At 45.1% G+C, this 57671-nt stretch carries 39 protein-coding genes and 7 pseudogenes (1 of these 46 only partly in view); 24 read left to right on the plus strand and 22 right to left on the minus strand.

Features of this window, described 5'->3' with window-relative positions; genetic code table 11:
• Nucleotides 1–46 precede the first annotated feature (46 nt).
• From AC0L66_RS19585 to gltS, 4 genes and pseudogenes are all read right to left on the minus strand, one after another.
• Nucleotides 47–5377, minus strand: coding sequence for a Calx-beta domain-containing protein (locus tag AC0L66_RS19585; protein ID WP_473570489.1), 5331 nt, complete (start codon nt 5375–5377; stop codon nt 47–49).
• Nucleotides 5364–6326, minus strand: coding sequence for a hypothetical protein (locus tag AC0L66_RS19590; RefSeq protein WP_473570491.1), 963 nt, complete (start codon nt 6324–6326; stop codon nt 5364–5366). Before AC0L66_RS19590 ends, AC0L66_RS19585 begins: the two co-directional genes overlap by 14 nt.
• Nucleotides 6256–12537 carry a tandem-95 repeat protein gene (locus AC0L66_RS19595; protein ID WP_473570492.1) on the minus strand — a complete coding sequence of 2094 codons (6282 nt, stop codon included), beginning with the start codon at nt 12535–12537 and terminating at the stop codon, nt 6256–6258. Before AC0L66_RS19595 ends, AC0L66_RS19590 begins: the two co-directional genes overlap by 71 nt.
• A gap of 250 nt (nt 12538–12787) precedes the next feature.
• A pseudogene (gene gltS, locus AC0L66_RS19600) lies at nt 12788–14013 on the minus strand (sodium/glutamate symporter).
• 346 nt (nt 14014–14359) lie between these two features.
• Between gltS and AC0L66_RS19605 the strand changes: the two are divergent.
• Nucleotides 14360–15135 (plus strand): annotated as a pseudogene (locus tag AC0L66_RS19605) (DUF4344 domain-containing metallopeptidase).
• A gap of 125 nt (nt 15136–15260) precedes the next feature.
• Here AC0L66_RS19605 and AC0L66_RS19610 read toward each other — a convergent pair.
• The 5 genes and pseudogenes from AC0L66_RS19610 to AC0L66_RS19630 form a co-directional block, all read right to left on the minus strand.
• Nucleotides 15261–16124, minus strand: coding sequence for an NAD(P)-dependent oxidoreductase (locus AC0L66_RS19610; protein ID WP_473570494.1), 864 nt, complete (start codon nt 16122–16124; stop codon nt 15261–15263).
• A gap of 408 nt (nt 16125–16532) precedes the next feature.
• Nucleotides 16533–17251: pseudogene (locus tag AC0L66_RS19615) on the minus strand (YebC/PmpR family DNA-binding transcriptional regulator).
• Between the two features lie 84 nt (nt 17252–17335).
• Nucleotides 17336–17545, minus strand: coding sequence for a DUF3283 family protein (locus AC0L66_RS19620; protein WP_250617574.1), 210 nt, complete (start codon nt 17543–17545; stop codon nt 17336–17338).
• A gap of 125 nt (nt 17546–17670) precedes the next feature.
• Nucleotides 17671–17871, minus strand: coding sequence for a PA3496 family putative envelope integrity protein (locus AC0L66_RS19625; protein ID WP_250617575.1), 201 nt, complete (start codon nt 17869–17871; stop codon nt 17671–17673).
• Between the two features lie 475 nt (nt 17872–18346).
• Nucleotides 18347–20316, minus strand: a pseudogene (locus AC0L66_RS19630) (replication initiator protein RctB domain-containing protein).
• 1244 nt (nt 20317–21560) lie between these two features.
• On the opposite strand from AC0L66_RS19630, the gene AC0L66_RS19635 reads away from it, so the two are divergent.
• From AC0L66_RS19635 to AC0L66_RS19650, 4 genes are all read left to right on the plus strand, one after another.
• A complete protein-coding gene (locus AC0L66_RS19635; protein WP_265675684.1) occupies nt 21561–22778 on the plus strand; it encodes a ParA family protein in 1218 nt (405 codons plus the stop codon).
• Between the two features lie 6 nt (nt 22779–22784).
• On the plus strand, nt 22785–23756 hold the full coding sequence (locus AC0L66_RS19640; protein ID WP_265675685.1) for a ParB/RepB/Spo0J family partition protein: 972 nt from the start codon (nt 22785–22787) through the stop codon (nt 23754–23756).
• Nucleotides 23757–23826: 70 nt separating this feature from the next.
• Nucleotides 23827–25875 carry a tRNA(Met) cytidine acetyltransferase TmcA domain-containing protein gene (locus tag AC0L66_RS19645; RefSeq protein ID WP_473570497.1) on the plus strand — a complete coding sequence of 683 codons (2049 nt, stop codon included), beginning with the start codon at nt 23827–23829 and terminating at the stop codon, nt 25873–25875.
• A 338-nt stretch (nt 25876–26213) separates the two neighbouring features.
• Nucleotides 26214–27866 (plus strand): DUF342 domain-containing protein, encoded by a 1653-nt coding sequence (locus AC0L66_RS19650; RefSeq protein WP_473570498.1) that lies wholly within the window; start codon nt 26214–26216, stop codon nt 27864–27866.
• On the opposite strand, the pseudogene soxR reads toward AC0L66_RS19650, so the two are convergent.
• Together soxR and AC0L66_RS19660 are read right to left on the minus strand one after the other, a co-directional pair.
• Nucleotides 27863–28308, minus strand: a pseudogene (gene soxR, locus AC0L66_RS19655) (redox-sensitive transcriptional activator SoxR). The gene AC0L66_RS19650 and the pseudogene soxR overlap by 4 nt on opposite strands.
• A 152-nt stretch (nt 28309–28460) precedes the next feature.
• A complete protein-coding gene (locus AC0L66_RS19660; protein ID WP_473570499.1) occupies nt 28461–28829 on the minus strand; it encodes a hypothetical protein in 369 nt (122 codons plus the stop codon).
• A 192-nt stretch (nt 28830–29021) separates the two neighbouring features.
• On the opposite strand from AC0L66_RS19660, the gene lpdA reads away from it, so the two are divergent.
• The 3 genes from lpdA to yegD all read left to right on the plus strand — a co-directional run bounded on the left by lpdA (nt 29022) and on the right by yegD (nt 33100).
• Nucleotides 29022–30434 (plus strand): dihydrolipoyl dehydrogenase, encoded by a 1413-nt coding sequence (lpdA, locus tag AC0L66_RS19665; RefSeq protein ID WP_473570501.1) that lies wholly within the window; start codon nt 29022–29024, stop codon nt 30432–30434.
• Between the two features lie 117 nt (nt 30435–30551).
• On the plus strand, nt 30552–31415 hold the full coding sequence (locus AC0L66_RS19670) for an acyl-CoA thioesterase (RefSeq protein WP_473570503.1): 864 nt from the start codon (nt 30552–30554) through the stop codon (nt 31413–31415).
• Between the two features lie 332 nt (nt 31416–31747).
• The gene (yegD, locus tag AC0L66_RS19675) at nt 31748–33100 is read left to right on the plus strand and encodes a molecular chaperone (protein WP_473570504.1); all 1353 of its coding nucleotides are present in this window, start codon (nt 31748–31750) and stop codon (nt 33098–33100) included.
• 539 nt (nt 33101–33639) lie between these two features.
• On the opposite strand, the gene AC0L66_RS19680 is transcribed toward yegD, so the two are convergent.
• The 4 genes from AC0L66_RS19680 to AC0L66_RS19695 all read right to left on the minus strand — a co-directional run bounded on the left by AC0L66_RS19680 (nt 33640) and on the right by AC0L66_RS19695 (nt 37265).
• Complete coding sequence (locus AC0L66_RS19680; RefSeq protein WP_265675693.1) at nt 33640–34344, minus strand: DUF445 domain-containing protein; 705 nt, start codon at nt 34342–34344, stop codon at nt 33640–33642.
• A 106-nt stretch (nt 34345–34450) separates the two neighbouring features.
• Nucleotides 34451–35185, minus strand: a complete 735-nt coding sequence (locus tag AC0L66_RS19685; RefSeq protein ID WP_473570505.1) for a response regulator — start codon at nt 35183–35185, stop codon at nt 34451–34453.
• Complete coding sequence (locus AC0L66_RS19690) at nt 35182–35628, minus strand: ATP-binding protein (protein ID WP_473570507.1); 447 nt, start codon at nt 35626–35628, stop codon at nt 35182–35184. Before AC0L66_RS19690 ends, AC0L66_RS19685 begins: the two co-directional genes overlap by 4 nt.
• A 2-nt stretch (nt 35629–35630) precedes the next feature.
• Nucleotides 35631–37265, minus strand: coding sequence for a histidine kinase dimerization/phospho-acceptor domain-containing protein (locus tag AC0L66_RS19695; RefSeq protein WP_473570508.1), 1635 nt, complete (start codon nt 37263–37265; stop codon nt 35631–35633).
• Between the two features lie 91 nt (nt 37266–37356).
• Here AC0L66_RS19695 and AC0L66_RS19700 point away from each other — a divergent pair, with 91 nt between their 5' ends.
• Nucleotides 37357–37845 (plus strand): hypothetical protein, encoded by a 489-nt coding sequence (locus tag AC0L66_RS19700; protein WP_265675695.1) that lies wholly within the window; start codon nt 37357–37359, stop codon nt 37843–37845.
• 2 nt (nt 37846–37847) lie between these two features.
• Nucleotides 37848–38902 (plus strand): annotated as a pseudogene (locus tag AC0L66_RS19705) (sulfate ABC transporter permease).
• A gap of 98 nt (nt 38903–39000) precedes the next feature.
• Here the strand turns inward: AC0L66_RS19705 and AC0L66_RS19710 are convergent.
• Nucleotides 39001–39921 (minus strand): polyprenyl-phosphate transporter, encoded by a 921-nt coding sequence (locus tag AC0L66_RS19710; protein WP_265675697.1) that lies wholly within the window; start codon nt 39919–39921, stop codon nt 39001–39003.
• A gap of 383 nt (nt 39922–40304) precedes the next feature.
• On the opposite strand from AC0L66_RS19710, the gene phnF reads away from it, so the two are divergent.
• From phnF to AC0L66_RS19765, 11 genes and pseudogenes are all read left to right on the plus strand, one after another.
• On the plus strand, nt 40305–41000 hold the full coding sequence (gene phnF / locus AC0L66_RS19715) for a phosphonate metabolism transcriptional regulator PhnF (RefSeq protein WP_265675761.1): 696 nt from the start codon (nt 40305–40307) through the stop codon (nt 40998–41000).
• Nucleotides 41001–41447, plus strand: coding sequence for a phosphonate C-P lyase system protein PhnG (gene phnG / locus AC0L66_RS19720; RefSeq protein WP_265675698.1), 447 nt, complete (start codon nt 41001–41003; stop codon nt 41445–41447).
• A gap of 59 nt (nt 41448–41506) precedes the next feature.
• The gene (phnH, locus tag AC0L66_RS19725) at nt 41507–42121 is read left to right on the plus strand and encodes a phosphonate C-P lyase system protein PhnH (protein WP_473570510.1); all 615 of its coding nucleotides are present in this window, start codon (nt 41507–41509) and stop codon (nt 42119–42121) included.
• Nucleotides 42112–43198: pseudogene (locus tag AC0L66_RS19730) on the plus strand (carbon-phosphorus lyase complex subunit). The gene phnH and the pseudogene AC0L66_RS19730 overlap by 10 nt, the downstream one beginning before the upstream one ends.
• Nucleotides 43195–44106, plus strand: a complete 912-nt coding sequence (locus AC0L66_RS19735; protein WP_473570512.1) for an alpha-D-ribose 1-methylphosphonate 5-phosphate C-P-lyase PhnJ — start codon at nt 43195–43197, stop codon at nt 44104–44106. Before AC0L66_RS19730 ends, AC0L66_RS19735 begins: the two are co-directional and overlap by 4 nt.
• Nucleotides 44103–44951 (plus strand): phosphonate C-P lyase system protein PhnK, encoded by an 849-nt coding sequence (phnK, locus tag AC0L66_RS19740; protein ID WP_473570513.1) that lies wholly within the window; start codon nt 44103–44105, stop codon nt 44949–44951. Before AC0L66_RS19735 ends, phnK begins: the two co-directional genes overlap by 4 nt.
• Before the next feature lie 11 nt (nt 44952–44962).
• Nucleotides 44963–45715, plus strand: coding sequence for a phosphonate C-P lyase system protein PhnL (gene phnL, locus AC0L66_RS19745; protein WP_473570515.1), 753 nt, complete (start codon nt 44963–44965; stop codon nt 45713–45715).
• Nucleotides 45716–45728: 13 nt separating this feature from the next.
• The gene (phnM, locus tag AC0L66_RS19750; RefSeq protein ID WP_265675704.1) at nt 45729–46862 is read left to right on the plus strand and encodes an alpha-D-ribose 1-methylphosphonate 5-triphosphate diphosphatase; all 1134 of its coding nucleotides are present in this window, start codon (nt 45729–45731) and stop codon (nt 46860–46862) included.
• Between the two features lie 3 nt (nt 46863–46865).
• Entirely contained in the window at nt 46866–47504 is a 639-nt protein-coding gene (gene phnN / locus AC0L66_RS19755; protein ID WP_265675762.1) for a ribose 1,5-bisphosphokinase, read from the plus strand.
• The gene (phnP, locus tag AC0L66_RS19760) at nt 47501–48268 is read left to right on the plus strand and encodes a phosphonate metabolism protein PhnP (RefSeq protein ID WP_473570517.1); all 768 of its coding nucleotides are present in this window, start codon (nt 47501–47503) and stop codon (nt 48266–48268) included. The genes phnN and phnP overlap by 4 nt, the downstream gene beginning before the upstream one ends.
• The gene (locus AC0L66_RS19765; protein WP_265675706.1) at nt 48265–48909 is read left to right on the plus strand and encodes a DapH/DapD/GlmU-related protein; all 645 of its coding nucleotides are present in this window, start codon (nt 48265–48267) and stop codon (nt 48907–48909) included. The genes phnP and AC0L66_RS19765 overlap by 4 nt, the downstream gene beginning before the upstream one ends.
• A 79-nt stretch (nt 48910–48988) precedes the next feature.
• On the opposite strand, the gene AC0L66_RS19770 is transcribed toward AC0L66_RS19765, so the two are convergent.
• The 6 genes from AC0L66_RS19770 to AC0L66_RS19795 all read right to left on the minus strand — a co-directional run bounded on the left by AC0L66_RS19770 (nt 48989) and on the right by AC0L66_RS19795 (nt 54875).
• A complete protein-coding gene (locus tag AC0L66_RS19770) occupies nt 48989–49282 on the minus strand; it encodes a glycine zipper family protein (protein WP_265675707.1) in 294 nt (97 codons plus the stop codon).
• Nucleotides 49283–49558: 276 nt separating this feature from the next.
• Nucleotides 49559–50653 (minus strand): efflux RND transporter permease subunit, encoded by a 1095-nt coding sequence (locus AC0L66_RS19775; protein WP_473570520.1) that lies wholly within the window; start codon nt 50651–50653, stop codon nt 49559–49561.
• A complete protein-coding gene (locus AC0L66_RS19780; protein ID WP_473570522.1) occupies nt 50650–52137 on the minus strand; it encodes an efflux RND transporter permease subunit in 1488 nt (495 codons plus the stop codon). The genes AC0L66_RS19775 and AC0L66_RS19780 overlap by 4 nt, the downstream gene beginning before the upstream one ends.
• A complete protein-coding gene (locus AC0L66_RS19785) occupies nt 52061–52585 on the minus strand; it encodes an efflux RND transporter permease subunit (RefSeq protein WP_473570524.1) in 525 nt (174 codons plus the stop codon). Before AC0L66_RS19785 ends, AC0L66_RS19780 begins: the two co-directional genes overlap by 77 nt.
• A 211-nt stretch (nt 52586–52796) precedes the next feature.
• On the minus strand, nt 52797–53831 hold the full coding sequence (locus AC0L66_RS19790) for an efflux RND transporter periplasmic adaptor subunit (RefSeq protein ID WP_473570525.1): 1035 nt from the start codon (nt 53829–53831) through the stop codon (nt 52797–52799).
• A gap of 156 nt (nt 53832–53987) precedes the next feature.
• A complete protein-coding gene (locus AC0L66_RS19795; RefSeq protein ID WP_265675710.1) occupies nt 53988–54875 on the minus strand; it encodes a LysR family transcriptional regulator in 888 nt (295 codons plus the stop codon).
• Nucleotides 54876–54996: 121 nt separating this feature from the next.
• On the opposite strand from AC0L66_RS19795, the gene AC0L66_RS19800 reads away from it, so the two are divergent.
• The 3 genes from AC0L66_RS19800 to AC0L66_RS19810 all read left to right on the plus strand — a co-directional run.
• Nucleotides 54997–56223, plus strand: coding sequence for a serine hydrolase domain-containing protein (locus AC0L66_RS19800; protein WP_473570527.1), 1227 nt, complete (start codon nt 54997–54999; stop codon nt 56221–56223).
• Nucleotides 56224–56642: 419 nt separating this feature from the next.
• A complete protein-coding gene (locus AC0L66_RS19805; protein WP_473570529.1) occupies nt 56643–57038 on the plus strand; it encodes a hypothetical protein in 396 nt (131 codons plus the stop codon).
• Nucleotides 57035–57671, plus strand: the beginning of a protein-coding gene (locus AC0L66_RS19810; protein WP_473570531.1) for a right-handed parallel beta-helix repeat-containing protein. 1823 nt of this gene lie beyond the right edge of the window; 637 of the gene's 2460 nt are visible here — the first part of the coding sequence; the start codon lies at nt 57035–57037; the stop codon falls past the right edge of the window. The genes AC0L66_RS19805 and AC0L66_RS19810 overlap by 4 nt, the downstream gene beginning before the upstream one ends.

A 57671-nucleotide genomic window follows, 5' to 3' on the forward strand; every position in this document is an offset into this window, starting at 1 on the left:
TTTTACCAAATTAAATAAAGCGGTTATCGATACTCCCCGCTCGGCATTAACTATCATGGATAATCACAATATTACTCAAGATACTGTTATCTACCCCAGTCACACCCTCAAGCTCGATAGTGACCGTTTTCCCATTACCTTTATCAATATTAATTAAGGTATTACCATCCTCTTCCGTCACGGCGATGGTGTTATTATCAAGCAAGCTTTGCAGCGTATCGTCATCATCAAATAAGTCGACGAAGTCGATCACATCGCGATTGCCCGCTTCTTGCGAGAAGTCAGTAATCACGTCATGGCTGCCGTCCAAATCAGATTCTGTCCATTTGAACGTGTCATCACCTAAGCCGCCCGTTAGTACATCTGACCCCTGACCACCGATAATCAGATCATCACCATCAGTACCAGTAATCACGGTCACCCCATTACCGCCTTGCACTGCATAATCAACACTCTCTGCATCAAGGACATTACCGTTTGGAACAATATTGACATCAACCGTCGCCGTTTCAACGCTAGCTAACCCATCAGAATCAACCGCACTGTATTCGAATTGGTCCGCGACTTCGGCATCCACCACTTCAACAGACTGCAAAACAAATCCCGCTTTTTTGTCATTGCCATCAACGGCAACAATACGCATTTCATCAAAGCCTTGCTCCGAGGACACGGAAATCGTTGCTTGATGATCAACTATCGTATCATTGTTCATCTGAACGGGAGTGTTGCTGACTAGATCGCCTCCAGCGTAGAGGTAGACAAATATATTCGACTGCCCTCCTCCATTTGCACTAGCACTGAATTGTCCCGTAAGACTACCAACACCCACCAAGGCTCGAGTCATTAAGCCTGCGGTAAACTTAATAGACATGTACTCTTTTTCCTGAGCTTCCGTCTCTTTCCCTTGGCCATTTTCATCAGCTCGCTTGGTATAGTAACCTCGTTGCTTAGCAGCGCCAGCACCATCAAATGCGATACTTTCAAGTTCACTATTCACATGAGGTTGTGAACCACCATAAGTGCCACCACTAATGGCTAGTCCTTGCTCAAGAAGCGCGGTCAAGTCTGACTCATACTCTGCCGTAGTCGCATCAAAACCCACATCTATGTCGTAATACACATCGACGCTATCTTCTACCAAGTCACCACTATCTAGGTCGAAGCGGTCTCCCGAACCACTCAAGAAATACAGCTGCCCAAATTCGGGTTCACCTTCAATCTTCACGAAGGTTTGCTTAACGTCGCTGGCATCATCTTCAAGATCTGTTACCCATTCTGAAAAGTTAAGTGGAATCGTGTCGTCTTCAGCAAAAAACTCGAAGTCTGTCACTGATGGTTCAGTATTAGGAACCACATTCGGGTTCGGCACGACAGTCAAATTAATGACCTCCGACACCGTTTGATCCGTTGTGGGATGAGTGCTGTCATTCTCTGAGGACGTTGCTTCAATAGTAATAGGATACACACCAACATCATCAACTAAAACCTGTAGAGCCTCCAAGTTTTGCCATTGGGAGACATCGGCTTCAAGTGACACTCCTACCTCGAGTGTTTGAATGCCATTGGTCACAATAGAACCTTCTGGTAACCCTTTTAATACCAAACTTAATGACTCTGAACCATCCACATCAATTAAAGAAGCCGCGATGTCGCTGATATCAATATAGCTATCTTCATACCCATAGTTATTTCGAGTACTCAGGGAAATATTGTCTAACAACGCCCCGTAACTATCGACCTGCTCAGATTCAAACAATAGGCGATAATTGCCACTTTCTGGAGTCTGAAAGACAATGCTTTCCGAGTTCCACGCTCTATCAACGCTATCGTCGAATTCATACAATTCACTGCGAACGTCTTGATCATCGACCAAGAAGACTTTCACTGGTGAGCCATTGACTTGTCTTGCCGCGATATCGAAAGTTAAATGATAAAATGCGCCAGCTTTACCTTCAAAATCAGTAAATAACGAGTCGTCAGTATTACGTCGCCCTTCAATTTCAAAAATGTGGTTGTCTTTGTCTTGTGACTGGTTGCCTAAATAAACCCCTTCTCGTCCAACCTCACTTACAGAACTTGAGTTTTCAGTTCCCCAAATATCGGTTGACCCATTCGCATTAAGTTCAGTATCAGAAACGTTTCCACGCCAAGAGCTGCCACCTAAGCTAACATTCTCAAAATCAATGGAAGCTAAGATGACTTCACCAGAAACACTCAATACTGGTAAATCCGTTACTGGCTTAACCGTCACCTCGACGGTCGTCTGTTCAACCAACAAATCGGCGGAATCAAGTGCGTCAACCTGCAAAGAAAAATCAACATCACTATGCAAACCTGGCTGAATAAACAATTGTGCCAACTGAAGCTCATTCAACATAACAGCATTATCAACGACCGTTAGTTCATTAATGCCATCATAAATCTTCGCCCCGTCAGGAATACCACTAATCTCGACTTTCGTCGCATCGCTGCCTGTTGGTAAGCTTATCGCTAGGGCGATTTTACTGTCTTCATTACCGATCGCAGGCGCGGCAACCACATCTAATACACTGACCATTTCAATCGTTGAAATAGCGGTATTAGACGGCAGGCTTTGCTCATCAAACGTCGTAATTTCTATCACCCGATTGGTAAGGTCTGGTATTTGACTGTCATTGGCAAACTGTATGAGTTTAAGTGCGGCTTCATAATCATCAGCGCTCGCATTGCCATACAGGGAGATTTTAATCGCGCCAGAGCCCAACGTTTCACTGGAGTAAGCAATACCGCTCAACAGTGGGTTGCTAGACGCAACCACACTAAAACTATCCCCTGAGTGAGGATTCGTTAGAATCACTTCAGCCAAAGAAATGATGTTATTTTCGTCAAAAACGTCGACATCATTATCGACCACACCAATCGCACTGTCCCCTTCAGTAAATACCGACGCAAAGCCAGTCCCTGCTTCGCTAGCATCAAGATCCAAGATTGGTGCTGCGTTATTAATACGCTCATCAGCAATCGTAACGACCGATTCTTCACTCTCAGCACCATCGGAATCTACCGCTTGATACGTAAAGCGATCATTCAAGGCCGTTTCTAAGTATCTTAACTCCCAATTACCCGGACCGTCGGTACCCACACTAACTCCGGTGATCAACAGCCCTTCTTCAATGTTCAGATCATCCACTGAAAAGCTCAATTCGTGAAATAACTCTTCATTACCTGATGTATCTTTTTGTACATCGGGGATATAGTCCACAGTAGAGCCGTCGCTGAGCATCACTTGGATCGTCACGGCTGATTCATTACTATCGCCAAGCCCGCTATAGAAATAGCCGCCCATACCATCTAACCCTAAATTGATATGTGTTGCAGGTCGGTCTGCAAAGCCGATAGAAAGCAACTCCCCCTGATTGATGCCCTGACCACCACCGATACCTATCCCATGACCCACATGGTTATCTTGCACGTCACCCCGGTATTGCGTAAGGTTACCGCGATTACTACTAATAGTCACCGCATCACCATTTTCTAACTCAAGAGATCTATTTTTGTTATCGACCTCATCACCCCAGTTATAAAATGTCTCTTGAGTACTCTCAAGATCACTGTCTGTCGGGATAACTCTAGTCCCTAGAATAAACCCTTGAGCATCTTCATTCGCTTGGTAAGTAATTTTCGTTGGGTCGAAATTATCACCGTTATCCACTTGAGTTTGAGTGATCTCCACGCCGTCGTAATAAAGCGACCCACCGATAGGAAGTTCGGTAATTTTGACGTTTACCTGCTCGCCATTAATATCGTCCTCAATATCTGAAATATGATCGCTGCCCGCCCCTTCAATTGAGCCCACACCCGTATCAAAACTCACACCTACCGGATCATTACCTGAAATGGTAAAGCTAAAGTCTTCAGACTCGGGAAGCGAGTTTACCGAGATAACATCAATCGTTGAAATCGCGACGTTAGAAGCTAAATCTTGATCATCAAACACGGTCACTTCAATCTCACGAGGCTCCGTATTTGGGTCTTCACTATCATTTTCAAATTCAAGTTGTTTGAGCGCCGCTTCATAAACATCCGCGTTCGCCTCACCACTAATAGTCAGTAATAACGCCCCACCTACTGTGCTAGTCGTTATGCTAAGCCCGGTTGGTAACACACCATTTAACGATAACGAATCATTGGGCTGCGGGTTTGTGAGTCTGATTTCGGCTTTGCTGATAACATCAATATCGTCAGTGATAACAATATCGCTATCAACGACCATAATGGGGGTATCTCCTTCGGTAAAGGTTGCGGTATACCCCGAGCCACCTTCACTGCCGTCTAAATCTAAAGTTGGTGCATTGTTATCGTTATCTCCACTCGGCACACCGCCAATTTCGCCATCGTCAGAAATCGTGGCATCAGCAGTAACGCCAACGACCCCATTGGTCGTCAGCCCTGCTGGCTCGGTGATTTTCAGTGTAAAGTCTTCATCCTGCTCATAGTGTTCATCATCCAAAATACCAACGTTTATATCGATACTTGTCACCCCTACTGGGATTTCAATCTCACCGTTCACAATGACAAGCGGTACATCAGCATTGCCGTTGTTATAAGTCGCTGTCGTAGTGCCGAAGTCATCGCTATTGGTATCCGTATCTAAACGCGAAAGCGCTATGGTTAACGGCACATCTGAGGCGTGGCTTAATTCCAGTTCAAAGCCGATGCTACCCGCATCTTCGCTGACCTCACCACCACCAGATAAAGACAATGAAATAGGGTCATTATCAAGGATACTGCCAGCCGCTGACTGACCATCAATGAGCAAGGTAAAGCTTTCATCGCCTTCGTAGCGATCATCATTAACCGTGGGTAATGAAACGGTAAATTCATCCACACCCTCAGGAACTTCAAGCTCTCCTGAGACTGCGTTGTAACTCACCCCGTTGCTAAACGTCATACTGGAAGGGTCAACATCGTTGATTGAGGCGGTATCACCACTGGTACCAAATTCAATATCAAAGAACGTTTTAACGTTGGTCGTGCCATCTAAAGTGACTAAGTAGGATAGATTTTCGCCTTCTATAACACTATCCGCATCAAGATTAAGTTCAACACTTCCAACACCAATCGGTGCTGGATTCACTAACACATTAACGGTCGCAGTATCAAAACCACCCTTATCATCCGTGATTTGATATTGGAACTCAGTCCGTCCAGAGAAATCTTCTGGTAGATCAAAGATAACGTTATCACCTTCAATCCGAGCATCCCCTTCGGTCTCACCAAAGACGTAAGTAATACGCACACTATCGCCTTCCACATCGCTGTCATTGGACAAGATTTCAGAAAGTGGGATGACGACAGGTTCGTCATGATCAAACACATAAGCGCTAAGCTCCGACAATTTGAATGCCTTGCAAAAAGTAATCTGAGGAGTCCGTTCCGCGAGCAGGCCCGCCAGTAAAATCAACCGATTCGAACACGAGAGTGTCAAACGCCGAACCATTGGTTTCAATATCGAAGCTGCCTTTATGACCAGAGTCATTATAAAAATGATCACTGGCAACCAATGTGCCTCCTAGGTATGCCGACCATTTGCCTTGTTCATGGCTGCCAGCCCCACCTTCATTAGCAAAAAGGTTGGTCACCGAGAAAGCCCCGTCGACAGCAGGCTCTTTAAGCGTAATAATCAGCTGCTCGGACGCTTCTTCATCTCGGTTATGTTGGATTTGAGATTCCGGACCCGCGTTCGTCGTTCCATCAGGAATACCGATTCGATCAGAACCATCAATGCTGTAGCTGACCGTTTCACCATCATACTTAGCAACGATGCTTTCAACGCCACTCCAGCCTTGATCACCACTGCCCATATCCCCTTGGATTAGGATATAACTCTCAGGATCATCCACCGCATCAGGATTCTGGTTACTTCTTTGATCGTCAATGGTCACTGTCGATTCTTCACTGTATGCACCATCAGAATCCAGCGCTCTATAATCAAACGAATCGTCTAAACTAGTTTCTAAATATCGCAACTCCCAATTACCATTACCTTCAGTGCCAACAGTAACAGCTTCAATCAATAAGCCTTCTGCTCCGGGGATATCCGCAATAGAAATACTCAAATCAAAGTCCAAATCCCCATTACCTGATGTGTTTTTCTGATATGGGTCAAGCTCAACAGTGGAACCATCACTCAAGGTAACCGAAATAAGAACGGAGGACTCATTGCTATTGTTTAAGTTTTCATTAAAAAAGCCACCTAATCCATCAAGACCAAGACTAATGGATGTTGCTAGGTCGATCTGAGAAATCAATGGTAATGGTTTCACCTTGATTAATGCCTTTGCCACCACCAACACCCAAACCGAAGCCAACATGATTCGCACCAGGATCACCACGGTATTGAGTTAAATCGCCCCCTGAACTGGTAATCGTAATAGTGTCATCACCTACCGTCAGCACTCGCTCTGCCGGAGTATTGCCTGGCTCACCCCAATTCAAGAAGTCACTTTGACTACTCTCTTCCTCTGCCAGCCCTTGCGGATCTTTAATCCCCAAAGTAAACCCTTGAGCGCTATCATCAGGAAGATATGAAATATTATTTGGATCAAACGGTGTCCCTTCCACCACCCCCTCAACATGAAGATCGGCCTCTACGATCTCTCGTACGCTAACCCCATCGTTGTAGAGTAAGGTTCCGCCGATCGGAAGTTCAGTGATCACAACAGACAGTGCTTTGCTGTCCGTCGTACTGCGATCATCTTCGTTATCAGAAATATGATCAGATCCTCCCCCTTCTATCGGCCCTTCTCCGGTATCGAAATAGACTGGGGTTGCAGCGCCGTTAGTCACGGTAATCGCGAAATCTTCAGATTCTGGATCGTCATTTAAACCATGAACGGTTATCGATACCGTTTGTGGCTCACTTAGGCTTCCTTCGTTATCAACCGCGTAGTATGTAAACTCGACCACTTCTGATTCACCGCTAGTAAGCGATTGGAAGTCTTCGCCCGGATCAAAGCTGTATGAGCCATCGGCGTTAAACGTCAGACTGCCTTTATCGGCAGGCACGTCGTCTTGCAGAGCGTATGAGGCGATGGTGCCGTCAATGTCTGACGCCTCAGGAACATTACGTGAAATGGACGTATCTTCGTCGGTTATTTCATCCGCAGGCAGCGCGACAGGCTTGTCATTGATGCCTGTCACCGTGATGGTGATGGTTTGTGGCGCGCTCGCTAAACCTTCATTATCCAACGCGATATAAGTAAAGGTGACGTCTTCAGAATCGCCATTGCTAAGGCCTTGGAAGTCTTCGCCCGGATCGAAACTGTATGAGCCATCGGCGTTAAACGTGAGGCTGCCTTTATCAGCAGGCACATCGCTTTGTAGGGCGTATGAGGCGATGGTGCCGTCAATGTCTGAGGCCTCAGGCACGTTGCGAGAGATGGAGGTGTCTTCGTCGGTCATTTCATCCGCAGGCAGCGCGACAGGCTTGTCGTTGATACCCGTCACCGTGATGGTGATGGTTTGTGGCTCGCTCGCTAAACCTTCATTATCCAACGCGATATAAGTAAAGGTGACGTCTTCGGTATCGCCATTGCTGAGGCTCTGGAAGTCTTCGCCCGGATCGAAACTGTATGAGCCATCCGAGTTAAACGTTAGGCTGCCTTTATCAGCAGGTACGTCGCTTTGTAGGGCGTAAGAGGCGATGGTGCCGTCAATGTCAGAGGCTTCAGGCACGTTGCGAGAGATGGACGTATCTTCGTCGGTTATTTCATCCGCAGGCAACGCCACAGGCTTGTCGTTGATACCCGTCACCGTGATGGTGATGGTTTGTGGCTCGCTCGCTAAACCTTCATTATCCAAGGCAATGTAGGTGAAGGTGACGTCTTCGGAATCGCCATTGCTCAAGCCTTGGAAGTCGTCGCCCGGATCGAAACTGTATGAGCCATCGGCGTTAAACGTTAGGCTACCTTTATCAGCAGGCACGTCGTTTTGCAGAGCGTAAGAGGCGATGGTGCCGTCAATGTCGGAGGCCTCAGGCACGTTGCGAGAGATGGAGGTGTCTTCGTCGGTCATTTCATCCGCAGGCAGCGCGACAGGCTTGTCGTTGATACCCGTCACCGTGATGGTGATGGTTTGTGGCTCGCTCGCTAAACCTTCATCATCCAAGGCAATGTAGGTGAACGTAACGTCTTCGGAGTCGCCATTGCTAAGGCTCTGGAAGTCTTCGCCCGGATCGAAACTGTATGAGCCATCGGCGTTAAACGTGAGGCTGCCTTTATCGGCAGGCACGTTGTTTTGCAGAGCGTAAGAGGCGATGGTGCCGTCAATGTCGGAGGCCTCAGGCACGTTGCGAGAGATGGAGGTGTCTTCGTCGGTCATTTCATCCGCAGGCAGCGCGACAGGCTTGTCGTTGATACCCGTCACCGTGATGGTGATGGTTTGTGGCTCGCTCGCTAAACCTTCATTATCCAACGCGATATAAGTAAAGGTGACGTCTTCGGTATCGCCATTGCTGAGGCTCTGGAAGTCTTCGCCCGGATCGAAACTGTATGAGCCATCCGAGTTAAACGTTAGGCTGCCTTTATCAGCAGGTACGTCGCTTTGTAGGGCGTAAGAGGCGATGGTGCCGTCAATGTCAGAGGCTTCAGGCACGTTGCGAGAGATGGACGTATCTTCGTCGGTTATTTCATCCGCAGGCAACGCCACAGGCTTGTCGTTGATACCCGTCACCGTGATGGTGATGGTTTGTGGCTCGCTCGCTAAACCTTCATTATCCAAGGCAATGTAGGTGAACGTGACGTCTTCGGACTCACCATTACTCAAACCTTGGAAGGCTTCGCCCGGATCGAAGCTGTACGAGCCATCGGCGTTAAACGTGAGGCTGCCTTTATCAGCAGGCACGTCGTCTTGCAGGGCGTAAGAGGCGATGGTGCCGTCAATATCGGAGGCCTCAGGGACATTACGTGAAATGGATGTATCTTCATCCGTCATTTCATCCGCAGGCAGCGCCACGGGCTTGTCGTTAATGCCCGTCACCGTGATGGTGATGGTTTGTGGTTCACTGGCCAACCCTTCATCATCCAAGGCAATGTAGGTGAACGTGACGTCTTCGGAATCACCGTTACTCAGGCCTTGGAAGTCTTCGCCCGGATCGAAACTGTATGAGCCATCGGCGTTAAACGTTAGGCTGCCTTTATCGGCAGGCACGTCGTCTTGCAGGGCGTATGAGGCGATGGTGCCGTCAATGTCGGAGGCCTCAGGGACATTACGTGAAATGGAGGTGTCTTCATCCGTCATTTCATCCGCAGGCAGCGCCACAGGCTTGTCGTTGATGCCTGTCACCGTGATGGTGATGGTTTGTGGCGCGCTCGCTAAACCTCCATTATCCAACGCGATATAAGTAAAGGTGACGTCTTCAGAATCGCCATTGCTGAGGCCTTGGAAGTCTTCGCCCGGATCGAAACTGTATGAGCCATCCGAGTTAAACGTCAGGCTGCCTTTATCAGCAGGCACGTCGCTTTGTAGGGCGTATGAGGCGATGATGCCGTCAATGTCTGACGCCTCAGGGACATTTCTATTAATTGACGTATCTTCGTCGGTCATTTCATCCGCAGGCAACGCCACAGGCTTATCATTAATTCCCGTCACCGTGATGGTGATGGTTTGTGGCGCGCTCGCTAAACCTTCATCATCCAAGGCAATGTAGGTGAAGGTGACGTCTTCGGAATCACCGTTACTCAGGCCTTGGAAGTCTTCACCCGGATCAAAACTGTACGAGCCATCGGCGTTAAACGTTAGGCTACCTTTATCGGCAGGCACATCGTTTTGCAGCGCGTATGAGGCGATGGTGCCGTCAATATCGGAGGCCTCAGGGACATTACGTGAAATGGACGTATCTTCGTCGGTTATTTCATCCGCTGGCAACGCCACAGGCTTGTCATTAATTCCCGTCACCGTGATGGTGATGGTTTGTGGCTCACTGGCCAACCCTTCATCATCCAAGGCAATGTAGGTAAAGGTGACGTCTTCGGAATCGCCATTGCTGAGGCCTTGGAAGTCTTCGCCCGGATCGAAACTGTATGAGCCATCGGCGTTAAACGTCAGGCTGCCTTTATCAGCAGGCACGTCGTCTTGCAGGGCGTATGAGGCGATGGTGCCGTCAATGTCGGAGGCTTCAGGGACATTACGTGAAATGGATGTATCTTCATCCGTCATTTCATCCGCTGGCAACGCCACAGGCTTGTCGTTGATGCCTGTCACCGTAATAGTGATGGTTTGTGGCGCGCTCGCTAAACCTTCATCATCCAACGCGATATAAGTAAAGGTGACGTCTTCAGAATCGCCATTGCTCAAGCCTTGGAAATCTTCGCCCGGATCGAAACTGTATGATCCATCCGAGTTAAACGTCAGGCTGCCTTTATCAGCAGGCACGTCGTCTTGCAGGGCGTATGAGGCGATGGTGCCGTCAATGTCTGACGCCTCAGGGACATTACGTGAAATGGATGTATCTTCATCCGTCATTTCATCCGCAGGCAGCGCCACAGGCTTATCATTAATTCCCGTCACCGTGATGGTGATGGTTTGTGGCGCGCTCGCTAAACCTTCATTATCCAACGCGATATAAGTAAAGGTGACGTCTTCGGAATCGCCATTGCTGAGGCCTTGGAAATCTTCGCCCGGATCGAAACTGTATGATCCATCCGAGTTAAACGTCAGGCTGCCTTTATCAGCAGGCACGTCGTCTTGCAGGGCGTATGAGGCGATGGTGCCGTCAATGTCTGACGCCTCAGGGACATTACGTGAAATGGATGTATCTTCATCCGTCATTTCATCCGCAGGCAGCGCCACAGGCTTATCATTAATTCCCGTCACCGTGATGGTGATGGTTTGTGGCGCGCTCGCTAAACCTTCATCATCCAAGGCAATGTAGGTGAACGTGACGTCTTCGGAATCGCCATTGCTGAGGCCTTGGAAGTCTTCGCCCGGATCGAAACTGTATGAGCCATCGGCGTTAAACGTCAGGCTGCCTTTATCAGCAGGCACGTCGTCTTGTAGGGCGTAAGAGGCGATGGTGCCGTCAATGTCTGAGGCCTCAGGCACGCTGCGAGAGATGGACGTATCTTCATCCGTCATTTCATCCGCAGGCAACGCCACAGGCTTGTCGTTGATACCCGTCACCGTGATGGTGATGGTTTGTGGCTCGCTCGCTAAACCTTCATTATCCAACGCGATATAAGTAAAGGTGACGTCTTCGGAATCGCCATTGCTGAGGCCTTGGAAATCTTCGCCCGGATCGAAACTGTATGATCCATCCGAGTTAAACGTCAGGCTGCCTTTATCAGCAAGCACGTCGTCTTGCAGGGCGTATGAGGCGACGGTGCCGTCAATGTCTGACGCCTCAGGGACATTTCTATTAATTGACGTATCTTCGTCGGTCATTTCATCCGCAGGCAGCGCGACAGGCTTGTCATTGATGCCTGTCACCGTGATGGTGATGGTTTGTGGCTCGCTCGCTAAACCTTCATCATCCAAGGCAATGTAGGTGAACGTGACGTCTTCGGAATCGCCATTGCTCAAGCCTTGGAAGTCTTCGCCCGGATCGAAACTGTATGAGCCATCCGAGTTAAACGTTAGGCTGCCTTTATCGGCAGGCACGTCGTCTTGCAGGGCGTAAGAGGCAATGGTGCCATCCACATCAGTGGCGTCAGGCAGAGTGGCAGACAATACCGAGTCTTCATCCGTTTCAACATCATCATCAAAAGCTACTGGCGCATCATTGACTTCATTGATAGTGATTTCAACATCGGCAGACTGGAGCGAATTAGGCGCATCACGACCGTCATCAACGCTATAACCTAGGCTCCCTGCCTCTTCGCCTTCGTTGTAATCTAACGGGGCATCATATTGCAGGTTAGCGAGTTCATTTAACGTTAGCTCATCGCCAACAGACACCTTAGAACCATCCCCTAACGTAACGGTTCCCAAAGCAGGAATGTTAGTAATCCGGATAGTAAGCACATCGTTATTAGCATCGGTTGGTAACGTGATCGCTAGAAGATTATCTTGAGATTCTTCATCAAAGGTTCGAGAGTTGTTGAATACCACAGGAGCAGAATTAGCTAAGAATTGGAGCAGAGTGAGCGATTGTGTATTAGATAAGCCCTGTGCTTCTAGCCCCGACGTATCAAACTGAGTTTGAGCAATAGTTTGCGTGTCATCGCGGATAATATTCCCCGATAAGGTAGGACTAGAACTGCTCGCTTCACCTGCCGCAGGGGCTTGTTCTTCAGATTGAGTAGGGTCGGCACCCTCCTCAACTTGAGCAATTATCTGTTCGACATCCAGATCAGCAACATCAATTTCTTGTGCTGTGTTGTCTTCAGAAACAAATTGGACACTAAGATCATCACCAATTTCAGCGTTATCTAAGACATCGATAATCACATCCCCGGGACGTGGCGTGGCACCGTCTGGTAACAAAGCTAATTTACCAGCGCTGTCGAGTACTAACGTACCTGACACTTGCACTAACCCAATAAGAGACAATACACTCATGATTCACTCCTTGTATTGCTCCTTTGCTCACAGAAGCAATATCGTATTTCTACCTAGTCAGCTCTAGTTATAATAATTGTTTGAAATAAAAATAAAGCGACGCTAAGCCAAAAAGGGCTTTAACGTTTCCTTTACATTTAAATACCAGACCAAGTGTGTATTGGAAACCTTTCTATTGATTTTTTTAACATTGTCTCAAAAACGAAAAAAGTCTCGCATTTGCGAGACTTTTTTAAATGGTGAGTTGATATTAGCCGACTAAAGTAATGAACCCTTGAATTATTATAAGGTTAACAATATCAATAAAAAATGCGCCTACAATAGGGACAACCATAAAGGCTTGAGGAGAAGGGCCAAATCGATTAACGATTGATCCCATGTTCATTACCGCCGTTGGCGTTGCCCCTAATCCGAAGCCACAGTGGCCACCTGCTATCACCGCACCATCGTAATTGCCACCCATGACTTTGAATGTTACGTAGTAGGCGAAAAAGCCAAGAATGACCGATTGTACTCCCAGTATAATCAAGAACGGTATTGCCAAATCGAAAATATTCCAAAGCTGTAAACTCATTAGAGCCATGGCTAAAAATAGTGATAAGGACACCGTACCGAGTATATCAACTGTTTCTGCATCGACCTTATAAGCTTTTGATACTTCGCAAATATTAGTAATAAAAACACCGACAAAGAGTGCGTAAACAAAGTCAGGGATCATCAACCACGACACTTCAAAGCTATTTACCCACGCATGCAAATACTTAGCACCAGTCACACATAACAATAGTATGAATAGCACTTCAACTACTTTCTTTGCCGTAACACGGTCCCGCTCGTACTCATTGTAGGTAACCAACTCCGGGAAGCGTTCATGAGTATCGTTACCACTGCCATATTCAGATTCAAAATTGTTTTTATCAATTAATCGCTGAGCAACCGGACTGCCGATAATACCACCAATGATCAAGCCAAACGTCGCTGATGCCATTGCGATTTCAAGTGTGTTACTGATACCAAAAGTTTCGGTAAAGGTTTGAGCCCAAGCAGCCCCCGTCCCGTGCCCCCCAGATAAGGTAATAGAACCTGCTATCAGTCCCATCAAAGGCTCTAGCCCGAGTGCTGTCGCCATTCCAACACCGACACTGTTTTGCACGATAATATAAGCTGACGCCACCGCTAAAAATAGGAATACCTTCGCCCCCCTTTTAGCAGCTGCTTATAATTAGCAGCAAGACCCACCGTACTAAAGAACATCAACATAAATGTCTTCTGCAATGGCAAAGAAAACTCTAAGTTAGTCCCGTTAAAATGCAAAACTGTGATGATAAAGGCCACAATTAAGCCACCAACAATGGGTTCTGGAATGTTGTATTTTTTTAGTGTCGGGAACTTACTATTGATAATATGCCCAAGAAAAAGAACACTAATTGCGATCAAAAAGGATTCCAACGTTCCAACAGAGATAGTGTTGCCCATATAACCTCTCTATATGTTTATCGCTCATCTTCCTTAATGAGGTTAGATTAAATTGTATGCGTGTAGTAAGAATTTAGGATAGATAACGACAATAACCACGTCACCCAACAACCTTGTTCGGTTTATCCTACTCTCTTTAATGGGAATGTAACTTGAACTCAAGGTATTGATGCACAAAGCAGCTTTGAGCAAATACGCATCAGCTTATACCGAAAATGGCGTCTATACTGAGCGAGACAATATAGTCAAAAAAGATAACTACACAGCGCGAATGTTAAGGTGGAGGATTATAGCACATGACATACCCGACACCTAATCGCCCTATATATAAGGACAATAGTTGACCATGAAACCCCTTATACTAGCCGGATTGCTGTCCGCTAATTATGCCATTAATAGCAATGCAGCCATTAACTTTGAATTTGAAACAGCGACGACGAGCGATGACATCCATGCTCAAAAGGTCCTTAAAGAAAGTGAGTTAACTACGCTTGTTTCTGAACTATCCGACAACTATTTTCGTTTCGAGCAACCACTGACCATCATATATGGCAGTGATGACGGACCATTGTATGACCCTCAAAAACATTCCGTGCTCATCCCCTACCAGTTTTACACCGATTCGCTCAACTATTTCATCAAGCATGATTATGAAAAAAAATTTGGCAAGCCCCTGAGCAAGGTGCCATCGATACTATGCTACACACATTACTTCACGAGGCAGGTCATGCTTATGTCGCTGACCAACGTATCCCAATCCTTGGCAAAGAAGAGGATGCCGTCGACAATTTTGCGGCTATTCTGATGATTAATTACGTTGAGGGCGGCAGTGATGCTGTTGTCAGCGCCGCTGACATGTTCTCATTTGAGTCAGAAGAGCGTCCCGAATATTACGAGGTATCTGAATATATCGGTGAACACAGCTTTGATTTGCAGCGTTACTTTAGTGCACTATGCCTTGTTTATGGAAGTGACCCAGAGCGCTACTCGTCACTACTTGATGAAATCGAGGAGGATTACCGCGACGAAAGAAAAGATGTTTGCCTACAAACATTCACACAAGTTGATGAAAATTGGCGACACGTGTTGAATATAGAGAATTCTGAAAGCGATAATGAATAGCCACTCAATATTGAAAAGATGCTAGACCGCTTGCGTAGCATCTTTTCAAGTAAGCGCTATGTCCTACTATTGTCTCTTACGATCGATAGCGTTTAGATTTACATTGTAAAATCTAGCTTTCAGCATCACTTCTGACAGCCTTGAGCAGCTACAGAGGTATCTGAACGTCCTTCTCCTTGAGCCGATAGTGTTTGGTAACGCTCTATCGATTGTTGAGTCAATGGTAGCGTTATCCCCTGACGCTGAGCTTCATCAAGGCAAAAGCCCAGGTCTTTTATCATCCAGTCTATCGCGAAGCCAAAATCAAACTTATCTTCTGCCATTGTGTTTGCTCGATTTTCCATCTGCCAGGATCCCGCAGCACCATTTTTAAGACAATCGACTAAGGCAGGTATGTCTAGACCACTCTTTTGAGCCAACAGTAGCCCTTCCGATAAACCAGTTAATACACCAGCGATACAAACTTGATTAACCATTTTTGCCCGCTGCCCCTGCCCTACGCTTCCCATCAGAACCGACGAACGACCATACGCGTTAAATACTGGTTGAAGATTGGAAAAAACCGCCTCGCTGCCGCCACACATGATGGTCAAAATGCCATTTTCAGCGCCTGCTTGCCCTCCAGACACTGGCGCATCAATAAACTCTATATCGTGCTCTTTAGCCGCCAAGCCTAACTCTTCAGCCAGTAGTGCTGACGTCGTGGTATGATCAATAAGAGTTGCACCACGCTTCATGTTGGCAAGAGCACCATTCGCTGAGGTGGTCATTTGACGAACATCGTCATCATTGCCCACGCATACCGCAACGACATCCGCATCCTTGACACAGTCCGCCACCGTTTCCGCATAGCAGCCATCGTATTCCTCTGCCCAACGGCGCGCCTTTTCAATCGTACGGTTGTAGACTGTGACTTCAAAACCGGATTTGACTAGGTGCCCTGCCATTGGGTATCCCATCACGCCAAGACCAATAAAACTCACCTTCATTGCTATCTCCTTTATTTTTATCGAATCCACTACCGCAGTAAGCTAATGAGACGTCTTTCCATAAGCTCAGCGTGAATTACTTTTCATTAGTAGGTCTTTGTACACGAAAAATCGCCAACAATCACTACAAGCCCTCTCATAGCGCACATGAAGAAAGCTTGATCGCGCCAATGTCACAATTAAATTGGAATTATTTCATACCAATTGGGAAGAATGATCAAGGTGAGATGATCCAAGACCTTCACAGCCATGATCATCGTTCCATAGCCGTACAAGAATCCATTATAAAAAAGTAGGATAAACAGAAAGATAGGCATAAAAAAGCCCGCGAGTGCGGGCTATTACAAATGTATGCTTAGATAGCGTCATAGTATAAGCGAGTAACGCTTATACTGTTTACCTAAGTTATTACGCTTCAGCGTTATGATAAACCTGTTGAACGTCATCACAATCATCAAGCATATCAAGGAACTTCTGGAATTTTTCATCATCTTCCAGCTTAGTACCGCAGTGTGCGTTTGTGGAACGAAAGTGATCTCTTCTACATCAAGTACCAGCTCAGGGTACTCTGCAGTAAGCGCTGTTTTGGCTTTAAAAAACTCAGTGTTCGGCGCAAAGACAGTGATAACGCCATCTTCTAGCTCAATGTCAGCCACATCAACGTCAGCCATCATTAGCGCTTCAAGTACTGCTTCTTCGTCTTCACCTTTGAACTGAAATACAGCTTGGTGTTCAAACATATGAGCTACAGCACCAGGGCCGCCAATTTTAGCATCGGTTTTAACAAAGCACTGACGAACATCTTGGAACGTGCGATTGCCGTTGTCAGTTAAACAGTCAACAATAACGCTTACACCACCAGGTCCAAATCCTTCATAGCGTGCTGCATGGTAGTCTTCACCACCACCGCCGTTAGCTTTGTCTAACGCTTTATCAATAACGTGCGCTGGAACTTGGTCTTTTTTCGCTTTAGCAATCAAGTGCTTAAGCGCTAAGTTCATATCAGGGTCGCTACCGCCATTTTTAGCACTAACGTAAATCTCTTTACCGTATTTGGAATAAACTTTAATTTTTGCGCCTGCAGTTTTTGCCATTGAGGCTTTGCGCACTTCAAAACTTCTTCCCATCGGGATGTTCTCTCTTATTCAATTTAATGCGAGGATTTTATCAAATCACGGAGGCAAATCAATTGTGATGAGTCATGTAAACAATCACAACACACCCATCATCTTCTTGTATTTGGCCACACATTGCTCAAACCACGCTTTTTCAGCTTCATCACGGATATTTTCAAGCTGAGTTCTGATGGCATCAGGACCCACTTTTGCCTCTTTAAGCTGCCAAACGACATAAGAGGCCTGCTTATCCAGCTCAACTTTGTTTTTCTCTGCTGGAGGCAGTAACGATAAGTTGTAAGACATAGCAATTCGTTGATTAGTTCAAGTGATCGCAGAATATAGCACCGATGAAGCCCAGAACTCAAATCAAGTCGCTAAAAATACGAAAGGGTGGCATATGCCACCCTCTTAATTTGACGCTGTCGCGATCAATGAATCAAACCGAGCTCTCTCGCTTCTTCAAGAGTCAATCCACTCTCTTTGATTTCTCTCAACGCTTCAATGCGTCTTCGCGCCTCTGCTGACTTAACTTGCTTAGCTGGGCGTTGCTCTTCCATGTACTCTTCTGAGTGATCCCATTTTGTCGTGATAGACGTCATATCTTCATGGTCGATAGAATTAATGGACATTGTTTCCTCCAGATAAACCATGTCTAGGACACCTAATCTGTAGCAAAGGATAATTTTGTTGTTAAGGGAAATAAGTTCAGAGTGTGACTTAATCAATACTTCTGAATAGAAGTTAAAAAATGAAGACAATTAGCTTTGAATTTGATGAAATTGCCAAGTACATTCTGAGGCTTACCCCGTCGAAAACTGACGTGATCCAGATCCCCATTTTTACCCATCAATTCATACATGCATTAAGCGCTAAGAAGTCAGCTGATTGCTTATTTTCAAACAAGCAAAAAAAAAGCGAGTTCAAAAGAACTCGCCAAAAATATATCAGAATGAATGTAACAATATGAGCCAATCTACATGTTTAGATAGAGAGGACAAAAGGTTGTCTATTCGGAATAAATAATAACCACCATATCGTTTAACATTGTCAATGCTTTGTCAGCGTTATGTCTGTATCTCAACAATTTTCTCCGCCAACAGACACCTAGATTGATACTTCATCCAAAACTCGAAAAACCGCTTCGTCAACTTGGCCTTGGTAGACACTTTTACATACTTTTTTCGCACCGCTAATGCCGAGATTAAACGTTCTATCGACAAATGTTTATTCTCTTGCCGAGAATTATATAACTCTACCACTTGGCTCAAAGTTTCATACGGAATCACATTATCATCGACACGTAGCCAATCAAGCTTCTCCATGAGCTCATAGCACTCTTGTTTAATTGAAGCCAGTGAATGTCCAGTCATTGCTGACAATGCCGTTATACTGCGTTCTAGAGCCTCTGGTGAGGTATATTTAGATAATACAATAGTAATCTCATCAGCATTGATCTCGACAAGATGCTTACGTTGCTTAACTCGACGACCTAAATTCCCTTTCGGTGATGGTGCTTTACGTTGGATAGGTTCAAACTCACCATCAATAATGGATGAAAGCTCATCAAGCTGCTTACGGCTCACCAGTTCATGTCGTAGTGGGTTAGGTAGCGTTGGTGCCATGTTACGTTTACCAGCATTTGTCGTACGAGCGCGTGAGTAACGCAACACCTCTTCCACATCACATCGAATATCAACCTGAAAGTCAGGTAATTTGGCAGAAGGATCTAAACACGTTAATGTCAGATGATAGCCCCATAAATTCACATCGAATTCGATATCTGACTGGGGATCTTCACCCAATCGTCTTAATTCTCGTAGAAGATCCATAGAAAAACGTCGCCACTCGATATTTCGGGCTAGCTTTTGGTTCAATTCCGAGAGCAATAACGAATCCGTATGACGACGCGCCATACGGCTACGGAAGTACGAGTAAAGTTGGAATACCAAGGTATGTTGCTTCAAGATTTCTGGTGGAAATAGGAAAAAGTAATCTCGAGTCAGCAGTTCTTCATAAAATGACGGTTCCCAAACCAAAATGTACAAGTTCGGTTTGATTTTAATTTCGCCGTCAGCGCCTTCACGAGGCGCTTCTTCAGAAGCGGTAATTGTTCTGGCGATAAAGCGGAAACGATCACTCTTAAACCCTTCTGGCATATTTTCGCTTAGCCAGCGCCCTGTTAGTTCGTGAAGCTGAAAGTCAGTAAATTCGATGCGATCGATACTATCACGAATAGAATCACGCGCAGGGCCGCTGTCCTTTTTGCCTCTCAAGGACAAAATGTCAGTGATGTAGAGTGGCGTCTTATTTGGAACATGTTTAGCATCAAGTTGATATTCTTCATGATGATGATCATGGTATTGAACGGTAAGCGTAAACAACGCGAATAGTGTCATCAGATCATCAACCGTCATAATATTTTTAGACGATCGTGTTTCTATTACCGCTCGAGTGCCAGAGATCGATACCATCGATTTTTGGTAGCTTTTCCGAGTTCTTGGCGGAGCTAGCGCTTGATCAATGATACCTGCCCAGTTTGTCGGCGATACAATGAACTGATCCGCCTCATCACGCATTGCTGGTGGTGTGTATAAACCATGTTCATTCAACAAACGTTTATTAACTTGAGTCTGAGCTAATGCTTTAGATTTCTTTTGCTTTTCCGATTGCTTGACGGATTCTGTGATTAGGCTTGTGGCGCCTAATACTGAGACGAGTTGGTTTGGATTAACGAACCGATGTAGCATCGTTTTTCCGGCCAAACCTTCTTCAAATCTAACAGGCAGTTGAGAAAATAAGCCAATGTTAACTGCCGCGCGAAGCCGTTGTTGTATGGCAGCTCGTGTGAGTTTGCCGTCGGTCGCGATAATAAGTTCGGTTGTTGATACGTAACCATCTTTTGAACTGAATCCTCGTAAGGAGATGAGATTAAGCAGTTCAAGGATACTTTTCGTTACGCCCTTGAAGTGTTGGTATTGCTCAATCCAATCTACGGATGCTTCAGTAATTTCAAAGAGGTGTCCCCCTTTATGATCTCTTGGGAGCTTGATCAGTACTTTATTATTATCACTCATGATTAGATCTATATCACACTATCCGTAATTCCGATATTGTTCCAAAGAATAAAGAAAAACAGATCATAAATAAAGGATTATTTTTATCGATCAGTTTTTATGATCTATCTGATAATACTGATCTAATATGATTAAGTGATCTAATGATCTGGGTGAGTTTTTACTCTCAAGCTATTGTTTTTGAAGTGTTAATTTTAACCGTCTTTGGACGCATGATCATGATGGGTCCGAAACGATGATCATTAAAAATAGAAAGCATGATCATTAGTAAAAGAAACGATGATCATGAACGCACTGAAAAGATGATCATCTATATTTAGGAACAATGATCAAGTAATAAAATTAACTTACCCACAGGTTATTCTCTTTAACCGTCAATTCTCTTCGATTTCTATCACGGATTGACTCGTTTACCATTGGAAGCATGATCAAGATGTGGAAGATACGTCTATTTTTGCGTGTTTTTTCATCAATTATATAAGTTTTGTGATTTTCGAATAATGTCTTGAGCTGAATTCGTTAAATGGCGAGGTATCACTGTGTTTTAGGAACCATGATCAAGTGCCAAAGCATGGCTCTTTTGTATTTCAATTTATTAATAACGCATGGTTAATTGCGTAAACCCCTTATTCCACCTAGCATTAGCCGTAGTTTATTATCTAAATATCATGCTTCCGCTGCTTTTGGTTCTTGATCATTCTTCCTTATTTCCGATCTTATTATGCATTTCGTCAAACATAGACTATTGCTGCACTGACCCTTGATCATGCTTCAGCCCTCTTGGTCATATTTGATGTAAATAGAGAGCTTTCCTTGATCATGTTTCCATTCCTTTATTGAAATGAGTTAATTACTCGCGATTCGTATCAATCAATTCGATATTTGTTTCGTTTTTCTTGCTCGGCAGAATATGCTATGCCGACAAATTGCTGAAATAAGTAAGTTTGTCTTAGCAATCTTAATTCAAACCTCAGCTACCGTAATTTAGCGGTCAATCATAATCGTTCCGGATATTGAGTCGTTTACATTGTAAATGAGTGACGCTGTAACACTTTTAAAGTTTACTAGGTTCATCACTAGATTAGTGATTATATTTGTTCAATTAATCGTCATTAATCACAAATTGACAATACATTGTCAAAATAAGTGCAATTATACTCATTAAATGTATGGACAGCTTTTTTGTGAGAATGTACGATAATGCTGTACATTATTTGATTGGGTTACTTGACTGGAACTTAGATATGAAAAGAGAACAAACTATCGATAATCTTTGTCGCCTCGCAGAGCTTACTCAGCAGGTGCAAGCCGATCGTATTGAAATAGTATTAGAAGAACGAAGTGAAGAACATTTTCCTCCCATGTCTAAGGCCATGATGGAGACTCGCTCTGGTTTAACGCGTCGAAAATTGGATGATGCGATTAGCAAATTAGAAGCTGATGGTCACCAATTTACTAAAAATAATGCCAATCATTATTCTATCTCGTTGCAAGAAGCCCATATGTTAATGGATGCGGCTGCGGTGCCAAAATTCCATCAACGAAAAAATAATCAGGATAATAAACCTTGGATTATTAACGTACAAAACCAGAAGGGCGGAACTGGAAAATCGATGAGTGCTGTGCACTTGGCTGCTTGTTTGGCGCTGAACTTAGAAAAACGTTACCGTATTTGTTTGATAGATTTAGACCCGCAAGGTTCATTACGTCTGTTCTTGAATCCACAAATTAGTTCTTCAGATCATGATAATATTTATTCTGCAGTAGATGTTATGCTAGAAAATGTTCCAGAAGGGACTGAAATTGATTTAGAGTTCTTGCGCCGCAACGTTTTATTGCCAACTCAATATCCTAATTTGAAAACAATTTCTGCGTTTCCAGAAGATGCAATGTTTAATGCGGAGGCGTGGCAAAACCTGTCACAAAACCAGTCACTTGATATCGTTAAGCTATTAAAAGAGCAGTTAACAGATAAGATAGCTGAAGACTTTGACATCATAATGATAGATACAGGTCCCCACGTTGACCCATTAGTTTGGAATGCGATGTATGCTTCTAATGCGTTACTTATACCATGCGCAGCCAAACGACTAGATTGGGCCTCGACGGTCAACTTTTTCCAACACCTTCCAACTGTATATGAGATGTTCCCGGACGATTGGAAAGGGCTTGAATTTGTACGCTTGATGCCAACGATCTTTGAAGATGATAATAAAAAGCAAGTATCCGTTTTAACAGAAATGAATTACTTGCTTGGCGACCAAGTTATGATGGCGACGATTCCTCGTAGTCGAGCATTTGAAACGTGTGCTGATACTTACAGCACGGTTTTTGACCTTACTGCCGGTGACTTTGAAGGTGGTAAAAAAACATTGGCGACCGCGCAAGATGCGGTGCAGAAAAGTGCACTAGAATTAGAAAGAGTGTTACATAGCAACTGGGCTTCATTGAACCAAGGGTAATAGAAGATGGCAATTAAAACTTCTGATCTGAATGCAAAATTATTTGGAAAAGCTAATAAACGACGCGCTTCTACGCCTCAAGAGGCGCAAAGCGCTGCGAAAGAACAAGCACAAGTTATTGAGCTCGCGGTTGCGGGTGAAGATCTTGTGTCATTTGAATTAATTCGTATCCCAGCCGATCAAATTGAGAAAACAACCTTTGTTTTCCAAGAAAACGCACGTGAACAATCATTCCTAAATGAACACGCGCTGTCAGATGTCCTTGCGACATTACGTGACAAAGGACAACAATATCCGGCAGTAGGTCGTCGTCAAGAAGACGGTAGTATCGAAGTTCTCGACGGTAGTCGTCGTAGAATGTCTTGTATTATTGCTAATCAAGAATTCTTGATTTATGTCGCTAACAATATTAATGCCGATCATGCTAAGTTTTTGTCGGATGTCGCGAATGCCCACAAGCCTCTATCATTGTATGAGAAGGGCAAAGAAATGTTAGCCAAGCTCGATAGTGGTGAAGCAGAAGATCAGAAAGCGTTGGCAAAAATGTTTCAGTGTAGTGAAGCATTAGTCAGTGGTGCACTAAAGGCTGCGGACCTGCCTTTAGAGTTACTTCAAGCTTATCCTAACGTTAGTGATTTAGGTCGCCCCACCATTGTTAAGCTGCATAAGCAGTTTAACGAGCTTGGCGATGATAATCAGCTCAAGCTTATCTCTCGCTGTGGTGAAACAGATGGTTTTATCTGGCAGCAAAGCAGCGCTCATGGTGTGGCGCGAATCACTAAAGAAGTATCTGAAACATTGGAAACTTGGATGCACGAGCTTGTACCGCCAAAGCGCACTAAAGTTACCAAGACAGATTTAGTCAAAGGGCGAGCAAGTTATACCCGTAAAGGACCTAACTTAGCGGTTAACTTGAAGAAGGTCGATGATCAAACAATGGACGAGATATTAGCGTTCATTAAATCTAAGATTCAATAAGAAATGCCCCGCAGAAGCGGGGTATTTTTTTATGCTAATATAGACGTAGCCTTTTTTAATATACAACGCTATGTCACATATAACCTCTAAGCAATATCAATCCATCAAGCCTATCCTTTACGCCGCAAAACAACATTTTACTCGTGGCGTATTCTTACTCGAGGGAAACTCGGACTGGGTTCAATCCTTTATTTCTGAATTTATGGTCGATGCCGAGAACTCGTCGGTTTGCCAATTAGGTGGCGACGCTTTCTTCGGTACTCACTATTATTCCGCCAAACAAGGCCGCCAGCTTCTAGGTGTCGAAAGTCGTTCTATTGTCGTCTCATTGGATGATGGGTTCGATGCAAACAGCTTTAACGCCGCCGTTGGTAGCTTGGTGGGTGGTGGGTGTTTAATTTTAGTTTGTCGTACTATCTCAGGGCTCGACCCTTGGCTTCAGTCCTATCTTTCATGTCTTCCTATCTTGCCCGAAGGGCAGGAGAGTGTTTGTAATACTAATCAGTGGCTAAGCAACACGCAGGCGTTAAGTATTACCGAAGGTGAAGTGTGTTATGACCAGCAATGCCATGCCATTACGCTGATAGAAAAAGTGTTAAGAGGACATAGAAAAAGACCATTGGTTCTGACGGCTAACCGTGGTCGTGGGAAAAGCAGCGCGTTGGGGTTGGCGGCTAAACGGCTTTTGGAAAAAACACCTCTGAAAATTATTGTCGTCGCACCAAGCAAACAGGCGGTTGCTCCAATTTTTGAACATGCTGGCGTATCGCACTTATGGCATCAAGGCTCTTCACTTATGTTTGTAGCGCCAGATGAATTACTAGAAAAGCGACCGAAGTGTGATTTACTTTTTGTTGATGAAGCCGCAGCTATACCTGTTTCTATGCTCAAGTCGATTATCGGAAACTATCATCGTGTCGTACTGACGACCACGATTCATGGCTATGAAGGTTGTGGAAGAGGTTTTAGCCTTAAATTTGTGCCTTGGCTTTTGGACACTAGACCTGGAACTCAGGTTTACCAAATGGATCAACCGATAAGATGGGCGATGAATGACCCTTTAGAGGCGTGGTGTGCGTCCACATTTATGCTTGACTGTGAGCTAGCCGACGTTGATTCAGCGTTACTCGACAAGCAGATTGAACATTCGAGCTTATCGATGACTACGTTTACGAGTAAAGGCCAATTGAGGCAAAGCCCTTTATTACCACAGGCATTTGCATTATTAGTTAACGCCCATTATCAAACGTCGCCTAACGATCTTATGTTACTTCTTCAGGACGATAATGTTGAGCTGCATATCATCACGATTGAGCAGCGTGTTGTCGCGAGTATGCTTGTTCATTACGAAGGCGCACTATCAATTGAAGCTGTAGATTCGATCATGCTTGGGCGGTCACGCCCTAAAGGACATTTGATACCGTGTGATTTAAGTAACCATTTAGGGCTTTCCGAACCCGGGACACAACGATGCGCACGTATCATGCGAATTGCTGTTCACCCAATGCTTCACTCCAAAGGTATTGGTCGAGAACTGTTATCTCGTTACGCAAATACTATCCCCAGACCTGTAGATTATCTTGCAACATCGTTTGGGCTAACACTTCCTTTATTGGATTTCTGGCTCGACAGTGATTATTTGCCTGTGAGACTTGGCGCCTCCAAAGATCAATCTAGCGGCACATACAGCCTTGGGTTGGTGCGCCCAATGCTTCCTATTTCTGATGTGTGGGTAAAGCAGGCTCGTGATACTTTTAGAATGACGATGCCATCTCAACTGGCGGGCGCGAATCGAGAACTTGAGCCGAAATTAGCATGGGCGCTGTTTAGTGAAAGTTGTCATTCACATTCAGAGGTATCCGTACCAAAGCTGCTAGAGTTGTACGCGAAAGGCGGTAACGCTCTTGAAACTTGTCGCTGGGCTTTACCTGCATTTTTACGTACCTTGGCTAGCCGTCACATTCAGGTGGATAGCTTGCTGTTAATCGGTGTCGGGCTATTACACTGGACATGGAAAGAGTGTTCTTTGCATCTTAACTACGCAGGTAGAAAGCAAGCTGAAGCCGAGTTAAGGAAAGATATTCAGCACTATATTCAATGTTTACAGTGTAAATCCTAGATTCTCATTATCACTACAATTTACACTGTAAAACGGAACTATGATGTTTACAGTGTAAATTGGTCTGCGTCATCCAGTTTTACACTGTAAATTATAACGGTCCTTAAAGTTTTAGTTGAACGTGTTGACCATAGGCCTTGATTTAACTAAACGACAGCTTGTAAAAAACAACGGATACAACGTGACCGCAGATCGAGTTTTAGGAAGTTTTTATAGTCTCAAGATTGAGACTGAACTAAGATAAAACTATATTCGTTGAAGCGCGATCACACTTTGTTTGAAAAGCGTAGGCGGTTAATAAGGAAGTTGTACCTGTCATGTGGAAAAGTGTTCTCCAATTGTCTAGTAACAAACAAGAGGTCGTGGCTGTATTGCCGCAAGAATACGAACAGGGGCTGAGTTTGGAAAAGCTTCTACTTGAAAATGCGCTGTCCGAACTCGACGTAAAGTCGTTCTATATTGATGAAGCATCAGTTAATCAATTTATTGCCTTTGCACAACAAGCAAAACGAGAGGCTTTTCATGGCGTCAAACTTGCCTATATAAAAGATGCTTCGGTATCTGTCACGTTAAGTGAGCAAGATATGTTAGCGAATATGACAGTAGAGGGCGCCTATGGTGGTGAACCGCTGACCGGAGCGGAAGTCATAAAAACGCTTGCTGATGCAAAAGTGCTAAAGGGAATTAATAAACTAGCGCTAAAGAAAGTCCTGCTGCTTAGCCGTCAATTAGAAGCGGGTAAAACCTACGTTCAACCCGTCGCCGTTGGCAAGCGACCTGTTGAAGGTAAAGACAGTCAGTTCATCCCACTTATTCTCGATCCTAAATCTCGTGTATTGAAACCTCAACGCCTAGGCGAATCTGATAAGGTTGATATGCGCGATCTTGGTGAAATGGTGACAGTCGGAGAGGGGGAAAAGCTGATGAGGCGCATTCCTGCCATATCTGGACAAAATGGTTATACCGTAACGGGTAGTATCATTCCTCCTAGAACAGTGAAAGATACCTTGCTGAAGGTCGGTAAAGGTACCGCTATTTCAAAAGAAGACCCCAACATACTCATCTCTACTATTTCCGGCATGCCGATTCTCAAGGTGAATGGCGTTGATGTTGATGAAGCACTTTGTCTATCAAAGGTCGATATTTCCACCGGTCATATCCGCTTTGAAGGCAGTGTGGTGATTTCTGGTAATGTTGAAGCACAAATGGAAGTGGTTGCTTCTGGCTCGATTACGGTTGGTGGCTTTGTCGAATCAGCGAAGCTGGAGGCGAAAGGTGATGTTATTGTTTCAAAGGGAATTATTGGACACAATGTCGATGATGGTGACGATAAGACGTGTCTAATTCAATCGGGCGGAGACATTGTTGCTAACTACGCACAATTTTCTGACTTATCCGCAAAAGGTGATATCAAACTGGCCGTTCATAGCTTAAACAATGATCTTAGTTGTGTTGGAGATCTATTGGTGCAAGGCAACAATAAAAAGCAGGGCACGTTGAGTGGCGGGCAGGCACTAGTGGGTGGGAAGGTGGTTTGCAATCACCTCGGTGTTGAAGGTGACACGGCAACATATATTGAAGCCTTCTCTAATCACAAGGTGTATGTTGAAAAAATAGAAACGTTACAAGATGAATATACCGCGCTACAAGAAACTAAGATGGCGGCGATTCGTCGAGAAATCGAATTAAAGAAAATCCCAAAATCAACGCGCACAGAAGAGCAAAATCAAGAGCTTGCCGATTTAAATAGCACCAATACTGATGCGATTGATAGTCTAAACGCTAAAAAGGCGGCGCTCGAAGAAGAGTTGTTTGCAAAGTTAGAAATTAATACCGCAGAGTCGTTAGTGCAAACTCATACTCGCGTCACCGTTGCCATCGGCGGCGAAAAGGTGACAACGAAAAATACTCACGGACCAGCCATTTTTCATCTAAAAAACAATGTCATGCATTTTGTGCCAAAGCTCAAAGAAGAGGATTTAGCAGTCTAGTTTGAGGTTTTAGGTTTCGCCCAAAGGACGGGTCCTGCACCCTGACTCGCGAGCTCGTCTTCAGGGTTACGTAACTTACATTTAGTCAACGACAAGCACCCACACCCGATGCATTCTCCCAATTCATCTCTTAATCTAGACATTAACGTGATTTTTTCGTCGAGACTGTGCTGCCATTCTCTCGCCATTCTTTCCCATTCACTTTGTGAGGGGGCTCGGCGAATTGGGAGAGCGCTCATTGCCAGCTTTATTTCTTCTAATGTCATACCCAGTTGTTGACCTGTTTTAATGACAGCAATACGCCTTAATACTGAACCATCATACTCGGCGTTGGTTACTCGAGTATTTCTGTGGCAGGCTATAAGTCCTTTTTTTCATAAAAATGTATTGCAGAAATTGCTATGTCTGCACGCTTCGCAACTTGACCTACTGATAATTCCATTATCGCTCCCATGTCCATATATATGAGTGACAGCACCCAGTATACGGCTAGGAAGTCCACTCAAGGAAGCATTGATAACAACAGACTCACTTTTTTGTGGGGCACGAGGTTATGGTCAGTATCAGTGCCGTATGGTGATGAAATAGGGGCCGTTATTTTGGCTTCACTGGCTCAGCGGGTAAGGGGGTTGGGTGTGGCGTATTAGACTCGTTAGCTTGCAGTGTCACAGTGGTATTTGAAAGAGAGCGAATAAAGCGGCTCATATAGAGCTCTCTAACGATACTTTCGCACTGCTCATTAGAAAGTTGTCTACGCCATACTTCTGAGTCGACCGAGACAGCAGTTTGGTTTGTCGCTCGGTAACCGTTGGCTACTTCGCAAAGCTCGACCGTGTCCATGTTGTTGGGATAAGTGTTAACGGACGAAGATCGCAGGCCAAGCTGATTCATTTGATGTGAAGAGCATGCTGTTAATGACATTACAGCCAAGGAAATAAGGGCGGTTTTAAAGCGCGTGGTCACAACGATACTCGTCTAATCAATACTAGGTGGCCCAGATACTATCAGTTGAATAGTCGAAATTAAATATTGAACCAAACTGACGTCACTATCCGGGAAAAATTGACACTACTCAGACATTTAGAGTGTTTATACTGCTGAAAGTAAAGAACATTAGTTCGTGTTCATTTTAAAAGTATTGGCAGGAGAGAGTTGATGTCGGAATCTATTCATGTGGATGTGGCGATTTTAGGTGGCGGACCTGGTGGTTATACTGCGGCTTTTCGAGCGGCGGATTTAGGGCTTTCGGTGTGTCTGATCGAGAGCAGTGAAACCTTAGGGGGAGTTTGTGTAAATGAAGGATGTATTCCTTCTAAAACACTCCTTCATGCTACGTCCATGATTACAGAGGCGCAGCATGCCCAGGCCATAGGCGTATCATTTGGAGACATACAGGTAGACATTGATGCGATGCGCAGGCACAAAGTCTCGACCGTTGACGCACTGACCAGTGGGATTGCAAAATTAGCGAAAGCAAGGGGTATACAAAGAGTGAAAGGCACTGGTGTGTTTAAAACTAAACATTCATTGCAAGTGACTGGTGACGGCGGTGTGAGTGAGGTGACTTATGAGCATGTTATTATTGCTACAGGCTCCCAACCCGTTGAAATACCGGGAATGCCAAAGCATTCACGAATATGGAACTCCACTGACGCACTTGATCTCACATCAATCCCAACCCGTTTATTGATTATCGGTGGGGGAATTATTGGTTTAGAAATGGCTCAGGTCTATGCGTCTCTCGGTTCCCAAATTACCATTGTTGAATCGGCGGAACAAATTGTACCAGCGGCAGACAAAGATGTGATTCAGCCATTACAAAAAAGTATTAAAAAACGTTACAACATACTCACTTGCACCAAAGTCGTTGATATGGTTGTAGAGAGTGACGGCGTACTGGTCACGATGGAGGGTAAAAAGGCACGAGAAGCTCAGACGTTTGATGCCGTGTTAGTAGCGGTAGGGCGACGTCCCAACACAGCGGCCATTAATCTAGACGCGTTAGATATTTCTCTTGATGCTAACCAGCGAATTCCTGTCGATGAAGCGATGCAAACGACACGACCGGGGATCTATGCCATAGGCGATATTGTTGCAGGTCCAATGCTAGCTCACAAAGCAACACATGAAGGCAAGGTCGCAGCGGAAGCGATTGCTGGTATTAAAATATCGACCAAGCCCACGTTAATTCCATCGGTGGCTTACACATCTCCTGAGATTGCCTGGGTTGGTTTGACAGAAAAAGAGGCGAAAGAGCATGCGATTGAATACGATCTTGGCAAAGTTCCTTGGCTAGTGAGTGGTCGAGCACAAAGCGTTGGTGCCGCTAATGGTATGACGAAAGCGTTGTTTGACAAAAAGACTGGCGCATTACTTGGTGCGAGCATTTGTGGAGAGAATGCAGGAGAATTAATCCATGAAGCCGTAATCGCAATGACGCTAGGTGGTCGAGCGAAGGATATCGCTCATGCGGTCCATGCGCATCCAACCTTGTCGGAAACCTTCGCATTTGCTGCAGAGCTTGTCGAAGGCTCGATGACGGATATGCTACCGCCTCGTAAGCGTTAATAGCGGTTTTGTTGTTGATTGGCGCTGTGTCCTTATATTTGTGTCACCCTATCGAGTATCGATGACAAGTGATTGAGCATAAATGTTGACGCAGCTGCCATATCAGCACGATAGTATTTGAACTACCTAATCAGACCAGTTACTGTCATTAATAACAAAGCATTAACATTTGGTGGCAGTATGCATTTTGATGAACTCTTAGAACAAGCGACACAGTGTTCCCTGAATGATGGATCAATGACGATCCCCTCATCTTGGGGACAGGGAAGGACGGTATTTGGTGGCGCGTCAGCCGCGATCTTATACGTTGCCATGCGATCAAAATTAAATATCGATCGTGCTCTTCGAACACTGAATACCAATTTTGTTGGGCCTTTGTTAGTTGATGTGCCGTTTCACTTTCAATTCGAAGTATTACGAGAAGGAAAAAGCGTTTCGCAGATTTGCGCGCGGCTGATTCAAAATGAACAAGTCGTGGTATTTCAACAGGCATGCTTTGGCGTGGATCGTGACTCTCAGATCAGAGTTAAGAATTCAGACAACCATATAATGCCTGAACCTAATGAATTGTCGCTCTTTCCTGATGTCGCGAAAGGTGCGCCAAACTATACTGCACATATCGACTTAGCTTTGGCTCGTGGCCATTTGCCCTTTACAGCAAGCAAGGACTCACATTCCTATGGATGGATGCGTTTTAAGCAAGCTCCGCAAGAAATAACCGATGCCCATTTGATTTGTTTGGTGGATGCATGGCCGCCTGGTGTGCTACAGATGATGGATAAACCTGCCCCCGCGAGTACTATGATGTGGAATTTAGAATTTATACATCCTCATCAGTCTGTGGGTGTTGAAGATTGGTTTGCGTATCAGTCACATACACGTCAAGCGGCACAAGGATATGCACATGCAGAAGCGAACGTGTGGAATCATGTTGGGCAACTGGTTGCGATCAGTCGCCAGAGTATTGCTGTCTTTGACTGAACAATAATGACAACTTCAGTGAGTGCGAATTCGTAACCCATTGATCAGCCTTAATTTTACACTGTAAATATGTGGTCACTTGGCTTTGCATCCATAAAACGGTACGCAGTGCTGAGTACCGACATGACATTTCTCATTGTCCGGTACGCGACACTTGTGCTTCAAAACAGCTGGCATAAAGAAAGACGAATCTCACGCTATGGTGTTGAAGTTCACATAGAGGTTGGTATCCTAGCTGTACTAGTTTTCACTATCAACATATCCCCCCTGCATTAGGTTTAAAGCCACGCGTGTTGTGTTCTCCCCATTTTATAATTTAGAGGTATATATTTATGGCTATCGGTTTTGATTATGGAACGGCAAACTGCTCCGTTGCCCATATTATCAATGGTTCAGTACAGCAAATACCTTTAGTTGGAGATGACTGTTATATCTCATCGACCCTCTGTGCCCCTACAGCCGAAACGGTATCAGAGTATTTGTTTCGTTGCTTAAATATACGCCCCGCAAATGAGGTCGGAGATGCTGTGCTGCGTCGTGCAATTCAAATGAACCGAGATGAAGGAATTGAAGTTATCCCTTCAGATGTTTTATTTGGGCAGCAAGCACTGGATCTTTACTTAGAGGATCCCAAAGATGTCTATTACATTAAATCGCCGAAGTCTTTCTTAGGAACCATTGGATTGCGCGATATGCAGCTGTCATTTTTTGAAGATTTGGTTTGTGCAATGATGGCGAATGTAAAGCATCGTGCTGAAGCACGCCTTCAGCAAGACCTCACACAAACTGTTATTGGTCGCCCAGTTAACTTTTTGGGGCGCGGTGGAGATGCATCCAATGACCAAGCTGAAGCGATATTATTGCGCGCGGCTAATCGAGCAGGCTTTAAGGATGTTGCGTTTCAGCTTGAGCTGGTAGCGGCTGGATTGGATTATGAATCAACACTGTCTGAAGACAAGAATGTTTTAGTGGTTGATATTGGCGGTGGAACAACGGATTGCTCATTTATTAAAATGGGGCCGAGTTGGGCAGGGAAATTAGATAGAACGGGTTCTCTTATCGCTCATACAGGCCAGCGAGTCGGTGGTAATGACTTAGATATTTATATCGCCTTTCGCCGCTTGATGAGTGCTTTTGGTATGGGAACAAAGCGCCATTCAGGGCTTGATATACCCGTTACTCAGTTCTGGAACCCAATCGCTATTAACGATGTTCAAGCGCAAAGAAAGTTCTATGCCCATGAAAACATGAAAGAACTCAAAATGCTGCTGAAAGAAGCGAAAGAGTCAGACAAAGTGGCTCGCTTGGTGAAGCTGCATCAAGATACGCTTGGATATGCGGTTATTAGAGAAGCAGAAAAGGCGAAGATTGCACTTGGAGAAGCAGATCAGTATCGCGCTTTCATTCAGCTAATTTCTGAGCAGGTGGATGTAGATATTACGCGAAGTGAGATGGAGAGTGCGATAGACAACCCGAAGCAAAAAATAAAAGCATTGGTTGAAGAGGCGGTGAAACAGGCGGGCATACAGCCTGATGTTGTTTTTATGACTGGTGGTTCTGCGCGATCATCAGTACTGCGTCAGGCAGTGAACGACATTTTGCCAACGACCCCGTTAGTGGCTGGTAATTACTTTGGTTCGGTAACGGCGGGTTTAGCTCGTTGGGCAGATATCTGCTTTAAGTAGATAATTTATTCAAGTAGATAAGTAGATAAGTAGATACATCGTTTACGACTCCTCAGTGAATATTTACCATCATTTGCTGTTACTCTCAAAGTAATAGAAAGCTGGTTTATTATTATGGCGGCTTGGAAAACGACGCTCAATGTAGGAAAGTAATAAATTTTATATGAATCATTGTCGGAAGTTTCTGATATTTAAATGCAGATGGATACCCCTTTAGTGTTAATTGACTCTACGTGTTATGGGGCAAGGTCGTTACGGCTAACTCGATGTAATTATATGATTTTTAGGTAGTTCGAGGAATGTGACACAGTTCGAATAGTTTAATATATAACCGGAATAAATGTGCTGATACTCTTGCGGTAGGTCACGTTATGCGCATAGAATAAAAGCGACTCTCTTAAGCCGAGGGTCACCTAGCCAACTGACGTTGTTAGTGAATGACTATTGTTCACAGTATTATGAGCCAATCACGATGTGTTGTGATTGGCTTTTTTTATTGTTTATTATCTAGAATGTGCGGATGACTCAATAAAAAACAGTTACATCACGAGTGATGAAATAACGCCGATCACACCACCAAATATCCCTCCCCAAACCACTAGCCATCCAAGATGCTGCTTAATTAGATTTTGTACGATCTCTTTGACTAACTGTGGGGTTAACTCATTAAGTCTTTGTTCAATGATGGAATCAATGTTGTCTTTCACTTCGTCCATCATTGATGGTGACTCAAATTGCTCAACCAGTGCTTGTTTTACCGAATCACTTTGAGCAATATCTGCCATTGCCGCTTTCATTTTTTCGACAAACGGCGCTTTTAATGGTTGTAGTGCTTCCGTCCCGCCAAACATCGCCAGCATTCCCCCGAATTGTGAATGCTCAATGACATCGACAAGAGAATCAAACGTTGGATTGAAGTCCACTTTTTCAATGACTGGCTCTAAATCCAGAGAAAGCCCAGTCCCCACTTCTTGTTTTAGAAATTTATCAATATTACTGTCAGTAAAAAACTGCTCCATCATGAGGTTTTTGATGGCAACTTTAAAATCTTCAAAGCGCGCAGGAATAACGCCAGATCCGTAAATTCCCGGTATTTTTTCAAATAACATATGAATAGCTAACCAGTTGGTTATCGCACCTGAAAAGGCAAACAGCCCAGCATAGAGAAGAATTGAATTGTCGAGTTGGTAGCCTGCACCGAGCAACCCCAATGCAATGAGGTTGGTGATCATACTTTTGTTCATGATGTTCGCTTAAATGGATGATTAACAAATATGGCAAGGATTTTAAAAAAACGGCGACGATAAACAGTAACTTCTTGCGGTTAGATTGAGATTAGAATGAAACTTGCTATATCAAGTTGGCTGATTGACGAATATTTTTAATCTTTTCAAGTAGTACCGATTTATTGAATGGCTTAGAAATATAGTCATCCATTCCGCTTTCGGAGCAGCGACGTATGTCTTCATCGAGCACGCTAGCGGTCAAGGCGATAATGGGCGTCTTTGCTATATTGTATTGGCGTTCATACGCTCTAAATTCAGCAGAAGCGGTAAAGCCATCTTTAACTGGCATCATGCAATCCATCAATACGGTGTGATACTGATTAGTTGGATCACAAAGGTAGTCTAAAGCCTCTTGACCATTATTTGCTATATCGACCTCATACCCAGATTTTTTTAACAATAATGAGGCGACTTTTTGATTCACTTGGTTATCTTCAACAAGCAAAATAGATAACGATGCTGTGTTTTCTCCTGTTTCAAAAAGTGGTAAGTGAACTGGGTCGTGAGATAAGGAGGCGACAGCATCGATATGAGGTACGTGATTACTCTTGTTCATGCTTGCTTCTTGCTGTCTCTGATTTAAAGCATCGTGTTGGGTGTGAGCATTTGTCAGGGTATCAAGAAGTCGTGCACCAAGTAATGGGAAAGTAATGAGTCCAGACAGCACGGTTTCGTATTCTGTTTTTGGGGTAGATTGGCGCTGAACTAGAATTAACGGATTAGCAGGATAAGTGGTCGTCATTTGTTGTAGATCATCAATCGCATTTCGATCATTGGATAAACAATAGAGGATGGTCACCCCATCAAGACCCTGAGCCTAAGCATGTGTTTAATTGAAGTAAATTGATGTGAAATAGGTAAGGAAAAGTGCGCCATCTCTAAAGTCAATTGATCCGCCAGTTCCTGCTCATTGTTAATAATGCAAAACTGTTGGAGAAGTAGACTATTTTGGGCTGGAGGTAGTGGTTGTACGACAGCAGAATCAATCTCAAAATGAAACGTACTGCCATGATTTTTCTCTGACTCTATCTCTATTTTTCCGCCCATGAGTCCGACAAGTTGAGATGAAATCGCAAGTCCTAAACCCGTACCGCCAAATTGTCGAGTGACGGAGCTATCTTCTTGGGTAAAAGGCTTAAAAATGGCCTCTTGTTTGTCTTTGTCAATCCCGATGCCAGAATCACTCACTGCGATCATTAATCGGCATGTTTCATTTTTAATAGGCGTGACGTGAATGGTCATTTTTACAAAACCGTACTCTGCGTAAATTTGACGGCGTTGGACATAAGATTCATCAAAATCTGGCGTAAGCGATGATCATCAATTAACAGCGTATGTGGGAAGTTAGCCGAGAATTCAATATGAAGATCAAGATCTTTCTCATTGGCTTTAGCAAGCACGATCGCGAGCGTATCATAAGCGATCTCGCGAAGATTTGAGCGGTGCAAAGAGATCAGTAAATTTCCAGATTCAATTTTGGAGATATCCAAAATGTCATTGATTAAAATGAGCAATGTTTGAGAAGAGGTTTCGATAGTATTGAGATAGTCTCTCTGAATTGGGTTGAGATTAGAGTCAGATAAGATACCGGACATACCAATAATGCCGTTAAGTGGCGTGCGGATCTCGTGGGACATGTTGGCGAGGAAAGAGCTTTTTGCTACGTTGGCTCGCTCGGCTTCTTCTTTTGCTGCGATCATTCTATGTTCATTTTCTTGCCGCTCTCTAATAAGGGTGTTTATTTTTTGACCAAAGCGGCTAAATTCATCGTGACCTATGGTAGAGGCGGTCACGATGTGAGAGCGACTGGAGCTCTCGATTTTTTCAAATGTGTCGAGTGTGCTGTTCAAAAAGAAAAGGATTCGGCGAGTAATATTAATACTGAGAATGAACAGCGTGATGATGAGAATAAGGGTGACGGCTAATCCAACCCAAAGCTGTTGCTGCAGGTTACTCAGGCGTTTAATCATGTCATTAGATAGTTGCTTATTAATTTGATTTGTGACTTGATTTATTAGTACTAGTCTTTGGTCAAGCGCCCTTGCCCCTGGTCCTTTATCGTTTTCTGATAGGGTGTCAAATTCAGAGTTCATAACAAGATCTCTAAAATTAATGCTATCGATAAAGGAGTTGTCGGCGAACGTATTTAACAGCAAATTGATTTGTTGTGGGTCAGCGTTGATGGAGATGAAGCGGTCTATGAGATATTGCTGCCTCTCGAACAGTGTATTTAGGGCATGACGTTGCTCGTGTCGGTCGTAAAAGTTGACATCATGGTCGCCGTGTAAATCGAAATGAATCAGCCAGTTTTCTTCCGTTGCCCACATTTTTATCCAAGTAAGTAAGAACAGCGCATTTAAATGTGACTCCAACGTACTTGAACTAGTATCGACTGGGATGCCTTCTAGTTTACGGGTTATGCCCTTTAGTTGCTCAATGTTCCAAGCACTCCATTCTTGTAATTCTTCAGAGCTTTCAACCAAAGCCAGTTCATTGGATGAGGCTGAAATTTCGTCCAGTGCATTTGTTATATTGGTTGGGGTGGAGTTGGCATAAATTTTTTCGATTTCATGGCGCATACTTTGGATACTGGCGGTGAATGCTTGAATCTTTTTGTCATCGTCTTCATCAATGGAGAGATGGTGGTGAGATGGAGAAAATCGACGATGTAATGCATCGAGCCGCAAGTAATGTATTTCACTAAGAACGCGAGAAAACGCCCCAAGAAATGCGACTTTATCGGCTAGCAGCACCATTTGTTGTTGGTTAGCATTGGTTCTCGATGTCTCCCAAACGGAAAAGCAAATAATGACAAGAAGCGGTAAAACAGCGAGCAAAATGATGCGGATTTTGATCGACATCTTATTTAACAAACCCATATCACCAATCCTTGAGAATAACCTTGAACACACAAACTTCTGAACTAATCTATGAGTAGTCTAGGATAGGAATCCGTGAGAGTGTAATGAAATGGAACAAACCGTTAATAAGGTGAAATTGGTTAAACGGCGTTTAATCAGTTGTTTAACCGTGGTGGGCTTAGCCTTGGTTGTGAGCTTATCTTCGGATAGCCGAGCATTTGCGGCTAATGAATATGCAGTGTTCACATTAAATAGCAATTTCGAAGAATTATCTCGCAGTAAAGCGAGGATGGTTTACCGCGGGAAAGCGAAATCCCTTCAGGGAAAGCGCATCGAAATATCGGATTGGCCAGAGGATTCGTCAGAGCGCTCCGAGTTCTACCGCTATTTATTAGGCAAGGATATTGCTCAGATGAATGCTTATTGGGCGAGTTTATCTTTTTCTGGTAAAGCAAGACCACCAAAAGAAATTGGTGATGCTTCTGTCACCGCGCTTATTCATTGGTTACAAGAGAAACCGAATAGAATTGGGTATGCACCATTAGATGCCTTACCTCAGGAAGCCAAAATTCTATACGTCGTTAGTGGGGAGAAATAACCATGAATAACAAATTGCTCGGTTTAGCCATTTCTGTCATGAGTGCGCCTTCTCTTGCTGCCATCGATCTCTCAGACAACTTTTCTATTAGTGGATTCGGCTCAACCTCTTGGGCGAAATCTGACAATGCAACACCTTTGATGGTGAATCGAAATATCAATGACGAAAACTGCTATGACTGCGACACGACGTTTGGCGTACAGCTCGATTATTATCGCGAAGCATTTAAAGCCTCTGTGCAGGTGGTTAAGCGTCCACAAGACCATTGGAGTGAGCCTCAATTAGAGTGGGCGTATCTTGGGTATTCTATTGGGGACTTTGAGGTTCGAGGTGGGCGATTGCGCTTGCTTAGCATTTTTAGCTTCTGAGTACTACTATGTTGGACATGCCTATACGACTGCCCGCCCGCCTGGGGAGGTTTATAACAGTATTCTTGGGGTGACCGCATTTAATGGAGCAAGTGTCACGTGGAACTTCGACATTTCAGATGAAATGCAGTTAGCTTTAACGCCCTTTGTTGGTTTTAAAGATACCAACGAAGTGGATTTGAATTCGGTTACCACGCTCAAATTTGAAACCAAGAATATGTGGGGCGCAAATGCTCAGTTAATTGGTGAAAACTATCGATTGAACTTTGCGTATTTGGATTCAAACTTTGATCAAACAGTGACATTAATGGGGACGGAGTTTCCAACAGCGCCGGATCAAAACATCAAGCTCTATTCTCTTGGAGGAGAATATGACTTTGGAGACCTTAAGTTAACAGCTGAAGGTCAGAAAAATGATCTTGCTATGGCTTGGTATGGGATGGCCGCTTACCGAATGTCTGCTTTTACGCCATATGCAGTCTATGGGCAAGAGTTCGACGAGGACAATGATAAGACCTAGCGCTAGTACAACGCTAGGGTTGCGTTATGACGTGCGATACAACGTATCGGTTAATGCCGAGTGGCAAAAATTTAATGCTTATAATAATGCGAGTGGTGCGTTTGTATCTAATCCTGGTGTAAATACTGACGCCAACCTCTACACCGTTATGGTTAACTTTGTTTTCTAAAGCACACATTGAGTAAAAGCGATGTGCTCTGTAAAGATTGGATGACAAAAAAAGGCCCCGACATTGTCGGGGCCTTGTTGTTTTAGCATGGAGTTGGATTATTTATCGCCATGTTCGGCAATTTTTTCTAGCCCTAAGACTAAGGCAATACCCACCAGCATCATAACAACGGCCATCACCAGTTGAGATGGGTGACCAGAGATGGACTCAAAATTAAATGGTGATAGGTTCTCTTGGATAAGTGGCACTTGCTCACCAGAAGAATTGGTTCTCCAAGAAATGGTTTCTTTCCACGGCCAAAGCTTAGGCAGTGTACCTAACATTAAGCCTGTCAGGAAAACCAAGGCGAAGTCACGGAAGCGTTTTAGTAACCAAGAAAGGACGTGTGAGAAGCTTAGTAGGCCAACCAAACACCCTGTCGCAAAGATTGCCATTACGTCGAGCTGTAGACCCTTCACGGCACCAAGTACCGGCGTGTACATCCCAAGCAGCAATAGAATAAAGCTGCCAGAAATACCAGGAAGAATCATGGCACAGATAGCAATCGCACCAGCAAAGAAGATGTTGATATTAGTCGGATCCATTTGCGACGGTTGCAATACTGTAATGCAGTAAGCAAAGGCGACACCAAGAGCTAGACAAACGAAGCGTGATATTGTTTTTTGTTCAACTTGTTTGAGCATGTGGTAGACCGATACCAGAATCAAACCAAAAAAGAATGACCAAACCGGAATTGGGTGGGTTTCTAATGCCCAAGAGATGAACTTCGCAAGTGTAAGAATTGACGTGAGAATCCCGCCAAATAACGCGATCAAAAAGAAACCATTGATGTGATTGAATGCCGCTTTAAATCCATCGCGTCGCCAGATGCCAAATAGGCTTGGGTTCACACGACGAATGCTTTCTAGCAGCATGTCATAAATACCGGTAATAAAGGCCACAGTACCGCCCGAAACGCCAGGGACAACGTCAGCTGCGCCCATAGCCATTCCTTTTAGAAAGGTCGTCAAATAATTCATATTATCTTTAAGGTTAGAAAAGTTGTCGCAAAGTATATATGGATGTGAGCGTGTATGCACCTAGAGAGTGATCTCATCTTACTGAGCGAAATAACATCAAACTATTGTGAATCCTCATACTAGATAAGCTGTAATAAACCAACTGGTTAATACTGAATTAATTAAAAATATCAGATGGTTAAGCTTGTCTATACAAGTTGTTGCCGCCCTTCTTTTGTTACGAATCAGACATATAAACGACACGTAATGTTCATGTTTTGCCGTCAGAGTATACCTAACCCGATAGGGAGGATGTGGTTGCTTAGTGCATTCATATGACATTCGTTTAGGCCACGTAGGGGCCTATGTACTGAAACTTATCTAGATAAGTAACAAGGAAAATGATGCCAGTTTATTTGGATATTGCCTCGGTGCTAGAGCAGGAAGTGAGAGCGTCCTTTCAGCCCGGTGATTACCTTCCAGCCGAATCGCAGTTAGCGCAAAGGTTTGCCGTTAATCGCCACACCTTACGGCGTGCGGTTGATGAATTAGTGACTATCGGCATGGTTCAGCGTCACCAAGGAAAGGGCAGTATGGTTGTTCGCCAGCCAAGTCAGTATCACATTCATTCTTCTACATACTTCACCAAGAATTTCATTGAACAAGGCGCCCAGCCTCGTTGCGAAGTCCTATCTTCACGAGTGATGTCAGCCCCTTTAACGGTCGCTACCCACCTCAATATTGAAGAAGGGCAGCGCATTATTCATATACGTACATTACGTAAAACCGCGGATATGCCACGAACCATCATTGATCATTATTTATCGAATGTAGATTGGTGGCCGATTTTGAAGAATTTCAAAAGTGGATCGCTCCATCAGTTTATCAAACGCGGTTTGGCGGTCGAATTAGAGCGCAAAGAAACCAATGTAGGTGCAAGAGCACCAACCAACGAAGAGTGCCGCTTACTGCAGATACCAGCAAGCACGCCAATCTTAAAAATCAAAACGAAAAACGTCATAAAAGGTACGAGCATTATTGCGGAGTTCTCAAGCTCCAATTGCCGTGCCGACGCCACAGAAATAGTAATGGAGCATTAAATGACTGCGGTGACCGAAAGATCAAAGTGGATGTCAGTATTAGCACAAAGTCGATTTGATGACTTACAGCATCATTGGAAAGCACTACAGCTGGAGGCTGAATATCAGATAGTACGCCAACCCGAGATTGGATTGACACAAATCCGAGCCAGGATGGGGGGGACGGGACGTCAGTTCAATATGGGGGACGCCACAATAACCAGAGCGGTGGTAAAGCTTGCCAGTGGTGAACTGGGCTACAGCTATATACGTGGTCGAAACAAAGCGCACGCTGAATTGGCTGCGGTGCTTGATGGGCTTTTACAAACTAAGCCATCACAAGCTCTGTTGATCAGCAAAGTGATTGAACCACTTGCCGCTATTAAGCAAGAGCTGGAGCAGCTTAGGGCAGCAGAAGTGGCTGCAACGAAGGTGGACTTTTTTACTTTGGTTCGTGGCGAAGATTAACACCTTTCAAAGACCATCATTACGCATTGGTGAATTCATCAACCCAATAGGTAACACTCATGACAACAATTACACCCGCGTTTCAAGACGCTGTTCATGACAGTCAGTACTGTTTTAGGCTGCTACTCAAAGCCATGTCCGAACCAGGGAAACGCGTCACGTTAGATAAGAGCCAAGGCTTTGGTGACATGCAGGCCGCAACGGCACAAATTCTCTTGAGCTTAGCGGATAATGCAACGTCTGTATGGCTATCTCCTGCGCTTCAGAGCGATAAAGCGGTACTCGATAATGTGCGCTTTCATAGTGGTGCGCCACTTGTCGCGACGCAAAATGAAGCGGACTTTGCAGTAATAGCAGAAAGGGATCTTATATCGTGCAGCAGTCAGTGGTTCGCGTTTAATCAGGGCAATGAGGAGTACCCTGATCAGGCAACGACCGTGATTGTGGAGCTTGACTCATTAACCTCTGGCCAGCGTATTTCGTTATCGGGTCCGGGTATTGAGGCGCGATGTGACGCCTATATTGGCGACGTACCAAGCGAATTCGTCAATTTCCTGACCTCGCGTCAAGAGTTGACTGACTTTCCATTAGGTATCGATTTGATACTGGTTCATCAACAAGATGTATTGTGCTTGCCACGCACGACTAGCGTTGAGGTGTCTTCATGTATGTAGCAGTAAAGGGCGGCGAAAAAGCGATTCAACGTGCCCATCAACTTCAAGCGAAAAAGCGTCGTGGTTGCTTAGATCTTCCTGAGTTAAGTGTCGCACAAGTGAGTGAACAATTATCAGGCTCGGTAGACCGTGTGATGACCGAGGGTGGTATTTACGATCGTGAACTGGCTGCGTTAGCAATAAAGCAGGCCAATGGTGATTTGGTTGAAGCCATCTTCTTGCTCCGAGCGTATCGCACAACCTTGCCACGTCTCGTGGTATCAGAGCCAGTTAATACTAGTGATATGCGAATAGAGCGACGTATTTCAGCCACTTATAAAGACTTACCTGGTGGTCAGATCCTGGGTCCCACGTATGACTACACGCACCGACTACTGGATTTTAGCTTACTCGCAGAAGGAGAGGCGCCTCGTATGGACGCGGAGCCGTGTGCGCCAAGTGAACCTTGTCCGCAAGTCATGGGAATCCTGGAACATCTCGACATGATGAAAGTAGAGCGTGACAACGAACAGGTGCCAGAAGATATCACCATGACTCCGGTGAATTACCCCTGTGATCGCTCTGCACGACTGCAGAATTTGGTGCGAGGCGATGAAGGTTTTTTGTTGGCGCTGAGTTATTCAACGCAGCGTGGCTACGGGCGTAACCATCCGTTTGCTGGAGAAATTCGCACCGAGTATGGCGACACTATCACTTAACCCAGAAGAGCTTGGGTTTACGGTTGATATTGGTGAAATTGAATTAACAGAATGTCAGATGATCAATGGCTTTGTTGGCAGCAAAACAGAGAAAGCGAAGCTCACTCGTGGTTATGGGCTGACATTTGGCGCAACCGAACGCAAAGCCATGTCGATGGCGCTGGTGGATCGTTCACTTCAAGCGCCGGAATACGATGAAGAAGTCGCAAGTCCTGCACAAGATGAAGAGTTTGTTTTGTCTCATTCCGACAACGTAGAGGCAGCGGGTTTTGTCTCTCATCTTAAATTGCCCCATTACGTTGACTTCCAAGCGGAGCTAGAGCTGCTTCGTAAAATGCACAAAGAACATGATGCCCTGATGCAGGAGAACCAGTCATGAGCGAAACACAGACAATGTCATCAGCACCAGTGAGTCATGCTCAAGGGGTGACGGGGTATAACTATGGCTATCTTGATGAGCAGACGAAGCGAATGATTCGCCGTGCGCTACTAAAAGCCGTTGCGGTGCCAGGTTACCAAGTGCCATTTGGTGGTCGAGAAATGCCAATGCCTTATGGATGGGGCACGGGTGGTGTACAAATCACCGCTGCGATCATTGGTGAGGCTGACACATTAAAAGTGATTGACCAAGGTGCCGATGACACCACGAATGCGGTTTCTATTCGAGAATTTTTTAAATCGGTTGCGGATGCGAAGACCACGGAAAGCACCCGTGAAGCATCCATCATCCAAACCAGACACCGTATTCCAGAAGTGGCGTTGCAAGCTGATCAAATATTAGTTTATCAAGTGCCTATTCCAGAGCCGTTGCGATTTATTGAACCACGAGAAACGGAAACGCGAAAAATGCATGCTCTGCAAGAGTATGGCGTGATGCACGTCAAGCTGTATGAAGATATTGCGCGTTTTGGTCATATTGCTACCGCGTATGCGTACCCTGTCCGAGTGAATGATCGCTACATTATGGATCCGTCGCCAATTCCCAAATTTGATAACCCCAAAATGGACAACATGCCAGCACTGCAACTATTTGGTGCCGGACGTGAGAAGCGCATTTATGCCATTCCGCCTTTTACTAAGGTGCGAAGTCTAGACTTTGACGATCATCCTTTCGAGATTCAAAAGTGGGATGACCCTTGCGCTATTTGCGGTGTAACGCACACCTTCCTCGATGAAGTGGTGCTGGATGATAAAGGTAATCACATGTTCGTTTGTTCCGACACGGATTACTGTCGCGACCAAGTAGCTGAAAATGACAAGACACAATTACAAGAAGGTGTGGCATGAATAACGTATGGAATGACCAGTCAGAGTGCGCGCTAGCTCAGGCGCAACCCGTCGACGCCGAAGCGCCGCTGTTGTCGGTACGACACTTAACGAAATTATACGCACCCGGCAAAGGCTTTAGTGATGTGTCTTTTGATATTTATCCGGGAGAAGTCCTGGGTATCGTGGGTGAGTCTGGGTCCGGTAAGAGTACGTTATTGAAATCATTATCTGGTCGTCAATCGCCAGACAGTGGTTCTGTCTTATACGTTCGAGGGAAGGGTGACGCTCAAGTGGCTCAACTTGAGGACTTGTATGCCATGGCCGAAAGTCAGCGACGTCACTTACTTCGCACTGAATGGGGAGTCGTTCACCAGCACCCAATGGATGGGTTGCGTTCTCGCGTTTCTGCGGGAGGCAATATTGGCGAGCGCCTTATGGCGGTCGGAGATCGTCACTATGGCAATATTCGTGAAGCGTCGAGTAAGTGGTTAACGGATGTCGAGATCCCGCTTGATCGTATTGATGATATGCCAACCACGTTTTCAGGCGGTATGCAGCAAAGATTGCAGATCGCGCGCAATCTAGTTACGCATCCTAAGTTGATCTTTATGGATGAGCCCACTGGAGGTCTGGATGTTTCTGTACAAGCGAAGCTATTGGATCTGCTGCGTCGATTAGTGACAGAGCTTGATCTTGCGGTGGTGATTGTGACTCATGATCTTGCGGTTGCCCGTTTGCTGGCTCACCGGTTGATGGTGATGCGTCGTAGTGAAGTCGTCGAAAATGGACTCACAGATCAAGTGCTTGATGATCCACAGCATCCTTACACTCAACTTCTTGTCTCATCTGTGCTGCAGAACTAAGGAACCTCATAATGAATGCTAAATTAGCCAATGTTCGATTGCAGGTATCGAATGTCAGCAAAACTTTTGTTTTACATAATCAGGAGAGTGTTGAGCTCCCCGTTCTTTCCCATGCCAGTTTCTCCGTCACTGAAGGGGAGTGTGTGGTACTCAATGGTCGCTCTGGTTCCGGTAAATCGACATTACTGCGGGCTCTGTACGGCAATTATTTGGTGGATAATGGTGACATTGAAGTTGAACATCAGGGCGATTGGGTGAACCTTGCAACGGCGAAACCAAGAGAAATACTCAATGTGCGTAAACATACGATTGGTTGGGTGAGTCAGTTCTTACGTGTGATTCCACGTATCAGTGCATTAGAAGTTGTGATGCAGCCAATGATTGAAATGGGGGGCTGTCGTGAACAAGCGAAGGCCAAAGCTCAATCGCTCTTAACTCGATTGAATGTGCCGGAGCATCTTTGGACTCTAGCCCCTGCAACGTTCTCTGGTGGAGAGCAACAGCGGGTGAATATTGCCCGTGGATTTATCGTGGATTATCCCATTTTACTATTGGATGAGCCGACGGCCTCATTGGATGCGACGAACAGCGCTGTTGTCGTTAACCTGATTAAAGAAGCAAAAGCTCGTGGGGCAGCCGTGGTGGGTATATTCCACGATGAGCTCACTCGTGATGAGGTCGCTGATAGGCTCTATGACGTTAAAAAAGGAGCGTCACAAGGGTCATCAGATTCATCTTCCCTATCCATTTCAGCGTGCGCGTAACGGAGAACAATGCATGATTATCACCAATGTAAATCTAGTATTAGAAAATGAAGTGGTTAAGGGCTCTCTAGAGATGAGAGAGGGGAAAATTGTCAGTATGTCGGATTCTCCTAGCCAAATTCCTGGCGCTTACGATGGAGAAGGTGGCGATTTGATGCCTGGCTTTATTGAGCTGCATACTGACAACTTAGAAAAATATTTTACGCCTCGCCCTAAAGTAGATTGGCCACCATTTTCAGCAATGAGCGCACACGACACACAATTGATTGGATCGGGAATTACGACTGTACTCGATGCGGTAGCATTGGGGGACTTTCGTGAAGAGAAACGTCAAGCGAATCTCGACTTATTCATTAATACCGTTGTTGAGAGTCAGAAGCGAGGCTTAACGCGCGCTGAACATCGTTTGCACCTGCGTTGTGAAGTCCCTCATGAGACAACGGTTGGGATGTTTGAGCGCTTTATTGATTTACCAGAAGTTCAACTCGTTTCTTTAATGGATCATGCTCCTGGACAGCGTCAATTCGTGAATGTTGAGAAATACCGGACTTACTATCAAGGTAAGTACAACATGAGTGATAGTGAGATGGCTGCGTTCGAAAAAATGCAGATTGAGTTGTCGCAACGTTGGTCAAAACAAAATCGTGATGAGATTTGCCGTCAATGTCGTGAGCATAATACGCCGATGGCGAGTCATGATGATGCCACGACCGAGCACGTACTTGAGTCAAAAGCGCTCGGTATGGCTATTGCGGAATTCCCTACGTCAGTTGAAGCGGCAAGAAAGTCTCATGAACTTGGTCTTAAGGTGTTAATGGGCGCACCGAATGTGGTTCGTGGCGGCTCGCATTCGGGCAATGTGGCAGCACATGAACTCGCTGCCCAAGGTGTACTCGACATTCTCTCTTCAGACTATTACCCAATGAGTCTCCTTGAAGCGATTTACACACTTGCAGCGGATGAACGTAATGCGCTGACATTGCCGCAGGCGGTGAAATTGGCTACGAAGAATCCGGCCCAAGCGCTTAACCTTAATGATCGAGGCATCATTGATGAAGGTAAACGTGCTGACTTGGTCTTAGCGCGTCAAGTTGACGGCCATCCTTTGGTGGCGCGTGTTTGGCGCCAAGGTAAGAAGGTCTTCTAATTGATGTCATATGAGATGATGCCAGAGAAGGGGGATGTGAGTGCTCGCTTACTTTCCTCTTCTTTAAATACCAAAGTGTATTACGTCATTGGTCCATCTGGATCAGGAAAAGATACGCTGATAGATGCGATTCGCGCTCAGTTTGCTGATGAAATCGTCGTTGCCCATCGTTATATTACGCGACCTGCTGACGCGGGAGGAGAAAATCATGTAGCCCTCAGTCATGAGGAGTTTGCAAGCCGGAAAGCCAACGGCTTATTTGCATTGCACTGGCAAGCTCATGGGCTGTGTTATGGCGTTGGTGTGGAAATCAATACTTGGCTTGAGCAAGGGCTCTCTGTTGTGGTCAATGGTTCTCGGGCCCAGTTAGAACAAGCGAGAAGGGTGTTCTCTGGTCAGTTAATACCCGTTGTTATTGAGGTTGAAGCGTCTATTTTAAGGCAGCGTCTTACGGCTAGAGCAAGAGAGAATAATGTACAAATTGAGCAGCGATTGCAACGCGCTAACGCGTATAGCGTGGCGGGTATAGAAGGGAGCTGGGTGATTGATAATAGCGGGTCTGTTTGTGCCAGTGTGATGCAGTTTCAGGTTAAGCGTCAACAATTGGAGGTGGACTTAGACCTAGCCACGCTAGCGCAATGAAGTTAACGATGTTGGGGACGGGCAATAGCGCCATGATGCCAGTATATGGCTGTTCGTGTGAAGCGTGTAGATTAGCAAGTGTAGACTTGCGATTAAAACGAGAAAAAACATCGGCGTATATTGAGCATAACGGACACACTCTACTCTTGGACGCGAACGCCCCTGATTTACTGACTCGTTTCCCAGCGGGAACGATCAACGCCATATTGGTGACACACTACCATATGGATCATGTGCACAGTTTGTTTGATCTGCGGTGGGGAGTAGGCGAGCCTATTTCGGTTATCTCTCCAGATGATCCGAGCGGGTGCGATGATCTTTACAAGCATTCAGGATTGTTGGATTTTTCCCAACGCGCAACGCCGTTTCAAGCGTTTACGTGGCAAGGCATTACGGTGACGCCCCTACCTCTGACGCATTCAAAATTATGTGTAGGTTATGCGTTTGAATGGGATGGACAGTGCTTGGCATACTTGACCGATACCAATGGGTTACCTGCCAAGACCAAGGCATGGCTCTTAGCTCGGCATGTACGGTGGATTATTACTGACTGCAATTACCCGCCGATAGAATGCGAAGAAACGCGCCTTGTTCAAAATCATAACGACATACATCAAGTCGTGCAGATAGTAGAGGAGTGCCAACCAGATCATTTAGGGTTGGTTCACGTGAGTCACGATACTATCAATTGGCTTAATCATCACCAGCACACGCTGCCCCATACCATCCAACTACTAAACGATGGTCAGGAGATAACATTATGAGTCAACCACAATCAACGGCACTGTCCGCAGCGCCGAGCGTCTCACCATGCGTAAAATACCATCAAACAGAGTTAGGTTACTGGACCGAAGTGTCGGAGCGCTGCGTGCTTAATAACGTGGTGTTGGGCGACTACAGTTATATTCAAAACGACTGTAACCTGATGTTTACTGAGGTAGGCAAGTTCACGTCCATTGCTGCCAATGTGCGAATCAATCCGAGCAATCATCCATGGTGGCGTCCTACCTTACACCATTTTACTTACCGTCCAGGTAAGTATGGGTTGGGCGAGAATCCGACAACACTTGATGACGAAGTGTTTGCATGGCGCGAAGAGGACAAAGTCACCATTGGCCATGACGTGTGGATTGGTCATGGTGCGATTGTTTTGCCGGGTGTTACTGTGGGTAATGGTGCCATTATTGGCGCGGGTAGTGTGGTAACAAAGGATGTGCCAGCCTATTCGATTGTCGTTGGGAATCCGGCGCGAGTACTACGAGATCGTTTTGATGATCCAAGTTACGCTCCACGTTTAGAAGCGTTGGCTTGGTGGAGTTGGAGTGAAGAAAAAATCGCCTTAGCATTGCCTATTTTTCAGAAGGATTGTGGAGAGTTTTTGGCTCATTTTGAAAATAGGCAGTAAGGCGAGAATACAACAGCGCTGACAACGACGTGCGCCATGGGATTATGGGGTCGGTAGGTGTCTGCGTTGTTTTACTTAACTAGTCCCATAACGCGTCCGCGACGATCTCATCTTCAATATCTTCTTGAACCGCATCAGCAACAATTTCATCGGCAAGATAATTATCACAATCAATCTCGTCATACGCGCCTGATATGACACCTGCGGTTGCCCCAATCGCGGCGCCAGCACTAGCATTTCCTGCGACAGCCCCAACAACACCGCCTACAACAGCGCCTTCTACTGCATCTGTGATTTCATTGCCACCATCACATGGATGATAGGCACTTGCGCTTGCTGCGAATAGAGTCGTGAGTAAGATGGATTTTTGCATTTGATTTACCTATATAAAACCATAATAAATAATTGATAAATGGCCCTTCCTTTGGCGAGAGCCTACTCTACCTAGGTTCTGTCAGAGTGAGAAAATACAAACTATTTGTATTATGAATAGATGATAGGGACGCATTTTTTGCAAGTGCCGTGGCAATGAAATGGGAAATATGTGCGACGAAAAGTGGGGGTTCACAAAAAAGCCAAGCTTTACGTGATGCAAAACTTGGCTAGGTATTGTGAGTTGTCAATGGGTGTCGAGCAACTGGGAGCGGAATTATGGCATTTCTTGTGATTTACCGTAATCATTTGGCTGCGAGGATGCGTATTTTTTCTGGCTGAATTCCCGCAATCGCTGCAATGCAATAAAGAATACTGGAACAAGGACACAGCCAATCACTGTCGCTGCTAGCATACCGCCAAAACTGGCGATGCCTAGCGCATTACGACTGGCCGATCCCGCACCACTGGCGATGACTAAAGGGAGAACCCCTAAAATGAATGAAAAAGCGGTCATCATCACCGCGCGGATACGCAGAGCGATGGCCTGTTTTGCTGCTTCCATAATTGATAGTTCATTTTTCTCTCTTAGCGTTTTTGCAAATTCTACGATAAGAATTGCGTTGCGACTCGCCATGCCGATAAGTAGTACCAAGCCGACTTGAGTATAGAGATTAATTGAGCCGCCAGTGGCAAATACCAAACCTAGTGCACCAATTAATCCTGTAGGGACACATAAAATAATGGCTAAAGGAATAAGCCAGCTTTCATATTGCGCCACCAAAAACAAATAGGTGAACAATAATGCCAGCGCGAAGAGGTATGGTGCGGCATCGCCAGCGGCCAGCTCTTGGTAAGTCATCCCTGTCCATTCAAAAGCATAGCCAGATGGAAGCGTACTTACCGCGAGGCGTTCCATTTCTTCGATGGCTTGCCCTGAGCTGTAACCGGGCGCTGGAATGGCAAGCACTTGTGCGGTGTTATACAAATTATATCGTGCGGTATTGTCTGAGCCGACGAGCGGTTGATAGCGAGCGAAGGTGGCCAGAGAGACCATTTTCCCGCTGGTCGATCTGACGTAGAGACGACTTAAATCTTGCTCATTGCGACGAAATTCCTGCTCTGCCAACAAATTCACTTGGTAGTTTTTACCGTATTTTGTGAAATCATTGACGTATAAGTTACCCATCATGGCAGATAGAGTAAGGTTAACCTCTTGTAGATCGACGCCTAGCGCGAGAGCTTTGGCTCTATCAATATCTAGGTACAATTGTGGGACATTGGCGCTGTATGTAGTAAACGCCATAGCAATCTTTTCAGACTGATTCAGTGCCTGTAAATACCCATTCAGAGCTAGGTGCCATCTCTTCAACCGGACGGCCATTGAGGTCTTCTAGCTGTAACGTTAACCCCCCAGCGTTGCCTAACCCTGGGATGGCTGAGCATAGAAAATGCCATACCTGAAATGTCATGGTTACTGTCTAATAGGTTTTGTGCTTGAGCGACCAAAGCAAATTCGCTTTGCTCCGGCTCGGTGCGCTCATTCCAGTTATCTAGAACGACAATCATCATGCCTGAGTTTGGTGATGCTGCCCCTTTTAATAGTGAATAACCTTTCGCCGCAATCACATGCTTAACACCACTAAACGACGAAATATCGCTGACCAGTTGGTCGACAATAATATCGGTTCTATCAAGTGCCGCCGCTTCTGGAAGATTGACATCAATAATGAATGAGCCCTGATCTTCTGCTGGAATGAAATCGCTTGGTGTTAGTGAAGCAAAAGTAGCGATGCCAGCTAAAATAGCTGCGAAGAAACAGGCTGAAAGCAGGAGCCGACGGCCTAAGAAGTTGACTGAGCTGACATACCCGCGGGTAATGTTGGCAACGATGGTATTAAAAGCGGCCAATACCCCGCGTTGTTTCTTTTCCTCGTGTTTAAGCATGACGGCACATAATGCTGGAGTGAGGGTTAATGCAACAATAGTGGAAATAATGGTAGAAACAGAGATGGTCACACCAAATTGCTGATACATCTGGCCGACCATGCCCGGAGCAATAGAGACTGGACCAAATACAGCAAGTAAAACCAATGCGGAAGCAATGAGCGGCGCTGTGACTTCCTTCATGGCTTTGGAGGTCGCCGATTTTGCATCAAGATGCTCTTCTTCCATGAGGCGTTCGACATTTTCAATCACCACAATGGCAGCATCGACCACCACACCAATGGCAAGGATTAAACCAAACATAGAAATGGTGTTGATATCAATGCCCATGGCAGCCATCACGACAAATGTGCCAATTAAAGAGACAGGGATTGCGATAGCTGGAATAATGGTGGCACGCCAGCTTTGTAAGAATAAAAAGGTGACGGCGACAACAAGAAGTACCGCAATATAGAGCGTTTCGAATACCTCATCCATTGACACTTTTATGAAGGTCGTCGAGTCATAAGAGACATCGTATGCCATGCCTTGCGGAAAGCGCTCACTGAGCCCAATCATTGTTTTTCGGACATCTTCAGCGACTTGTACCGCGTTCGCGCCAGGCGCTTGGTAGATGGCTAAAATTGGACTCTCGTTGCCAGCATAGGTGGCGATAGCAGAATATTGTTCCGCACCAAGTTCAACTCGAGCCACGTCTTTTAGATAAACAAAGCTGCCATCGTTATTGGACGCCAAAATAATGTTTTCAAATTCACTCGTATCAAGAAGGCGACCTTTTGTTTGAATAGTGTATTGAAAAACTTGCTTTCCAGCGGTGGGTCTTTCGCCAAGTTTACCTGCAGCAACGGTGGTATTTTGCGCTGAAATCGCGTCGGCAATTTGTGGAGCTGTAATAGCGCGAGCAGCCATTTTTTTCTGGATTTAGCCAAACTCGCATCGAGTAGTTTTGCTCTCCGATGACTTGTACCTTACCGACGCCCTCAACGCGCAATAGAGCATCTTTGATATTGAGCGAGGCGTAGTTAGAGAGATAAAGGTTATCGAATTTTCCCTCGGGCGAATATGGGTTGATTGTCATCAAGATAGAGTTGGCGACTTTCTCGACGGTGACGCCTTGCTGTTTTACTTCTTCAGGCAGCTTTGCCATGGCTTTGTTGACTCGGTTTTGAACTAAAACCTGAGCTTTATCTGGGTCGGTTCCGATATCGAATGTGACATACGCTAAGTAGGTATTATCGTTATTGGATTTAGACTCAAGGTAGATCATCCCCTCTACGCCATTGATTTCTTGCTCGACCACGCTGGCGACGGTATCACGAATAGTATTGTGATCCGCACCGGGATAGACGGCATACACTTCGATAGAAGGAGGAACGATATTCGGAAATTGGGAAACCTAGGCATTTTCATGAGCGTGAGCAAGCCAGCGATGGTCATGACAATTGACAAAACGATCGCAAATTTTGGTCGATTAATAAAAAATTCAGCCATGATGCTACCCTCTCTGATTCACATCGACTTCCATGCCTAACGTGATGCTCTGTAGTCCCTCTACAATGACATGCTCACTACGCGGATATTCCAGATTCAACCAGCCAGTTGTCACGAACTCGTTCACTAACCTGGACATATTTGGCCTCGACGATACTGCGATCATTCACGACTAGAACATAGCGACCTTGTTGGTCTTCCTGAATCGCGGATTGAGGAATTAAGATAGCCGAGGTTGGCTGACTATCGATACTCGTTACTGTGACAAATTGACCTGGGATCAGCAAATTATCCGGGTTGGGAAATTTGACTCTAAAGCGTATCGAACCATTTAGGCTATCCATATGATTATCGATAAAATTTGACTCGCCTTGATGGTCATACTGCGCGCCATTGGCGAGCTGAAGGGTAAAGTTTGGGGTGGAAAGCTCCCCTTTATTGATCAGCTGTTCTTGTAAGTTATTGACGTGTTGTTTCTCATCTAATTGAATATTAACGTACACCGAATCAAAGCTTACAATTTGGGTTAGAGCCTGGTTGTCTGGGCCTACTAATGCGCCAGAACTAAACTTACTCGCACCAATGATGCCGTCAAATGGCGCTTTTATTTTGGTATAGGAGAGTTCGAGATTGGCACGTGAGAGTGCAGCTTTTGCGGCGTCGATTTGAGCAAGAGAAGAGGTGCGTTCAGCGGTGAGCTGATCTAATTCTAAAGAGGAAAGAGCTTGCTTTTTGACGAGGGCGATGGCTTTTTGGTGCTTTTGGTCGATGATATTAAAATCAGCGGTGGTTTCTTTTAGCGCGGCTTCTAGGCGTAATATCTCAATTTCAAACAATGCCGGATCAATTTCATATAGTAGGTCTCCCTTATTGACTCGTTCTCCTTCGGTAAAGTGACGTGATTTTAAGTAACCCGAGACTCGAGGAACAATGTCCACTTTATGGATGGCTGCGGTTTTTCCAATAAACCGTTCTTGATGGTAGTAAGGTTGCTCTGTAATCGTGAGTACATTTACCGATAAAGTGGCGTCTGGGATGGTTTCGGTTTTGGGTTGGCAGGCTGCTAATACCAAGGGAAGTAAGCAGACTGTGAGCTTATTGGATTGGCGCATAAGGACCTCTGATATAAGGAAGAGAGTGTCTTATGTTATTTTTGATCTTCCAATACTTCGAGTTAGTTATCATTCGATTTTCGTATAGATTGGTTTTATAGTTTTGGTGTCGTGATTGTTTCCTTACTGGTCGGTATTCATTTACATCGCCCTGCTTTACTCGAAGGCATGGTTTGAAAAAATATGCTTGATGCGTTCAATGATAAATGAGTGTACTTCGGTTATCGGTTGGTTTTTTTGCCAGATAACATCGTATTGAACCTGTAATTGAGTTTGTACAAACTCTGGACGGATTGAAACGATATCATGGATCGGTTGTTGATTTAATCGATGTAAAAAGCCCCAGCCTAATTCAGCGCGAATCAGAGAAAGAAAATTATGGTAGCCGTTACTTTCCAGTATTGAGGAGGACATTTTTGCGCTTTCACGCAATACGGCAGGGCTGCGTGTCGAGGGGCTAATTATCTGAGTGTGCGCCATCAGATCGTCGTTGCTAATGGTGCGCTGCTTCGCTAAAGGGTGCGATTGAGCACAAACGATGTCAATCATGCAGTTACCTATCGCCCGAAATTCGTAAAATTGACTATTGCCTTCTAAGGTCGGTGTAATCGCTAGATCAATACGTTGTTCACGAACCCGTTGAAGAATCTCTTCTGGGGTCAGAGATAGTATGGTTAGCGTTAGGTGGGGCCAGTTTTTTTGCAGAGTTTTTAGTAATGATAGGAATGGCTGAAGCGCCAACTCTTCATCAATGGCTATCATCATTGTCGCAGGGATACCAATGGAGAGTTGCTGGGCGTTACGCTGGAATCGCTCGATGCTCTCAACGGCCACTTTTGCTCCATCGTATAGGTTTCGGCCCGCTTCAGTAAGTTGCGGGTATTTTCCTTCTCGGTCAAAAAGCATCACGCCTAAATCATCTTCAAGCTTGGCGACATTACCGCTGACCGTCGTCAGATGCTTGCCCAGTACACGCGCGGCGGCACTGAAGGACCCACAATCGGCAGAGGCAATAAAAGATTTGAGTAAATCCGGTTTAATCATGATGCGACTCGCTATTTCTACCCTATGATTAATTCATAGGAAGCCTAGTAACTACTAATGAAAATAATATAGATAATAGACGGACTTTCAACCAGTACCTTGCAACATGAAGGAGTACATTATGAAAAAATCCATGAAAACGATCGCTGTGGTTGCCTCATTAGCCGCCTCGATTGGACTTGCCTTTGCCGACAATGCTTTGGCTAATAATGACCATGCGAGCGCTTCCCCATCGAATCAGGTACCAGTGACCATTGATACTTGGCAGCAACAGCGTCATGTTGGCCAAGCAATGATGCCTACGTTTTACCCAAATATGATTGCGGTTAATGCGCAGGATGTGTTTAAAGTGGATCATCAAAAACGTGACTATCATTTACATGAGATTCCTTCGGTTGCTCGCTTATTGAATCACCCTGCGACAGGCAGTATTGTTGTGATGACGGCTAACGGCGACGTGTTACTAGAGCAATACCGTAATGGCCATGATCGTTCGACGACGTTTTCAGACCAATCCGCGACTAAGTCAATAGGTTACATACTACTCAATAAAGCGATTGCTGACGGAAAAATTAAGCTCACAGACAAAGTAGAGAAATACATTCCTTCCATCGGCTCAGGGTTTAGAGGCCGAACCGTAGGGGATGTGGCGGCGATGAATGTGAATCATTCTGTGGCTGAGCTGGCAGCGTATAAGGGTGACCCCAAAGCGCTCGCGAACTTTGACAAAGATGAGCGTGTGATCGGTATGCAGCGTAACGATGAGCGCTTGGAATTGCGTGATTGGATTGAGTCGATAGAGAAGATGGGGCAAAGCAATGAGTGGCAAGGCGACATGGCAAACTATGCCACCATTAATACCAGTGTACTTGGCTGGTTGGTTGAGTCGGCTACGGGCGTAGGGCTTGATCAGCAAATTCGTGACTTGTTTCACGAGGTTGGGGGAGAAAATACCGTCTTTATGGGTACCGATTTTGCTGGAACGCCTGTGATTGGTGCGTCGATGATGTCTTCAACCATTGATTTTGCGCGTTATGGGCGCTTACTGATTAGTGACAAGCAGCAAGTTATTCAGGATATGAAAGTGGCAAACAAAGAGGGTGAGCCAGTACCTGCAGAGTTGACGCATATCGAAAGTCGCTACTATAAATCGGCGATTATGAATGAGTATGGCCTTGGGCATAGCGGTTGGGCGGGTCAATTGATTTGGGCGGATCCTGAGTCAGGCATTATCGTGGCGATTAACAGCATGATTCAATCTGAACTCCCTGCGCCGTATGATCACTTCAACAAAGAGTATGAAGCGGTATTTGACGTGGTGAAATACCTGAGAGCGAAGTCTCAATAGTGGACTTGCTATGCTGAAGGCATGGTAAGCGGTGAAACAATGAAAAAGTGCTCAACATTTAGGTTATGTTGAGCACTTTTTTATGAAAAAAACAGGCTATTTCTTTAGCGCATCCAATACATCTTGCTCGGCAAAGATGGTTTCAAATCGGGTTTGATACGCTTGTTGGACATTGTTAATGATGGAGTCTCCTCCATTGTCGAATTTTTCGCCATGGTGCCTTGTGGGAATCTTCTTACCTTCCGTATTGGCAAGTATTCACGACACGTGTTGTGGAGTTAAGATCACAACCTCTTATGTTTTGCTTAGAAGTGCGTCGCATTCTCTACGACTTTGGTTATTGCTCAATAAATGGTCAGCTAACGTGATGGCAAGTCATTAATATCGTGAATCATCAACACTTCAGAATAGGGAACATTATGAAGAATGGAATGCGGCTTTCAGCACTGCTAATGATGCTAGCAAGTGGGTATGCGGTGTCGGCTGATATAGAGTGGATTGGGGGAGAGACTCAAGTCAACAATGGCGATGTGGTCAGTTATCAAGGCGAGTGCTATCAAGCGCAAAACAGCCCAGGACCTTGGGAAACCCCTTCTAAACAATCTACCTGGTTTTGGAGCTCAGTGGCCTGTTCATCACCCATTACTCCTCCAATCTGCCCTGACGGCACAGAGCTTATTAATAACGAGTGTGTCGCGCCACCTGAGCCACCGATCTGCACCGAGAACCAACGGCTTGTTGATGGTGTGTGTGTGGATCTTCCTCCTACAACAGACACGAACGCTCAACCTTGGATTGAAGGGAAGACACTATGATTGTTGATGGCGATATCGTGCTTTATCTCGATACCTGCTATGAGGCAAAAAACAGTCCGGGAATTTGGGAGACACCTTCCAACAGTTCTTGGTTTTGGCAAACGGTTGAGTGCCCAACAACGTCGCCTGAAGCGCCGATTACCTGCCCTGATGGTTCAGTAGTTAACAGTGTAAATGAGTGCCCTGTCTCGCCTCCGGTTGTGGAGTGCCCCGATGGATCTACGGTTGATAGTGCTGAGTTGTGTCCAGATGTCACTGCGAACTTCTACGTGAGTCCAACGGGTAACGACAGCAATAACGGTTCTTTCATCGCCCCTTTTCTAAGTCTTAAAAAGGCGTTAACTCAGGCATCAGCAGGGCAAACCATCGAGATGCTTGCGGGTCGTTATCAACAAGCTCAAGTTGTCGATAAAATTAATGCCACGGCAAGTCAGCCTATTATTATTAGAGGCAATGGCGCGATATTTGACGGTAGTGTTGAGATCAAACAACCTTGGTCGATTCATAGTGGGCAGATTTATAAGACTCAATTGACTCAAGATATTTGGCAACTGTTTATTGACGATCAGGTTGTGATGCCAGCACGGTGGCCGAATGCTCAGATTAATGATGGCTCTTTGTGGAACATGAAAG

It is taken from the genome of Vibrio sp. GJ43-1, from assembly GCF_055808835.1.

What these genes read in the sequence shown, in the direction of transcription:
- AC0L66_RS19595 (WP_473570492.1), bottom strand. Translation starts at nt 12,537, where the DNA reads ATGAGTGTATTGTCTCTTATTGGGTTAGTGCAAGTGTCAGGTACGTTA.
- AC0L66_RS19610 (WP_473570494.1), bottom strand. Translation starts at nt 16,124, where the DNA reads ATGAAGGTGAGTTTTATTGGTCTTGGCGTGATGGGATACCCAATGGCA.
- AC0L66_RS19620 (WP_250617574.1), bottom strand. Translation starts at nt 17,545, where the DNA reads ATGTCTTACAACTTATCGTTACTGCCTCCAGCAGAGAAAAACAAAGTT.
- AC0L66_RS19625 (WP_250617575.1), bottom strand. Translation starts at nt 17,871, where the DNA reads ATGTCCATTAATTCTATCGACCATGAAGATATGACGTCTATCACGACA.
- AC0L66_RS19635 (WP_265675684.1), top strand. Translation starts at nt 21,561, where the DNA reads ATGAAAAGAGAACAAACTATCGATAATCTTTGTCGCCTCGCAGAGCTT.
- AC0L66_RS19640 (WP_265675685.1), top strand. Translation starts at nt 22,785, where the DNA reads ATGGCAATTAAAACTTCTGATCTGAATGCAAAATTATTTGGAAAAGCT.
- AC0L66_RS19645 (WP_473570497.1), top strand. Translation starts at nt 23,827, where the DNA reads ATGTCACATATAACCTCTAAGCAATATCAATCCATCAAGCCTATCCTT.
- lpdA (WP_473570501.1), top strand. Translation starts at nt 29,022, where the DNA reads ATGTCGGAATCTATTCATGTGGATGTGGCGATTTTAGGTGGCGGACCT.
- yegD (WP_473570504.1), top strand. Translation starts at nt 31,748, where the DNA reads ATGGCTATCGGTTTTGATTATGGAACGGCAAACTGCTCCGTTGCCCAT.
- AC0L66_RS19680 (WP_265675693.1), bottom strand. Translation starts at nt 34,344, where the DNA reads ATGAACAAAAGTATGATCACCAACCTCATTGCATTGGGGTTGCTCGGT.
- AC0L66_RS19690 (WP_473570507.1), bottom strand. Translation starts at nt 35,628, where the DNA reads ATGACCATTCACGTCACGCCTATTAAAAATGAAACATGCCGATTAATG.
- AC0L66_RS19695 (WP_473570508.1), bottom strand. Translation starts at nt 37,265, where the DNA reads ATGGGTTTGTTAAATAAGATGTCGATCAAAATCCGCATCATTTTGCTC.
- AC0L66_RS19700 (WP_265675695.1), top strand. Translation starts at nt 37,357, where the DNA reads ATGGAACAAACCGTTAATAAGGTGAAATTGGTTAAACGGCGTTTAATC.
- AC0L66_RS19710 (WP_265675697.1), bottom strand. Translation starts at nt 39,921, where the DNA reads ATGAATTATTTGACGACCTTTCTAAAAGGAATGGCTATGGGCGCAGCT.
- phnF (WP_265675761.1), top strand. Translation starts at nt 40,305, where the DNA reads ATGCCAGTTTATTTGGATATTGCCTCGGTGCTAGAGCAGGAAGTGAGA.
- phnG (WP_265675698.1), top strand. Translation starts at nt 41,001, where the DNA reads ATGACTGCGGTGACCGAAAGATCAAAGTGGATGTCAGTATTAGCACAA.
- phnH (WP_473570510.1), top strand. Translation starts at nt 41,507, where the DNA reads ATGACAACAATTACACCCGCGTTTCAAGACGCTGTTCATGACAGTCAG.
- AC0L66_RS19735 (WP_473570512.1), top strand. Translation starts at nt 43,195, where the DNA reads ATGAGCGAAACACAGACAATGTCATCAGCACCAGTGAGTCATGCTCAA.
- phnK (WP_473570513.1), top strand. Translation starts at nt 44,103, where the DNA reads ATGAATAACGTATGGAATGACCAGTCAGAGTGCGCGCTAGCTCAGGCG.
- phnL (WP_473570515.1), top strand. Translation starts at nt 44,963, where the DNA reads ATGAATGCTAAATTAGCCAATGTTCGATTGCAGGTATCGAATGTCAGC.
- phnM (WP_265675704.1), top strand. Translation starts at nt 45,729, where the DNA reads ATGATTATCACCAATGTAAATCTAGTATTAGAAAATGAAGTGGTTAAG.
- phnN (WP_265675762.1), top strand. Translation starts at nt 46,866, where the DNA reads ATGTCATATGAGATGATGCCAGAGAAGGGGGATGTGAGTGCTCGCTTA.
- phnP (WP_473570517.1), top strand. Translation starts at nt 47,501, where the DNA reads ATGAAGTTAACGATGTTGGGGACGGGCAATAGCGCCATGATGCCAGTA.
- AC0L66_RS19765 (WP_265675706.1), top strand. Translation starts at nt 48,265, where the DNA reads ATGAGTCAACCACAATCAACGGCACTGTCCGCAGCGCCGAGCGTCTCA.
- AC0L66_RS19770 (WP_265675707.1), bottom strand. Translation starts at nt 49,282, where the DNA reads ATGCAAAAATCCATCTTACTCACGACTCTATTCGCAGCAAGCGCAAGT.
- AC0L66_RS19780 (WP_473570522.1), bottom strand. Translation starts at nt 52,137, where the DNA reads ATGGCTGCTCGCGCTATTACAGCTCCACAAATTGCCGACGCGATTTCA.
- AC0L66_RS19790 (WP_473570525.1), bottom strand. Translation starts at nt 53,831, where the DNA reads ATGCGCCAATCCAATAAGCTCACAGTCTGCTTACTTCCCTTGGTATTA.
- AC0L66_RS19795 (WP_265675710.1), bottom strand. Translation starts at nt 54,875, where the DNA reads ATGATTAAACCGGATTTACTCAAATCTTTTATTGCCTCTGCCGATTGT.
- AC0L66_RS19800 (WP_473570527.1), top strand. Translation starts at nt 54,997, where the DNA reads ATGAAAAAATCCATGAAAACGATCGCTGTGGTTGCCTCATTAGCCGCC.
- AC0L66_RS19805 (WP_473570529.1), top strand. Translation starts at nt 56,643, where the DNA reads ATGAAGAATGGAATGCGGCTTTCAGCACTGCTAATGATGCTAGCAAGT.